Genomic DNA, 50880 nt, shown 5'->3' with positions numbered 1-50880 from the left:
TGTCCTTGAGCAATTGTTGCTGGGTGATGACCCGCCCCGGGTGCCGCGCCAGTTGCGCCAGGACGGCGTATTCCTTACGGGTCAGGGCCACTTCGGTGCCGTCCAACAGCACCCGTCGATAGGCCAGGTCCACCGTCAGCGGGCCGAACTTCAGCGCGGCCTCCTGTGGCTCGCCGGCCGGGGCCTGGCGCAACAAGGCGCGGATGCGGGCAAGGAATTCCTGGATGCCGAACGGCTTGGTCACGTAATCGTTGGCACCGTTGTCCAACGCCTCGACTTTCTGCGCTTCGCTGGCCCGCACCGAGAGCACGAGCACCGGCACCGTCGACCATTGGCGAAACTCGCGCAACACCTGTTGGCCGTCCATGTCCGGCAGGCCCAGGTCGAGCACCAGCAGATCGGGCTTGTTCAGCGCCGCTTGGGCCAGCCCTTCGGCGCCGGTGCCGGCTTCCAGCACCTTGTAGCCCTGGGAGCTCAAGCTGATGCGCAAGAATTTGCGGATCTGCGGTTCGTCATCGATGACCAAAAGGGTCGCGGTCTGGCTCATGGGGTTCGTTCGTTGCAATCCAGTGGAAAGGCACGCAAGTGACAAGAGAGTATCTCAGCCAGGCTCAAGCTTCATCGTCCATGCCCGGTTGCGCCTGCAACGGCAAGTGCAACGTGATGCAGGTGCCGCGTCCGTCAAGGCCATCGGCCACGCTGATTCGCCCGCCGTGGGCACCGACCATGCCCTGGCAGATCGCCAATCCCAACCCTGTGCCCTGCCCGCCCCGATCACCGCGCGCGGCGGTGTAGAACATATCGAAGATTTTCTCCCGCTCCTCTTCAGGAATCCCGGGGCCTTCATCGGCCACGGCAAAAAACACCTCATTGGCGGTCGCCCCGGCACACAGCAGCAGGCGTCCTTGGGCTGGCGAGAACCGCGCCGCGTTCTCCAGCACGTTCACCAGGGCCTGCTCGATCAACGCTGCATGCACATACAGCAAGGGCAATTCAGCGGGCACCTCGACCGTGAGCGCCAGGGGCGCCAACACCGCTCGCAGGCGATTCAGCGCACTGCCAACGATGTCGGCCGGCGCCACCCAGTCCCGCGCCAGTTTCAGGGCGCCGTGGCCCAGACGAGTCATGTCCAGCAAGTTCTGGATGTAGCGATCCAACCGCTCGGCTTCATCGCGGGTGCCTTCGAGCAGCTCGCGACGATCGGCCAGCGGGATCGCCTCCCCCAGCGCCAACAGGCTGTCGATGCTGCCGCGCATGGCGGTCAGCGGTGTGCGCAGATCGTGGGACACGGAAGCCAGCAAAGCGCTGCGCAGTTGCTCGGTTTCGCCATGCAGACGCGCCGCTTCCAGGTCCTGGGCCAGTTGCGCCCGAGCCAGCGCCTGGGCCAATGGCTGACTGAGGGCCGCCAGCAAACGGCGACGCTGACCACTCAGGGGTTGGCCTTCTTTCGGGCAGACGCCCAGCAAGGCCAGCGGCCCGCCTTCCGCCGACAACGGCCACCACCACCAACGCCCGGAGGGCAGTGTCCCGGTGCCGGCGCCGGCCGACTGATCGTGCTGCCAGGACCAGTCGGCCGCCGCGCGCTCGGCCTCGGTGAGGGTCAACGGCTCACCGCTTTCGACCTTCCAACCGCCCTGGCTGTCGCGGTCGAGCAGGCATAGCTGCAAGTCGTGCCAACCGTTGAGGTGCTGCGCGGCGGCGCTGATCACGGCCTGGCGGTCGGTGGCGGCAGTGAGTTTGCGGGACAGGTCCAGCAGCTCGCCGGTTTCCTGTTGGGTGTCGCGCAGGGCTTGCAACTGGCGGCGCTGGCGAGCGGCCAGGTTGCCGGTCAGGGCCGCCATGAGCAGGAAAAACACCAGCGTCAGCACGTCTTCTTCGCGCTGTATGGTCAGGGAAAAATTCGGCGGGATGAACAGGAAATCATAGGCCAGGAACGACAGCGCCGCACAGGCCAGCGCCGGGCCGAGGCTGCTGCGTACGGCCACCAGCAACACCGCCATCAGAAACACCAGGGAGATATTGGGCAACGCCAGCAATCCCGAGATTCCCCAGGCCAATGCGCTGGCCACCACGGTCGCCAGCAACGCCAGTACATAGTCGAACCTGGTCTGGACGGCGCCTGAGTGCACGCGGGCGGGACGCGGTTGCTCATCGCTGTCCAGCACGTTGATTTCCAGGCCCCGGGCACCGCGCAGCAGGCGCGAAGCGAGGCCGCCGCCAAACAGCCGTCGGCGCAGGCGCGGCCGGGACTGGCCCACCAGCACCAGCGTGGCGCGACGTTCGCTGGCGTGCTGGATCAGCGTCCTGGCCACTTCACCGGCCCGCAGCAGCACCACTTCGCCGCCGAGGCGTTCAGCCAGTTGCTGGGCATTCTGCAGGCGCTGGCGCGAGGCCTCGTCACGGGCGCTGCCGTTGTCCACGTGCACCAGGCTCCACGGCAGATGCCGACGCTGGGCGACGCGGCTGGCATGACGCACCAGGCGTTCAGCCTGCACATCACCGTCCACCCCCACCAGCAAGCGTCCGCGCACTGCCGGCGCGGCCTGGCCCAGTTGTCGATAGCCCAGGGCCAGGTCATTGTCGACCTGGGCGGCGGCGGTCTGCATCGCCAGCTCACGCAACGCGGTCAGGTTGGTCTGGGAGAAAAACGCATCGATCGCCGCCCGGGCCTGTTCCGGCACGTAGACCTTGCCATCGCGCAGACGCTCCAGCAGCTCACGGGGTGGCAGGTCGATCAGCAGCAGTTCATCGGCTTCCTGCAGGACCCAGTCCGGCAACGTCTCGCGCACCTGCACGCCGGTGATGCCGCGTACTTGGTCGTTGAGGCTTTCCAGATGCTGGACATTGACCGTGGTGTAGACGTCGATGCCCGCCGCGAGCAGTTCCTGAATGTCCTGCCAGCGCTTGGCATGGCGGCTGCCGGGGGCGTTGCTGTGGGCCAGTTCGTCCACCAGGACCAGGCGCGGCCGAGCGACGAGCAAGCCATCGAGATCCATTTCCTCGAGCATCACGCCACGATACTCCGAGCGCACCAACGGCTGCTGCGCCAGGCCGCCGAGCAGCGCTTCGGTTTCGGCACGACCGTGAGTTTCCACCACCCCGGCGATGACCGTCACGCCTTGGCGCAGTTGGGTGTGAGCCGCTTGCAGCATGGCGTAGGTCTTGCCGACACCGGGGGCCGCGCCCAGGAAGACCTTGAGCCGACCACGGCCGTTACGGGGCAGATTGGCTAACAGTGCGTCGGCGCGGCCGGAGTCGCTCATGGCGTGGAAATCTCTTTCAAATATTGATCAAACACCCTGTGGGAGCCGGACCTGTGGGAGCAAAGCATATGGGCACTGGACCTGTGGGAGCAAAGCTTGCTCGCGATCAAGACGACACAGTTCAACGGATGGACCGCGTTATCGTTCATCGCGAGCAAGCTTTGCTCCCACAGGCGCTACTCCCACAGGTTCTACAGTTTTTCCAGGGCCAGGTTCAGCGCCAGCACATTCACCACCGGTGGGCCCACCAGGGGTTGCTCGATGTTGTCGTCGAGCAATTGCTGCAAGGTCGAGGCCGGCAGGTTGCGCGCGGCGGCGACACGCGCCAGTTGATAGGCAATTGCCGCCGGAGGCAAGTGCGGATCCAGCCCGCTGCCGGAGGTGGTCAGCAATGCCAGCGGCACCGGCCCCTGACCCGGCACCTGAAGTTTGCGGGCGTCATCGATCACCCGTGTGGCCAGGGCCGGATTGCTCGGGGAGAAATTACTGGCGCCGCTGGCGACCGTGGCGAAGGCACCGGCCGATGGCCGTGGATGAAACCAGGCATCGCCGGTGAAGTCCTGGGCGATCAGCATTGAGCCACGGACCTTGCCGGCGGCATCGACGATCAGGCTGCCGTTGGCTTGGGCGGGAAAGGCGACTTGCGCCACGCCGGTGACCACCAGTGGGTAGGCGACACCGGTGATCAGGCTCATCAACAATAACAGGCTCAAGGCCGGGCGAATCAGAGTGGACATTTCAAAATCCTCGAATCAAAAAATTCATCGTGGCGAGGGAGCTTGCTCCCGCTGGGCTGCGAGGCAGACCCAAAACCAGCCCCAGCTGTGTGTCAGGCTGGTTGGAGTCAATTTCCTGGGGGTTGCTTCGCAACCCAGCGGGAGCAAGCTCCCTCGCCACAAAACCTCTCCTGGCACAAAAAATCTGTGCACCGAACATCAGGCTCAAACCAGGTGCAATGCCGTCAGCAACATATCGATCGCCTTGATCCCCACGAACGGCACCACGATCCCGCCCAGGCCATAGATCAACAGATTGCGCCGCAACAGCGCCGCCGCGCTTGCCGCTTGCACGCGCACGCCGCGCAGGGCCAGAGGGATGAGCACGACGATGATCAAGGCGTTGAAGACAATGGCCGACAAAATCGCGCTCTGCGGGCTGTTCAGGTGCATCACGTTCAGCACGCCGAGCTGTGGATAAATCGACGCGAACAGTGCCGGCAGGATGGCGAAATACTTGGCGATGTCGTTGGCGATGGAAAAGGTGGTCAGCGCCCCACGGGTCACCAACAGCTCCTTGCCGATCTGCACGACGTCCAGCAATTTGGTCGGGTCGCTGTCGAGGTCGACCATGTTGGCCGCTTCCCGCGCGGCCTGGGTGCCGTCGTTCATCGCCATGCCGACATCAGCCTGGGCCAGGGCCGGGGCGTCGTTCGCGCCGTCGCCGCACATGGCCACCAGCCGACCGTCATTTTGCTCGTGACGGATACGTGCCAGCTTTTTCTCCGGCGTGGCCTCCGCCAACACGTCGTCGACACCGGCCTCGGCGGCAATCGCGGCGGCAGTCAGCGGGTTGTCACCGGTGACCATCACCGTGCGAATCCCCAGCTTGCGCAGCTCGGCAAACCGCTCACGTATGCCGGGCTTGACCACGTCCTTGAGATGGATAGCGCCGAGCAGCTTGCCGTCCACGCACACCAGCAACGGCGTACCGCCGCTCTGGGCGATCTTGTCGACCTCCCGCGCCAGGGCCGACGGCAATTCATTGCGTGCAAGACCGATGAAATCCAGCAAGGAATCCACGGCACCCTTACGGTAGATGCGCCCCTGATAGTCGACCCCGGACAGACGGGTTTCGGCACTGAACGGCACGGCCGTCAGTGCGTCGACGCCCGGCTCGGGCTGTGGGTGCAAACCTCGCAGGTACTCGACGATGGACTTGCCCTCGGCCGTGTCGTCAGCCAACGAGGCGAACAGCGCGCCTTCGGCCAGTTCCTTGGCACTCACGCCGGGGGCGGCATAGACCGCGGTACAACGCCGATTGCCAAAGGTGATGGTGCCGGTCTTGTCCAGCATCAGCACATGCACGTCTCCCGCCGCCTCGACCGCACGGCCGGATTTGGCGATCACGTTCAGGCGCACCAACCGATCCATCCCGGCGATGCCGATGGCCGACAGCAGCCCGCCGATGGTGGTGGGAATCAAGGTGACCAGCAGCGCCACCAGAAACACCAGCGGCAGGCTGGCGTTGGCGAAATGGGCGAACGGTTGCAGCGTCACCACCACCAACAGGAAGATCAGCGTCAGACCGATCAGCAGGATATCCAGCGCCACCTCGTTCGGCGTTTTCTGGCGCTTGGCGCCTTCCACCAAAGCGATCATGCGGTCCAGGGTGGACTCGCCGGGATTGCTGGTGATGCGTATCAGCAGCCAGTCAGAGACCAGCCGCGTATTGCCGGTGACAGCCGAGCGATCGCCGCCGGACTCGCGGATGACCGGCGCCGATTCGCCAGTGATCGCCGCCTCGTTGACCGCGGCGATGCCGTCAATCACCTCACCGTCGCCGGGGATCATGTCGCCGGCCTCGACGCGCACCACATCGCCTTTGCGCAGACGAGTGGCGGGGACTGTTTCAAACCCGCTGGCAGTCTGGCGACGTGCATTGAGGCCTTCGCTGCCGGCCTTGAGGCTGTCGGCCCGGGCCTTGCCGCGCCCTTCGGCCAAGGCTTCGGCGAAGTTGGCGAACAGCACGGTGAACCACAGCCACAGTGCAATCTGCGCGGCGACGAACGTCGGCACCGTAGTGTCGGGAATGAAGCACAACACAGTGGTGAGGATCGCGGTCAGTTCCACCACCAGCATCACCGGGGCCCGGTGCAACTGGCGAGGATCGAGCTTGACGAAGGCTTGCACCAACGCTGGCCGCCAGAGGGCCGACAGGTGGGTCTTCGGTTGTTCCGGCGCCTTGGCGGCGACGGCTTTGCTCATCGGCATATTCATCATCAGGTCCTCAGAAGCCCATGCTCAGGTGTTCGGCAATCGGCCCCAGCGCCAGGGTCGGCAGGAAGGTCAAGCCGCCCACCAGCAGGATGGTCACGGTCAACAAGGTCACGAACAGCGGGCCGTGGGTGGGAAAGCTGTTCTGGCCAATCGGCGCGCTCTTCTTCAAGGCCAGGCTGCCAGCCAATGCCAGCACCGGCAGGATGTAGCCGAACCGGCCGATCAACATGCCCAGGCCCAGCATCAGGTTATGAAAGGGTGTATTGGCGCCGAACCCGCCGAATGCCGAACCGTTGTTCGCTCCCGCCGAGGTGTAGGCGTACAACAACTGGCTGAAACCGTGGGCACCCGGGTTGCTCACCGCTGCGGCAGGCCCGGGCAGGCTCGCGGCGACGGCACCCAGCACCAGCACGCTGACGGGCATCACCAGCAGGGTCGCCACCAACAGTTGCACCTCTCGGGCGCCCAGCTTCTTGCCCAGGTATTCCGGGGTGCGACCGATCATCAAGCCGGCCAGGAACACCGCGATCAACACGTTCAACAGCATCCCGTAGAGCCCGGCCCCGACGCCGCCGAAGATCACCTCGCCGACCATCATGTTCACCAGCGCCACCATGCCACTGAGCGGGTTGAGACTGTCATGCATGGCGTTGACCGAGCCGTTGGACGCTGCCGTGGTCGTCACCGACCACAGCACCGTGGCGGTGGTGCCGAAGCGCGTCTCCTTGCCTTCCAGCGGCGCGGTCTGTTCGACGGCAGGATTGTTCAGGGCCGGGTTGGGCTGGTATTCGGCCCACAGCGATGTCGCGCCACCGATCAGGAACAGCGCCAGCATGCAGGCAATGATCGCGCGGCTCTGACGCAGGTCCTTGACGTAATGACCGAAGGTGAACACCAGCGCGGCGGGAATCAGGATGATCGACGCGAGCTCAAACAGATTGCTCCAGGCCGTCGGGTTTTCGAACGGGTGGGCCGAGTTGACGCCGAAGAAACCGCCGCCGTTGGTACCCAATTGCTTGATCGCGATCTGGCTGGCGGCCGGCCCCAGCGGGATGACTTGGTCGGCGCCCTGCATCGTGACCCCGTGCACATAGTGCGCGAAGGTCTGCGGCACACCCTGCCAGACCAGGAACAACGCCAGCAGCAGGCACAGCGGCAACAGCCCGTAAAGGGTGGCGCGAGTCATGTCGACCCAGAAGTTACCCAGCGTCGTGGCGGACTTGCGCCCGACTCCGCGACACAGCGCCACCAGCACGGCCAGGCCGGTGGCGGCGCTGACGAAGTTCTGCACGGTCAGGCCGACCATCTGGCTCAGGTAGCTCAGGGACGCTTCGCCGCTGTAGGACTGCCAGTTGGTGTTGGTCATGAAACTCACGGCCGTGTTGAAGGCCTGGGTCCACTCCATGCCGGGCAGTTGCTCGGTATTGAGGGGCAGATGGCCCTGCAGCAGCAGAACCGCAAACAGCAACACAAAACCCGCCAGGTTGAACGCGAGCATGGCCAGGGTGTATTTCTGCCAGCTTTGCTCAGCCTTGGAATCGACACCGGCCAGGCGATAGCAACCGCGCTCCACCGGGCCGAGGATCGGGGAAAGCCAGGTGCGCTGGCCTTCCATCACCCGGTAGTAAAAACGCCCCAGAAACGGTGCCGGAATCAGCACCAGGGCGAAAAAGGCGAGGATCAGCCCGTAGTCATAACCGTGCATAGCCGCTCCTAGTTCCGATCGGCGCGCAACAGCGCAACCAGCAGATAGATGAACAGCGCCACTGCCAGCAGCAGCGACACCCCGTCCAGAACACTCATGGGATTTCTCCGTGATACGGCGTCGTGCCGTGTGTGGAGTGATTGTCGGCAGGGAGGCTGTAAAGGAACGAGATCGAGAGAGGGCATGGGGGATAAAGAAAGTGTAAAAAATGACGGGTTGGTTGGCTGGGCTGGCCCTATCGCGAGCACGCTCGCTCCCACATTTTGATCTGTTGTGAATACAGAATCTGTGTCCACCCTGTGGGAGCGAGCTTGCTCGCGATGAGGCCCGGACAGGCGCCGACGCTCCGAACTGGGGCACAAAACCAGGCCATCCGGTAGCGAACATCCCCGATACGACACGATTTCACCTATTACGACCGTTCCCGCCACACTGGCACGCCCACTGCACTGCCCCTCCCCAGCGCTTTTGCTATGGATCGAGGGGAGCCACCGATGAACACACAACTCAAACCCACCCTGGGCACCCTGCATTTATGGGGCATTGCCGTCGGCCTGGTGATTTCCGGCGAGTATTTCGGCTGGAGCTATGGCTGGGGCGTGGCCGGGACGCTGGGTTTCCTGGTGACGTCCTTCATGGTGGCGGCCATGTACACCTGCTTCATTTTCAGTTTCACCGAACTGACCACCGCCATCCCTCATGCCGGCGGGCCGTTTGCCTACAGCCGTCGCGCCTTCGGCGAGAAAGGCGGATTGATTGCAGGGCTGGCGACACTGATCGAATTCGTCTTCGCGCCGCCGGCCATTGCCCTGGCCATCGGCGCCTACCTGAACGTGCAGTTCCCGGCGCTGGACCCGAAACACGCCGCAGTCGGCGCCTATATCGTGTTCATGGGCCTGAACATCCTCGGGGTCAAATTGGCGGCGACATTCGAGCTGATTGTCTGCGTCCTGGCGGTGGCCGAACTGCTAGTGTTCATGGGCGTCGTGGCCCCGGCATTCAGTTTCAGCAGCTTTGCGCTGAACGGCTGGGCCGGTTCGGATGTGTTCGGCGCCCCAGCCATTGCCGGCATGTTCGCTGCGATCCCCTTCGCCATCTGGTTCTTCCTGGCCATCGAAGGCGCCGCCATGGCCGCCGAAGAAGCCAAGGACCCGAAACGCACGATTCCCAAGGCCTACATCAGCGGCATCCTGACCCTGGTGTTCCTGGCGATGGGTGTGATGTTCTTTGCCGGCGGCGTCGGCGATTGGCGCACCCTGTCGAACATCAACGATCCCCTGCCCCAAGCCATGAAAACCGTGGTCGGCGAAAGCTCCGGCTGGCTGCACATGCTGGTCTGGATCGGCCTGTTCGGCCTGGTGGCGAGTTTCCACGGGATCATCCTGGGCTACTCGCGACAGTTCTTCGCCCTGGCCCGCGCCGGCTACCTGCCCGCCTCCCTGGCCAAACTGTCACGTTTCCAGACCCCGCACCGGGCGATCATCGCCGGTGGACTGATCGGCATTGCCGCGATCTACAGCGACGGCCTGATCAACCTCGGCGGCATGACCCTGACAGCGGCGATGATCACCATGGCCGTGTTCGGCGCCATCGTCATGTACATCATGAGCATGCTCAGCCTGTTCAAATTGCGTAAAACCGAACCCAACCTGGAACGTACTTTCCGCGCACCGGGTTATCCGATCGTGCCGGGAATCGCCCTGGCGCTGGCGGTGGTGTGCCTGGTGGCGATGGCCTGGTTCAACGCACTGATCGGGCTGATCTTCCTCGGGTTCATGGCAGTGGGCTTCGTCTACTTCATCCTCACCGCACAATTGCGCGCAGACGCGCCCGCCGATGCGATGCTGACCGGGCTTTGAGGTGAAGCCAGCCGAACGGGCGTAGTATTGAACCACTGCGAACAACCTTCGCTCATAAGTGGTAGGGGCGATGGATCGACGAATGTTCGTCCGTCCATCGCGCCATCAAGGAGAGCCCTATGCCCTGGTATGCCTGGTTGATTCTGATTGTTGCAATCGGCTCGATCGTTGGTGGTCTGATGATGCTGCGCGACACCGCCAACAAGGTCGAACTGACGGATGAACAGCGCAAGCGTGTTGCCGAGCGCAATGCGGAAATGGATGCGAAAGAAGCCAAGGATCGTTAACCGCGACCTCACACACCGATCTCGTGGCGAGGGAGCTTGCTCCCGCTGGGGCGCGAAGCGGCCCTCAAAGCTACTGGCTCGGTGTGCCTGGCTGATTGAATCGTGACTGTTGGGGCTGCTGCGCAGCCCAGCGGGAGCAAGCTCCCTCGCCACACAAGCTCCGGGCCTTGCCGCGCCGATGGCACTACTTCTCCCAATCCGCCTTGGCGATGTGCAAGCCATGCATCCCTTTGTATGCCGCCCGCTCAGGCTGGCTCCAGCCTTCCAGCAATGAATCCTCCAACCGATAGATCTCCACACCCAGCGGACGACAGACGCTGAGAGGATCCTGTGCATCCGGCCCCCACATGGCCAGCGACAGGTCCCCCCCCGGGCAGGTGGACAAAGCACACAACAGATCGATCTCGGCAAAGAACTCCAGGTAATCACCCTTCTGCGCCGGACAGGCCTTCATGAAGTACATGTCGTCATGGTTAAGCCCCGTGCACTGGAAAATATTCAGTACATCGTGCACATCGAACTCCGTCAGGCCGTGGGGCAACACCGCACGGGTCAGGTTCGAATGGCAGTGATGATGGAAATCCTCCCCTGTCAGCATCCTGTTCACATACGGATCACAGCGCGTACCAAGCAGATCGTGCAGTCGTCCGCCATGCTCGTCGATGCCATAGCCTGCCAGGCTGTCATCGGTGATGGTCACCAAGGGTCGCAGGAATGGCAGGTTCGACCACAACCGATCATGGGTGCTGACGTGGGCGCCCTGGAGCTGGCGCGTGCGCGCCGCCCACAAGCGTTCCCGCGGATCGTTGGCGTTCCAGACGTTGAAGTCCCCCACCTGGGGCCCTACTGGCGTCGTGATGCGGAACACATGCCCGGCCGGTACGTGCCAGGCGCGACCGGTACGGATCGGCACCTCGAACTGTTCGATCAGGGTCCGCTTGTCCTGCTGCGCGCGAATTCGTTCGTAGAAAGGTTTATCCACCTGCAGGGCAGAACCTTTGCTGACCTGGTAGGCGGCTGGGTAGTCTTTGTACATGGCGCAGGTCCTTGATCATTGGTGATGGGTGGGAGCCAGCAACTGCAAAAGCAGTTGCTCGGAATCGTCGAGGTAAAGACCCATGGCTTCGTGAGCCGCAAGCTTGTCGCCTTCGGCCAGCGAATCATGGATGTACCGGTCACGAGCCAACCACGGAGCCTGGAAACACGCCTCATCGGGCGCGGAGCTGAACACCAGGCGCAGTTGTGCAACCACATTAGTGAAAAACTCATCGAGCAACGGACTGCGCATCAAGCCGACGATGTGCTGATGAAAGGCCAGGCCATGGGTGCCGACCGAACGCCAGTCCTCACGCTCCCGAGCCAAGTCCGCCGCCTCAAGGGCTTCAAGCATCCGGTCGGATTGATACTCACGCAATGGTTGGCTGCCCAAGATGGCTTGGAGCTCCAAGGTGCGACGGACCCTGAACAGATCTCGCACATCATCGACACCTAACCTGCGAACCATCACCCCTTTGTTGCGTACGTAACGGGTCAACCCATCCTGACCCAGGCGGTGTAACGCTTCGCGGATGGTGTTGCGCGAGGCGTTGTAGGCTGAAACCAGGTTGTTCTCTATCAGGGCCATACCTGGCAACAAGCGGCCGCTGATGATGTCGGCGCGCAGTTCCAGGGTGATTTGGTCGGCTAAGGAAAGTCCGTTGGTCACGCTCAGGCCTCATGATTGTTCAACAATCTACTGGCTGTAAGTAATCACGTTCTGTGCCAAGTGATCTTGCGCGGTAATTTCGATTTGGGCTCCGGAAATCACTCAAGAATAGGCTTTCATCCTTCAGAACAAAAAGAGACCAGTCATTCGACTGGCCTCTTGTCATGCCTCAGTTCACTTCCAGCTTGTCGCGATTCTTGTCCAGGATCGCCTTGCCAATCCCCTTGACTTCCAACAACTCCTCTACCGACGAGAAGGCTCCATTACCCTCACGATATGCAACAATTGCCTTGGCCTTGGCCTCGCCTATTCCCAATAATTCGCGTTGCAACGTAGCGGCATCCGCCCCATTGAGATCCACCTTGGCGCTTTGCGGCTTCGCCGTCATTTCCGTCGCAGGCGACGCAGCCGTGGTCTGTGGCTTGACCGCCGGCGCAGCGATGGTGGCTATAGAGGCGCTGGTCAGAAGGGCAAAAATCAAAGAGTAGAAATAGCCTGTACGCATAAATGACGCTCCATGACATCGTTAAGAGAGAAGCAGCTTTTCCGAAGCTGCCCCTCAAACTTAGGCCATGAAGATAGCTTGTCAAAAATCAGAATGTTACAGAAAGCGTAAGAAAGAGCGCGAATCCATCGAGGTGAAGTCGTGGTCGGCGGCATCCTTATGACCCTGAATATCGGGCTAAAAACTGGAAGCCCCAGGGAAGCGGCCTTGGCGGTTGCACGCACCGTGACCATACGGCAAACTTGCCGCGCTTTTAATTTTGGGGAAAGTGATGAGTTTAAAGATAAAGGGACTTGACGGTCTGCGGGGCATTTCGGTGCTACTTGTTATTATGTCCCACGCGGTCATCTAGCCTGTCATAGGGGTCACGAACCCTGCCTTCCTGTCAGTTTTGAGTCCTCATGTAGGTGTCAGCACCTTCTTTGTTCTATCTGGCTTCCTGATAACCTTTTTGCTCATTAAAGAGAAAGAGACTACTGGAAGAGTCGACATCTTTTCCTTTATAAAACGACGTGCCCTACGTATATTCCCACTCTATTATCTGGCTATTTTCTTCCTGATAATCATGGATGTAACGGGAAAAGCCGGAATAACCAATTGCATTTATCCCTATGCATTGACATACACCATAAACTTCGCCCCCAAGGCGTGCGCGTTTTCTGCAATGTCACACTTCTGGTCTCTGTCCGTTGAAGAACATTTTTATTTGTTCTGGCCAATAGTTTTTGCTTTTGGCAAACGAACCGCGATCACGACGATTTCGCTGCTGGTCCTCGGCTGCCTTTGTTTCGGAACCAGTCTTTATGAACCTACAACGCTCTATTATTTGAGCCGGTGGACTTTTCCGGCAATGTTGCCGATTTTAGTCGGCTGCCTGGTTGCCTTTGTTTGCAAGATTGAAAAGGTCAAGAGCATCTTCACAAATACGGCCACATCGGGAATATTACTCATCTCGATTTTGGCTGGACTCACTGCACCGGCCTTCATAAAAACGGAAGCTGCCTGGCTTGTCTCGGTAGGCGCCTTAGTTTTATATATCTATCACAATCAGGACTCTCTGCTGGTCAAGTTACTTGAGCTCAAACCTTTAGCAGCCGTTGGAGTCATCAGCTACGGTCTGTATGTATGGCAAGGCATTTTTACAGGTAACGGCCCTTATCGAACAGAACATGTTTTTCCGCCCAGCGTGGACATCGGCTTATGGCTAACTTTTGTAGTCGCCCCATTAAGTTACATATTCTTTGAAAAACCGCTATTGAAGCTAAAGAAAAAATATTCCTGGCAAGAGAAAAAGTCAAAGGACGATGAAGCTTTCAGTCCGGAGAAATTAACTGTCGCGAGAAATCTGGATTAACAATTAGCTTAAGATGCCTAGGGCCTGATCTCAGGCCCTAGGCATACGCACTTCGTCAAGGCTCAAGCCGACGTTGTTGATAGATCCAGTCGACAATCTCCCCGTCAGGGGCGTATCCACTGACCGTGTCCCGCAGCAACTGACGGACTCTCGAGTAGTCATCATGCTCGATGGCGGCCAGCAACTCAGCCAACCTCGCCTTAAGCACATCCCATGGCAGATGATCTTCGTTGGCGCTCATGATCATCGGATGGGAGGTTGCGACAACGTTGTCGCCGATCAGCAACTCCTCGTAGAGCTTCTCGCCAGGACGCAACCCTGTGAACTCGATTGAAATATCGCCTTGAGGGTTTTTCTCCGAACGCACACTCAAGCCGGATAAGTGAATCATTTTTTCCGCCAGCTCGACAATCTTCACCGGCTCGCCCATATCCAGCACAAACACATCCCCACCCAGCCCCATAGAGCCCGCTTGAATGACCAGTTGAGCGGCCTCGGGGATCGTCATGAAATAACGTGTGATCTTCGGATGGGTAACGGTTAATGGTCCACCTGATTTGATCTGTTTATGAAACAGTGGAATAACCGAACCGGATGACCCCAGTACATTACCGAAACGGACCATCGTAAAACGGGTTTTGTTGACGCGTGATACGTTGGCGTTGTCGCCAAACAGCACGGGCGCCAATTCACGGCTAAGGGCTTGCAAGGTCAGTTCGGCAAGGCGCTTGGTACTGCCCATCACATTCGTTGGACGTACGGCCTTATCCGTCGAAATCAATACAAAATTCGATACACCTGCCTGAAGTGCGGCTTGCGCAGTATTCAGCGTGCCGATCACATTGTTCAAAACGCCTTCGGCAATATTATGCTCCACCATCGGCACATGTTTATAAGCCGCTGCGTGATAGACCGTATCGACATTCCATGTCTTCATCACGTCCAGCAACTTGTCCTGATCCCGCACCGATCCGAGGATAGGTAATAATCGAACCGACAGTGACTCACGAGCAATTCGAGGCTCCAGTTCGGACAAAATGCTATAGAGATTGAATTCGCTATGTTCGAATAACAGCAGCGTGGTCGGCTTGAGAGCAAGGATTTGCCGACAAAGTTCGGAGCCGATCGAACCACCCGCCCCTGTCACTAAAACCGACTGTCCCGCGACGCAATGCTCAAGCAAATCAGCCTGGGCAGGTACCGGATCACGCCCGAGGAGATCCGCGATATCGACTTCCTGGATGTCGTCGACTTTGACTCGGCCGCTGGCCAGGTCCATGAAGCCGGGGACGCTACGCACATGCAGCGGAAAACCTTCAAGCAGCGTCAATATCTCTCGCCGGCGACCTCGCGAGGAGGACGGAACAGCAAGCAAAATCTCCTGCGCGCCGGTGGCATCAATCATTTTTTGAATGTGTTTAGGTTGATAGACCTGCAACCCTGCAATGACTCTATCGGCGATGCTACTGTCATCGTCGATGAACGCGACCGGCCGCATCACTCGCCCCATGCGCAATGCAGCAACGAGTTGGTTACCGGCGGCCCCAGCACCATAAATAGCGACCTTGGGCAGGCCATCGTCACGACTGGTAAACGGCACATGCTGGGCTGCGGTAAACCAATCCCCGAGAAAATACTGCCGCATCACCAGACGCAGCCCGCCAATCATGATCAGGCTCAACCACCAGTAGTTAAAAATGATAGAGCGTGGCACTACGGTCTTATGATTGCTGTACCAATACACCACAAGAGCCAGCAGCAAGGCCGAAAGGCTGACAGCCTTGCAAATGGTAATCAGCGCATCGTTGCCGAAATAACGCATGACGGCGCGATACATGCCAAAACGGATGAAAATAGGGATGGCAATCAGTGGCGCGGAGGCAAAAAGCCAAAGATGCGTTTCGATCGGACTGGCCAAAGCCTCGACCCCCAGCCGCACGACGAACGCCAGCCATAAGGCGACCCAGACCAGAACGACATCAGTGGCCACCTGGATAGCTCGCTTGTGGCGTCTCGGCAGCCCCAGCAGGACGGTTCTCAATTTGTCCATAAACCCTTCACGCACCTCGGCCAGCTCCTAAATCCAATCCATTTTCGATACACGCAGTTACATCTTCGTCCGTTGGACAATCGATAAACGAAAAACGCGAACCCTACAGCGAAATCAGGCTTTCTCAAGCTCACCGGCGTGAAACCTGACCGCCAGCACGAGCAGTGGCACGTAAGCCAATATTAAAGCCAATGCTCCATCCATGTTCCACAACACGACACAAGCTGCCAAAGGCAGCAGCCAGAACAGATTGATTGCTGTCACCACCAACGTAACCGGCAGGTGACGGCCATAATGACGGGAAGCGAATTGATAGGCATGACTGCGATGAGCCTCGTAGACCTTATCTCCACGTAGCAGGCGCCGTAACAATGTAAGGGTTGCATCGACAATAAAGACCCCCAGCAAAATCAGCCAGACCCACAGCAGCTTAGGTGAACTCCAAGCCGCCTGCAGCGACAGCACCCCCAGGATAATGCCAAGAAATCCACTACCCGCATCGCCCATGAAGATACGGGCGGGAGGAAAATTCCAATACAAGAACCCCGCTACAGCCATCGCTAGTACCAGCGGAGCCAAGATCAGGTTTTCAAAACCTCCCAACCAATAGAGCAGGCAGGCTCCAAGACAAGCACAAATAGCCTCGACGCTGGCGATTCCGTCGATCCCGTCCATGAAGTTATAAAGATTAAGCATCCAAACCAGATAAATCGCCGCGAGCACATGCCCTAGCCAGCCCAAATCCAATACGAAACCAAACAGCTCCAATGCAGGCAAGCCACCCAGCCAAAAAAGCGCCCAGATTGCACCGAGGAAATGTCCCAGCAATCTCCAGCGTGCCGCGATGTGACCATGGTCGTCGAGAAAGCCCAAAAGCGCTATACCTGATCCCGCCCCCAACAAGGCCCAGGTGAATGTCCAACTAAGCCCCCCAAGAAAAGCCAGGATCGGCAACACCGATAGAAATCCTAATACGATCGCCACCCCACCACCGCGAGGGGTTGGAACCGAATGAGAACTTCGTGCGTTCGGAACATCCATCAGGCTTCGCGCCAAAGCGTAACGTCGCAAGCCACCGGTTAAGACCAACGAAACAAAAAACACTACAAACACTACAAAAAAAATTGCCATGAATTCAAACTCGACCTTTTTTTGATGAAAGGGTCATATAATCCGCGCCGGCCTTGGATAACGCTTCAGTTGTTCCAAGCGGCGGGGTCCAGCCAAGCAGCTGATGCGCCTTGCCGGAATCGATAACCAAAGAACCAAACAATTGGGAAAACATATTCTCTCGCCCTAATAGCTTCGCCGCCACACGGATGACTCCAACGGGTACATAAATCAAGCGAGGTTTACGCCCCATACCATTGGCAATGGTACGCACAATATCTACAGTAGAGACATCCGTTCCATCGGAAATCAAAAATAGCTCCCCAGCCGCAGCAGGATGCTTAATACAATGCACGATAAAGTCAATAAGATTATCCAGCGCTATCATGCTACGTTGATTATTGGCTGCCAAGAAGGGAAGTGGCATACCGAGTCGAACAATCTTTAGCAAGCGGTGAAAGTTCCCAGGAGCACTCCCGCCATAGACCAAGGGTGGGCGGATAATAACCAGCTCCATGGAGGAATCTTTGACCAGCGCTTTTAACGCCTCTTCAGCTTCAAATTTTGAAAGCGCATACGGCGTACTTGGGTTATTGCCACTCAACTCTGAAACCTTTGAATTCTTTGTCTCAGTGGCGCTGACACCAATTGAACTGATAAAAACAAACCTCTTGACCCCCCCACGCATTGCCTCTTCGGCTAAGCGAAGAGTCGCGTTTACATTCGCACGCCTGAACGCCGAAAGAGGATCCTCTTCCTTGTCATTCAGAATATGTGCCCTTCCCGCAAGATGTACGATTGTCTCGACACCAAGACATACCCCGTCCAAAGGGTCGTTTTCAAGATCCAGGCAAACATAGTCAAAATCTTGTGACGGAGTCATGGAGCTACGACCTATGCCCTTTACGGCGTAGCCTCGCGCCTTCAGAACCTTACAAAGTAAACTACCTATATAACCTGACGCCCCGGTAACCAACTGCATGCGATGCACCTTAATCAATTTTCCAGAATCCGCCGAGCCAGAGACGTATACTCAAAATTAGCCTCAAGGAAAAGGCGACCTTTCGCGCCCATCTCACGCAAAACAGTCCCATCAAGTAACAACATTTCCTGGAACGTATGTGCAAGCTGCTCAGGTTGACCCGGAACCACGGACATGCCGCAACCAGCCTCTTTTATTGGATCATTAAAGGCATTATAAGAAGCAATGACAGGGATCCCGGCAGCCATGTAATCATATAACTTGTTTAAACTCACACCGAATCTGTAAATAGGCAGGTCATGCATAACAAAAAACCCGACATCGACAACACGAAGAGCTTGCTGGATCTCTGCTTTATCAACCTGCGGGTAAAAAAGAACAAAGTCGTAACCGAGTTTACGACAGCGAGCATTAAGCTCAGCACTTTGTTCCCCCTTGCCAACGATGATAAATTTTACTGACACGCCCTCTGGAATCTCAAAAAAATGCAACGCATCCAAAAACAGGTGCATCGCATTGGGTTCCCCCAAGGCGCCGGCGTAAAAAAACAAAAAATCGCCTTGCGATTTAAATCCCATCAGGTCATCCAATAAACTAGCCCCCTGAGACTCAACGCTTGCATTTATATCATTAAGCGAAAAACCATTAGGAACGTATCTGAATTTCCCCGGTTTCATTCCCCGTGACACCATGTGCTGTTTGGCACCCGGCAAAAGGGAAATCACAGCATCCGCTGAATAATATGCGAACCTCTCAATAAGCGACAAAACCAAAACGACGGGATGGAATTTATTGAATCCAGCAATTTCCACCAAACTCAAAGGCCAGATATCCCTAACCTCAAATAGAATCTTCGATCTGAATAATTTTGCACATAGATAGGCAGCAGGGTACCCAAAGGGATGGGCAGAAGAATACAAAACCAGATCCGGCCTTTTCTTCAACCCCAAGCGCAGAAGAAAAAAGAAGAGAAAAAAGCCGAAACACAACATGGACAAAAATCGCCCCAGGCCATTCCCTTTATATTTAGGAGCTGGAACAAAATTATATGAAACGCCTTCCAGGACCTGTCCCCCGGCTTTCCCTGAGTCGTCGTCCATCAAATGGTGATAACCAGGCGTGATTATCTCCACATCATGTCCCTGAGCCTGCCATGCGTTCGCCAGATAAAAGGAGCGCCAATAGCGCCCGACTCCAGGGCCGCCGGCATAAGGGTTGATATACCAAATATTCATTGTGCTTCCCAACACGACCATAAGCGCTTATCTAACTCATGACAGCTCATGAGCGAGAAAGACAATCAGCTATGAATGACGCCGCCTGCCCACCACCGTATAAGTTCTCGTTGTCATGCACGGTGCGATTGATACCATCACGTACTGCAGTAGTAATTAAACCAGAGTCCGCCCCGCATAACACATTCGCCCCAGACTCAACGAGCTCTACCCATTCGGTTTGGTCGCGCATGGTTACGCAAGGTTTTGAAAAGAAAAAAGCCTCCTTCTGGACACCACCGCTATCAGTTAATACCAAACCACAGCGTTGAAGGAGCCAGATCATTTCCAGGTACCCGACTGGGTCAATCAGATTGACTTCCAATGCGAGGCCTGTTTTTTCGATCATGTTCCGGGTACGAGGATGCAAAGGTAATACAACCGGCGCCACTGTATTATGAATAGTGTTCAGCGCATCAACGATAGACTTCAACCTAACAGGGTCATCGGTGTTTTCCGCTCTATGCAGTGTTGCCAGGACAAAACCGTCGGAAAGATTGAAACCCTCCGGCTTAGATGCACGACGAGCAAAGAACATGGCGCTGTCCTGCATGACATCGCCCGAATTCCATATTTTTACAGGCTTGTCCGAAAAACCTTCCTTAGCCAGATTATTAATCGCGGTTTGCGTAGGGCAAAAGAGAAGATCACTCATCTGATCAGTCAAAATACGATTGATCTCCTCGGGCATGCGCATATTAAAGCTCCGCAGGCCGGCTTCAATATGGGCCACCGGAATATGAAGCTTGGCCGCTGCCAAAGCACCCGCCAGGGTTGAGTTCGTATCACCGTAAACCAGTACCCGGTCCGGCTTCTCCTGAATCATGACCCGCTCAATTTCCATCAGCATTCGGCCAGTCATTTCACCATGCGAACCGCCATGGATATCTAATTGAAAATCCGGCCTAGGAATACCCAGCTGGTCAAAAAAAATCTCCGACATATTGGCATCAAAATGCTGCCCGGTATGGATGATTTTTTCGGATAATCCGGCCTGCTCAATAATCGCCTTGGATACAACGCTGGCCTTGATAAACTGAGGTCGAGCACCAATAATCGTGAGTAATTTCATAATATTATTATCCCTTGGCCAAGCCGGCGTAGAATTTCAGTAATCGACGCCCTTCAACGTCCCAGTTATAGCGCTCAGTGACGGCCTTCTGACCGTTACGCCCCATCTGCTCGGCACGTTCGGGGTTCTCTATTATAAAATCGATCGCGTCGGCAATAGACTGTGGACTCAGCGGGTCTACACAAACCCCACAGTCATTGCCTTCAATAATTTCACGCCACAGGGGAAAATTAGAAGCAATAACTGGGATTCCCGAAGACATATACTCGAACATCTTGTTGGGCTGGGCATCGACATGATTGGGCAGCGGATAAAAAGTTACCAAACCTGCAGCCGACCGTCCCAAAATATCACGCACCTCGGAACGACCCAACTGGCCACATTGATTAACGGAAGACCATCCATTCTTTTTCTTAACATCAACCTCAACACCGGGCTCAGAAAAATTACCCACCAGATTCAGCCGCGAACCCGTATGAACAAGCCCCATCGCCTCAACAACTTCGCGAATACCTCGGATCGAGGTGATCCCGCCCACATAGCAAACTTCCTGTTTTTTTTCGCCCCATGCGACATCAGCAGCAAGTTCACCCACCAAGGGAAAGTTATTAATATCTACAACATTCGCATTGATAGACAAAAACTTATCTCGTATATATGGCGTCGCGGTCAAAATGCCATCCATCTTACGACAGGCGAAACGTTCATAAACGGAAAACAGGAAAGAAATAACTCTGCGCGAAGCCGGGCGCAAATAGGGCTTACTCAATATTTGCTTAGGAACATCCTCATGGGAGTCAAAAATTACAATTTTTCCAAGCTTCTTTAATTTAAGCCCGACTGGAATCAATTCAGGATCGTGCAAATGATAAATATCAGCCTGAAGAGAGGCCGCTTTTTTGTAAACCATCTTGGTAGTTTTGAACATTCGATTCAAGCGTCCACGCAAGAATCCCACATCCACAATATTGACTCCATCAGCCTTTTCGTCGCCCTTACCATCAGCGACTACTAACGAAACGTCATAACCATGCGCAGCCAATGTCTTGCATTCTTTCTGAAAAATGCGAATATCGAAACGAGTATGAGCTGAAGTTACATGTGCCACTTTCAAAAAGGCGTCTCCATTATTATATCTTTAAGAATAAACACTGAGACGCCGCCCCAGAAGCTTCTGCAGGAAGACTTGAGACTTTTTGGCAAACGCCTGCAACTTATCCCAACTCTTAAAATCAGAGTAATCATGGATTGGGGCTTGCATTAACTCATCGAACTGTTGCCGGTTGACTCGCATTTTTTTACAGAAATAATCAATATCATTCTCTAGTTCATCTGCGGCATATAAAGGCTCCGCAAGCTTAACAATCGCCTCCTCACGCGACATCTGCCCAGAAAGAATCATGCTGGAATAGTGCAGCTTACGCTTGTCATAGCCAAACTTGGTAGGGAGATAGTAATTCTGAAACAGCTTGGTGAAGATGGACTCACCATGCTTGCGAGCATATGACCTATATCCCACTGTTTCCTGAAGGTACTTTTCCGCTTCGCGCTTATCATATTCCATAAAGTTCAGCGGCCTTACAGTTCGCATTCCTTTAGCAAAAGGATACCAAAAATAATACTCAAAAAAGCTAATAGTCTTATAATCACGCAAGGGTTTGGAACCGTACGTTCTATGAATGTCTTTTAGGTTAATAGCATCCATCGCACTTCCGTGCCAAGAATCTGGAAATACTGCCTCGGTTGCAAGATTCCCACCGCTCAGAATGTATTTAATATCATTCTTCACCGCAAAGTGATACATGCTCGAAAAAAACGCATGATCTTGAGGAACATCTTGATTGGCTACTGCAGCCTTCATATAAGAAAGCTGCAAGTCACGCATCTCCTCCCAGTTCATGACGTGGGTATGAAGATCGTATCCGCAATGTTTGATAATTTTCTCAATGTTACTAACCGCAAGCTCGCTGTTCCAACCTGCATCGACGTGCACGACTAATGGACGCAGTCCGAAATCCTTGATCTTTACAGCCAAATAAGAGCTGTCAACCCCACCACTCAAACCGATAATGCAATCGTATTCTTTACCAGCCCCTTCCTTCTTTATCTTGTCCACAATGTTTTGCAGCCGGGTCTTTCCGTCAACCCCGCTAAACAATTGAAGAGACTGTACCTCATCAAATCTATGACAATGATTGCAAACGCCATGCTCGTCAAACTTGATATTCGCGTCAGTCTCATCCATCACACAGCGTGAACATACTTTATACACAGTCTTCCCTCTCGAATTCATTACAACTACTTTTCGCTTTCAAATCAATAATGACGGTACGAGCAGGCTCTAGGTACTCATCAATATTCAAGAAAAGCAATTTATTTACTTCCGGACATGGACTGATTAAGGTCCGGATAACTTATCAAAACCGCTTTATGCTTTCCGTGAAAAACAAAAAAACTTCCCGCTGCGACCGCCGACACGCCCGCCTTTTCAAAGGGTTCGTTAAGATCAGCTATTGAACCCGCCCCACCACATGCGACGACAGGTATATGAACCCCAGCAACAACCGACTTGATGAGCGGTATGTCAAACCCTTGCATCGTTCCATCGCGATCTATGGAGTTCAGGAATATTTCTCCGGCTCCGGCATCCTCGACTCTCTTTGCCCACTCGACTGGTGAAACTTTTGTATCTTTCGTACCTGATTGAGAATAGACCGAATAGCGGCCTAGTAAACTTTTCTTACAATCGATAGAACAGACGACGCTTTGAGAACCGAATTGATCAGCTATTTTTCGAAGAAGCTCGACATCTGCCAAAGCTGCGGTATTCAGGGCTATTTTTTCAACGCCCAAAGCAAAAACACGTTGTGCGTGTTCCAGCGTACGAATACCACCACCATAACAAATAGGCATGAAACATTCGCCGGCCACTTCCGCTAACAGCTCATAGTCAGGTTCACGACCTAATATAGACGCTTCTATATCCAGTAGAACCAGCTCATCAACTTCTTTTTCATTGAAAATACGAATGGCATTAACAGGGTCGCCCACATATTTCGGAGACTTAAACTTCACCGTTTTAACCAGTCCCCTGTCCTTTAACAGCAAACATGGAATTACGCGTTTTCTCTGCATCAGATTAACTCGACGAAATTCTTGAAAAGCTGCATGCCGAAGCGATGACTCTTTTCAGGATGGAACTGAAAACCGAAAATATTATCTTTGGCGACCGCAGCCGTAAATTTCTGCCCATAATCAGCCGTCAGAAGCGTGTCGCGCTCATTGTCAGGGCACATGTAATAGCCATGCACAAAATAATAGCGACTTTCCTCTGTCAGACCTCGAACCAATGGATGCTCATAATTACAGGAAACGTGGCTCCACCCCATGTGAGGCACTTTTCGTTCTGGGCGCTTCTCAAAACGCTTGATATCCATATCAATCCAGCCTAACCCTGGTTCGACACCCTCCTCAGAACGACGCCCCAGCATCTGCGACCCCAAGCATACTCCCATCACAGGTTTACGAGCGACAAGCACCTGTTGATTAAGTACATCTATGAGACCGCTCTCACGCAGGGTTTTCATTCCGGCATCAAACGCACCAACACCGGGCAAAATCAGCTTTTCTGCGTTTACAATATCGTCGACTAGGTTGGAGGACTTGGCCTTCGCCCCAACTCGCTTCAACATATTCAGCACCGAGGCTATATTCCCCACGCCATAATCGACCACTACAATCATGAGGAAACTCCCTTAGCACAACGATATGACATCGCAAAATAAATAACATACATTATGGCATAGCTTGCCGAGTACCACCACAGGGCCTCCGTCACCTCCCCCGCGAGCAGAAAGCATGCCGCCGTGATGACCAGTAACCCCAGTTGCCAAATCAGGTCCAATCCTTGTCGTTGGGCAATATAGATAGTGTAACTAAGAGGGCTCACGACAAAACGCATATAAAACATGGGGATAAGTAAAATTGCATACTTCCCTGACTCAATCCATTCTGTACCAAATACAAACATGAACGCCCACTCACCCAACCACCAAAATAAAAGAAATGGCGGAAAGGCTAATAGGGAGAGGACAATGAAAGTACGCAAGAAAACGGAACGGCAAGAGCCCGTCACCCTGTAATCCCGAGCGGCTTGCTCTTTGAACACATCCAGGACTGAAGTAGCAAGCAGGGTAATGGGTGCCCCCATCATTTTTATTGTTAGTGCGAACCAGCCTGCAGCCTCCGCGCCAAATCGGGAGGCTATCAAAATGACAGGTAATTGGCTGGCGATAGTGTTGATCAGATCAGCGGGCAGCGAGAACTTTGGAAAGTCCCTGTATCTGTACGCGACGCTTTTAACTGAACCAATACTTTCACTCCAGCATGCTTTTAGCCAAGAGCGATCAAACCAAAAAAATACCAACAGCGTAGCCAATAGCACACCAACCGCTTGGCCGTAGATCAGGCCGCTGACTCCTAACGCGAAATAACCAGCCACCACCTGAGCCACCGCGACAGCGCCCGCCAGAGCAATTCTGGCAACGCCAAGTTTGTTAAAGGCTTGTTGAAAAGCCAATAATGAAAGGAGTGCTTTATTAGCCCCCATCCCAAAGACAACAAAAGCCAGGACAAGGGAGTAACTTTTGACTATCGGCGGAATTTCCTCAACAAACGAACTCACAACTGCGATTAAAAACGTAGCTAAAATCGACAGTGCAACGGTTATCAGCAAGACCAGTTTAATGATCGATTTTGAGTCATCCTTCGTATCACCGCTGAACAACGCCAACTCATAACGCCCCGTGACCAAAACAGCCATTATCGTAGCGAATGAAAGCCAAACGTTAAATGATCCCAATTCTTCTGGAGAGTACAGCCTTACCAGAAGCAGCATCACACCCAACGATATCAACTGGGCCCCTAGAGTCCCGACGAGCACACTTCTTACTCGAGAAAAGAATTGACTCTTCAAGCTATACTCCTAGTCCTGCTCTTGGACTCCCTAGAGAAAGCCATCAACATTAGAAGCAACAGCATGAAGAAAATACCAGAACCTAACAAAACCGTTGGCAACGATTGCTCAACAATTTTAGTTACGAAGAGCAATGCAACGGGCATCGCAATGAACATGGAGCGCTTCATGTAAAGAAGATTCAACAACATAACAATCACAGCAACAATAAAAGCCTCGATTATTACTGCCGTGTACCCAAGCCTCAGATAGGCCACCGCAAAAAAATTCACGTTGGCATTAGTTTCCGAATTATTATAAATATACTCACCAATTCGAAACGTGATCGATTCACTTTTGCTAAAGCCGGACAAAAGACCTATTGCTGTATCGCTATAATTATTAATCCCGTACGAGTCGTAAAACAGCTCCGCAGCCCCCAACATTGTGGCGGGTACGGTATAGGCTCGCCTAATCAGATAGTCATTCAGGTAAGAATACCCCATAAGCTCGAACTCAAGAAAACCTGCAAGCAACAAGCCTATTGCACCAAACAGCAACCAAGAGACATTGACCTTTCCATAATATCTAAAATAGGTCATCAGAACATAAACCAAAAATAAAACAACAAAGGGATATTTCTGCCCAAAGGCTCCCCACAGGATCAAAACGTTAACAACCCCAAGCCAAAAGAAGAAATTGGATTTTTTATAGACTCCCCAAGCAAATAAAACAGGAAAAAATGCCTGCGTCCCTATCGACGCAATATATCCATCTATAGATCCTGCTGAAAAAACGTCGCGTGCGATAGCACGTCGAAGGTATTGACCAGAAAAGTCGAGAGAAAAAAACGACATACTTTTGAGCAGAATAAACACCAAAACCAATATATTAACTACTGAAACAATAAACAGATATCTTTCACCACTACTGGATTGACCGCTGTCACGACGAAATTTAATCTTATTAATAAGTGAGACAAGAACAACACCCATCAGCACTGACAAACACAGCCCAGAAAATGGGCTGGCCTCTGGGTAAAATGCGTTCGCCCCGTTCAAAACAAGCGCATGAGGCACGATAACCAAAAACAGCAAGGCTACGACGATATCCCCAGGCTTACTTATACTTGAACCGCATAAAAGAGAACTGCCCACAGCTAAAAGCAACAAGTAAACGATCTGGAGGCCATCCAAGCTTTTCTGGGAGGCCCCCATATAGTCATACAGCAAGTACAGATAATTATTATTCATCCACAACAACAGGACAAAATAGACAAAAAAGGACAAGGCATTCAAAAAAGTTGCTTTATCAACTTTTAAAGAAATGTACATAGCTTAACCAGCCACCGCAGCACAAATAATTGCGACAGCCTCGTCATCCAGATACGGATGCATTGGCAAACTCATGACCTGTTCTGCGACGCGGTCTCCCGTAGGTAAATGGGCGTTTGCATCGGCTACAGCGGGCTGCTTGTTCAACGGGATGGGATAATGAACTGCCGTCGGAATGCCCTGCTTCTTTAACTTATCTTGTAACTGGTCACGCTCGTCAACAAGAATTGTATATTGAGCATAGGCACTGGTGTTCCATTCTTCCACATAAGGGATTGTCTTTACCCCCAAGGCCTCGAGTGACTCACCGTACAACCTTGCAACACGCTGACGTTGCTCAAGCTCCTTTTCAAAAATTTCAAGTTTTGGCAAGAGAATTGCCGCTTGAAGCGTATCCAGGCGACTATTAACTCCCACGCGCACATGGTGATAGCGGCGGTCCTGTCCGTGCCTGGCGATTTGACGCAGTACTTTGGCCAATTCGTCATCATTGGTAAAAATCGCGCCACCATCCCCATAGCATCCCAGCGGTTTGCTTGGAAAGAAGCTAGTACACGCTATTGTGGTGAGGTTGCAGGAGCGTTTCCCTTTGTAGGTAGCGCCAAAGCTTTGTGCTGCGTCTTCGATTACTGGGATTGAGTATTTAACGGCAATCGCATTAATCGCATCGTAGTCTGCACATTGCCCGTATAGAGAAACCGGAATGATAGCTTTCGTACGCGGGGTAATTGCTGCTTCCAGCTTTTGCGGGTCAAGATTATATGTGCGTGGATCAATATCCACATACACCGGTTTTGCGCCGAGCAAGGCAACTGTCTCGGCGGTCGCAATATAGGTGAAACCAGGTGTTATAACTTCGTCACCCGGGCCAATTCCCAGCGCCATTTGAGCGATTTGCAAGGCGTCTGTGCCATTGGCGCAAGTTATGCAGTGTTTAGCGCCAACAAACTGAGCGAGTTTTTCCTCGAGCTCCGCTACCTCTGGGCCGAGAATGTACTGGCCGTGGCTCAAGACGCGCTGGATGCCGGCATCGATCTTGTCCTTGATACGTGCTTGCTGGGTTTTCAGGTCAATGAATTCAATCATGCTCAGGCATCCGTCTTGTTCAAAAGTTTTCCGTTCAGCACGTAGCGCGCTCCCGTATGCGAGCAGAAGGCCTCACCCTGCTCGTTCAACTGCAATTGCTCGCCAAATTCGCTCATCCAGCCAATCTGCCGTGCGGGCACACCCACCATCAATGCATAGGCCGGTACATCCTTGTTGATGACCGCGCCGGCACCGACGAAGGCATATTCACCAATGGTAACGCCGCAGACGATGGTGCAATTGGCGCCAAGCGTCGCGCCCTTTTTTACCAGCGTATCGAGGTACTGGTCCTTGCGCTCGATCAGCGAACGCGGATTATAGACATTGGTGAAGACCATGCTGGGGCCACAGAATACGCCCTCTTCCAGCGTGACATTGTCGTAGACCGAAACATTGTTCTGGATCTTACAGCGGTCGCCGATCACGACTTTGTTGCCCACGAACACATTCTGACCGAGCGAAACGCCGACACCGATGCGGGCGCCCGCGCAAACATGGACAAAGTGCCAGACACGGGAGTTTTCACCGATCTGCGCGCCCTCATCGACGATCGCGCTGGGGTGCTGATAGTAACTCATGGCTTCAGACTCACATTAGACTGAGGTTGATCGAAAGCACGCTGCAGTGGCTCGGCAGCATAGTGCCCATAACGACGTGCACCTACCTCGTTGAGGTGGTGGCTGTCGCGGTAGATGAGCAAACCTTGCTGGTAAGGCGCAGCGGCAAAGAAGCTGCTATTGGAAAGGTCCAGGAAACGCACGCCCGGCGTGCGGTCGACAATGGCCTGCACTTGCTGGTTGGCAACCTGCCACTCACGATTGAATGTCAATGGCGCCGGCAGGCCAAGCTCGGTAAAGCGCCTTACCCGCTGCACGTCTGTTTCAAACATTGGTACCTGAGCAAGCACCACGATATGTTTATGGGCTCCTGCAGTATCGACGAGAAATTCAGCAAGCGCCTTGGCGAATGCTTGGCTCTGCATCTGGTACTGCCACATGCCTGCGACAATCACCCGCTCCACCTTCGGCAACTCACGAGCCACGGCCTCGATCTGCGCGCGGCAAGGTTTTTGCGCCCAGGCTGGCAGGCGTTCAATGTCAAAGCCGGGGATAGGCACGCAACTGCTGGCAGTGAGCACGCGGTAAGCAACGCCCTGCTCTTCGCCCACCTGGTCGAAGAAGTAGTTCAATTGGGCAGCATGGCTATCGCCAATTACCAGAACGGACACTTCGGCATCCGCCTTGCCTCGCTTGCACGCGCCCACTTGGGTGCCATGGCAGATAAGCTCTGGAGCAGCATAACGGGTGAGTTCCACAGACAACGGAGCGACCAGCGAGGCGTTGACACGTTGTCCACCCCACGCCACCAGCGCGACCACAGCACCGGTTACAGCCCACTTGGGTAGCTGGCGCATCATGCCGGAAGCGTTTCTGGCGGGTGTTTCGACCAAGCGATAGGAAAGCCATGCCAGCAGTACAGAGCTGGCCACGAAAATCGGCAACCATGCAGCCGTCAGCTCGTACTGCCCCGTGTAATAGCGAATGAACGCCAGCACCGGCCAATGCCACAGGTACAACGAATAGGAAATACCACCGATCCAGACCATCGGCCGAGTGGCTAGCAACGCGCTGACCGGACCACGCCGGGCAACGATGAGCAGCCCTGCCGCGACACAAGGCAGGATAGACCAGAAGCCTGGGAAGTGTTGCTTATCGATAGCCAGCACCGCCCAAGCCAGCAGGATTGCGCCCAGCCCACCGAATACGCTTGCAAGTAACATGGGCAGCTCGCGCTGGCGCATCAGCAAGGCAACGATGGCACCGACCATGAATTCGGGAATCCGTGCCGACAGGGCAAAGTACATCCCTTCTTGCGATTCGCCCAGTCCACGGTAGCCGCTCCAGGCAAACAGACTGGCGGCTAGCAAGGCAAACGTTATGAGACGCCATTGCTTTGGCAAGCAAATGACCAACACCGGGAAGAACAGATAGAACTGCATCTCGATGGCCAATGACCAGGTATGCAGAAGCGGCAATTCATCGGCCCGCGGCGCGAAATAACTGCCGAAGCCAGAGAAGTACTGGTTGCTGGTAAACAACGCCGAGGACTTCAGGCTGTCGAGGAAAAATGCGAAGTCATCAGGCAGAAACAGGAGCGCGGACAGCGCGGACACCACCACCAGCATGACGAAATACGCCGGCAGAATGCGCTTGATGCGGCTGGCATAGAATGAAACGAGATCGACCTTGTCGCTTCGCTCGGTCAACAATGCCGTTATGATGAAGCCAGAGATGACAAAAAAGATGTCGACGCCGACATAGCCGGCTTTCAGCCAGCCACTATTGGCGTGATAAAGCATGACCGCCAGCACCGCGATTGCACGCAAGCCCTGAATATCGAGACGAATGCTGCGCATGCGGCGCATCGCACCCGCTTCGTTTGGCTTGTTGAAATTATCGTTCGACACGCTGGCTTGCGATCCTGCTTGGGAAACTTGAAACGGGTGGCGCAAGGCCACCCGTGTTGTCTCGCCGATCAGCGAGAAAGGGCTTGGACGAACGGATGCGCTTCGTTGTCCGCTGCAACGACGATGGCCGCACTGCGAATGGTGTTGACCGTCTCCACGCAGTGGCGAGCATCCTCGATGCCATAACCACGCCCAGCCAGGATTTCCTCGTAGCTGGTGGTGTGCAGGTCAGTGAAGCCTTCGGAGAACTCCATTTCCTCACCGTTGACGGTAATCGAACGGTAAGTTGGCTTCTTGCCCTTTACCGACTCCGGCAGGTCGTTGGCGTCGACCGACAGGAACCAGCGTACACGTGCTTTCTCGTACTCCAGGTAACCGGCCGCCTTGTGTTCGGAAGTGAAGTGCACAACGTTGCGCTGCAACTTGCCGAAGATGAAGTGCAGCATGTCGTAGAAGTGCACGCCAATGTTGGTGGCTACGCCGAAGGACTTGCGTGGGTCACCTTTCCAGCTTTGCAGGTACCACTTGCCACGGGAAGTAATGTAGGTCAGGTCGACTTCGTACTTGTGCGGGTTGTTCTCGCGGGCAACTTTGTCCTTCAAGGCAATGATTGCCTGGTGATGGCGCAGTTGCAGGATGTTGAACAGGCGCTTGCCGGTTTCCTGCTCGATCAGGGCCAACTGGTCCAACTGCTGCGGGGTCGGCACCAGCGGTTTTTCGCAGATCACGTCACAGCCCAGGCGCAGACCAGCGGCAATGTGCGGTTGGTGCAGGTAGTTGGGCGAGCAGATCGACACGTAATCCAAGGCGTTCGCTGGGTCGCGCTTGAGGCTGTGAGCGTGATCAAGGAAGAACTCGAACTCGGTAAAGAATTCGCTTTGCGGTGAAATGCTGTCGATGATGCCTACCGAGTCATTGATGTCATAAGCGGACACCAATGTATTGCCGGTATCCTTAATGGCGCGCATATGGCGGGGGGCGATATAACCGGCAGCACCAATTAGAGCAAAACGTTTCATCCAGAACTCTCCTGTCATCAAGCTTTGATAATGTTCGATTGAGGGGCGCGATATTTACCACGACTATCGATGATCAGTTGAGCATGTTGGCTGATAAGCTCATAGTCGAACTTATCGTGGTCGGTGGCCAGGATGACAGCATCATAAGCTTTTAGAACTTCAGCCGTCAGAGGCTCACTGGAAAGGTCAAAGTGGTGCTCGCGCATCTTCGGAAACTTCAAGACGTGCGGATCGGAGTACCCTACGACGCCACCTTTGGCCTCGATCAGTTCCATGATTTCAACCGAAGGCGACTCACGCATATCATCTACGTTCTTCTTGTAGGCGATACCAAGCACTAGAATCTTGCTGCCTTTCAAAGGTTTACCGCGCTCATTCAAGCCGTCCATCAACTTGCTCAGGACGTACTCCGGCATGGCCTGGTTGACCTCTCCCGAAAGCTCGATAAACCGTGTATGCAAACCATACTCACGGGCTTTCCAAGTCAGGTAGAACGGGTCGATTGGAATGCAGTGACCACCGAGACCAGGGCCAGGGTAGTAGGCAGTAAAACCGAAGGGCTTGGTTGCAGCGGCGTCGACCACTTCGAAAATATCGATGCCCATGCGGTCAGCGACCACTTTCATCTCATTCACCAAACCGATATTGACCGCACGATGGATATTTTCCAGTAGCTTGGTCATTTCAGCTGCTTTGGTAGAGCTGACCTGCACAACCTGGTCAATCGCGTGCTCATAGAGAGCGACACCGACCTCGAGGCACTCAGGCGTATGACCACCGATTACCTTTGGAATGGTACGGGTTTCAAAGTTGGGATTGCCCGGATCTTCGCGCTCCGGAGAATAAACCAGGAAGATATCCTCACCAACACGCAGTCCTTTCTCTTGGACACGTGGTAGCAGCTCTTCTTCTGTCGTGCCCGGATAGGTTGTACTTTCAAGAGAAACGACTTGGCCCGCCCTTAAATAGGGTTTTATCGCATCAGTCGTATTTATCACAAAACTCATATCGGGTTCGCGATATTTATTTAATGGTGTCGGTACGCAGAGAATCAGCGCATCACATTCAGGCACACGAGTAAAATCGGTAGTGGCTTCAAATCCGTTTTGGCAAGCGGCTTCGATTTTTTCGCCAGGAATGTGCTCGATGTAGCTTTTACCTGAATTCAGAAGTTCAACTTTTGAACTATCGATATCAAGCCCAATGACTTTAAACCCGATCGCATTATAACGCAGCATCAAAGGCAGGCCGACGTATCCAAGACCGACGATACCGATGACGGCCTCTTTTGCTTTAAATTTGGCGACGCTCGCCTGCTTTATGCTCGACATCCAACTCTCCATTTAACTTGTCAAAACCATCTAATTCATCAGAGCTATGAATCAAGCCTGAATCCGCCTGACCCCTACCATTGCACAACTGGCAAACCTCCGCCTCAGCCCGCCGAACGGATGCTGGACGCTTTCACTTCAGTTCTTGCCAAAACTCATTATGGAGCAGCATCTCCGGCGCCTACCGCCGACTCTCCAGATGTCCCCACCATGCACAAATTTCGATACGCCACAGGCCTGTTGCTACCGACCTCCGAACGAGACGGCCATCCCGTCCCTCACAAACCGCCATTATGCCTGTTATGTAGCAAAATGGCTTTCCTGGATTGTACTTTACTGAGTTCTGACTAGTTTTTGCAGGGCTTGCTTCAGTTGAACGGCTCGCTTTTGCCATCATTATGACATCTAACCACTGAGACCCGCCCCGTCGGAGCACCTCGTGACTACAACCGATGGAGCCTCGGCACACATTAAAACCATGAACACTTAGAGTTATTCGCCACACCAATAAAAAACCCGCCTTACGAAGATAATCCTCATAAAGACGGGCTCAAACAAGCATTCGGAATTCTCTCTAAAGAGTTACGAAAATACTTTAGGATCGAAAAATTGACCATCTCAACCCTGCACTTGCTGTTCCTTACTCCGAATAACCGCAAATCGAATTAACGCAATGAAACTACCCAGCATCCCGCCAGCAATAATGCCCAGCAGCAAAATCAAAGCCTTTCTTGGTTTAATCGGGCTTTGCGGCACTTCAACGCTGCCATCTTGCCGATAAACCGAAATACTGTCTGGATCAATATTCAACTTACGATAAAAACTGTATCGCATTTGGAGCGAACGCAAATCCGATATGAAGGCGTCGTCAGAAGCCCTCGACTCCAGCGCTTTCACTTCCGCAGCCAAGGCTTTGCTGCCTCGCTGGTAATCCATTTTATTGCCAGTTTCTACCGTTATATCAACAGCCGCCGTAGAGTTTATACTCGGGCTGGTGAGACCAATCGCTTCTGCAATCTTCAACGCTTCGCGCAACTGCTGAATCCGATCCTCACGTATTCGCTGCGCAGTCTCGCGCAAACCGACAATACGCTGCTCCAGATTACGCGCTCTTACCGCAGCCTCAGCCGTAACGTTCTTGATCAACTCTGACTCAGCCGCTTCACTGGCGCGTGCCACATAAGCCTTCGCCCACTCCGTAGCTCGAACGGGATCTCCGCCCTGGACCGTTACCGAATAGCGATCCGGCGTATCCTTACCAGGCCCCTTGATTATTAACTCTCGAGAGAAACGTTCGTACAATCGGTCGAGCGCGCCCGTTCGCTGGGATTCATCAAGTGAAGGAAGATAAACTTCATTGAAGAATGTCTGACGAAGAGATTCACCCTGTAAGTTTCGGGCAAATACGTCATAGACATGCTTGATGGAATAAGGATCCAGCTCAGTGCTTTTCCCTCGACCATAGTTCAACTCAGCAATACCATTCTGAGTAGGAGGCATGATAAAAAGTTGAGCTTGGTAGACCGGTTTGCTGAGGTACGCATAAGCAGCTGCCCCCACGGTAACCAACAAGGTGACCGCAAGGATCAACCACTTTTGCCCCCAGAGCCCGCGCGCAAGTGCGATCAGATCGATTTCATTGGTGCCCTGGGTTTCAATACGATTATTTGGCATGGGTGATTCCGCCTCCCTTTTTTGGCATTGCGTCGACAGACACATCGAACTCACTAAAAGGCAAGACAGGCACAGCGATAGACTGGATCAAGTTAAATTTGAACAAAACGCACCCAAAGTCAGAAAAAATTGTTGGCCGTGATCCTTACACCAAGACTACTGGGCTCACATATCCATTATTTCGGCCGTCTACGCATTCCCAGGAACCACGCAAGCGACGGCCCGACTATCATACCAGCGAGAAGCGCCAGGATCACGAAAACCGAAACGGGAAGCTGCGGAGCTGACCAGCCCAGAAACAGGAGTGCGACCGGCTGGTTGTTTTCAAGTACGAACAGGACAATAGCCGAGGCCACAAGTAGCGCCAGTACGACAAGGGCCAAACGCTTAAAGTTCCGCATGAAGACTCCTCTGTTTAGGTGCTGCGTCAGAGCTCATCCCCCTCCTCCTCATTAACACGATCCCTAAGCTCTTTGCCCGGCTTGAAATGAGGGACAAACTTTCCATCGAGGCTGACAGATTGACCGGTCTTTGGATTTCGGCCTACACGCGGAGCGCGGTAATGCAGGGAAAAGCTGCCAAAACCACGGATTTCAATACGATCCCCCGTTGCCAGGCACTGGGACATTTGTTCAAGCATGGTCTTGATGGCCAGCTCCACATCCTTGGATGAGAGTAGCCCTTGATGGGTGACAATTCGTTCGATCAACTCCGACTTCGTCATATTTTTCCCTTCTTTTTCAAGCAGCTAGGAAAATCGCTTGAAAAGGTTTTAGCATGACCGGAGGGATTTGAACAGCCCAAGTATTGACATTCTTCACCAGTCCCTTGTTGCTTCTTTCCATGCAGACAGGAAGTTTTCCTCAAGCTATCGACAGATGACCAGCATCGTACGAGTCAAATAGCCAGCCGGATTAAAACCAAAAGGGTACTGATCGTCATCCTTCGCGTCGTCGGACCGGGTAATGACCTTGTAGCCAGCCCCCTTGCACTCCCTGGCAGCCCTCTTATGGCACTTCTCCCAGCCAGAGCCCAGCCCCGAACAGTCGACCTCGATACCACTGACTCCACGCACTGCATGGGTCTTGGCGCTCGTAGAGCAACCCGCCACCACCAGGACACTCAACACCAGAAAGAGCCTATTCATTCAATTCCTTTAGACAAAGACCCAGATCGATCACTTATACAAGCCGGAGCCTTGCCCTGAATAGACGAGGATCGGCTTCATAAAAGAGACATCTTGGTCGCAGGATTGGTTTCGCAATATCCCAAATGAACACCATCATCGACAACGGCTTGCAGGAAGCAAAGGGCTATGAAATATCGCACCCACAAAAAAGGGCGACCGAAGTCGCCCTTTTTCATGGTCTGACAGAACTCAGTTCTGTTTTTCCATTTGTGCACGCAACAGGTCGCCCAGAGTGGTAGGACCAGCAGCAATGTCAGAGGTAGCTGGCTTGTCGCGCAGGCTCTGGATTGCTTCTTTCTCTTCAGCATCGTCTTTCGACTTGATGGAGAGCTGGATTACGCGGCTCTTGCGGTCAACGCTGATGATCTTGGCTTCTACTTCTTCGCCTTCTTTCAGAACGTTGCGCGCGTCTTCAACGCGGTCACGGCTGATTTCGGAGGCTTTCAGAGTCGCTTCGATATCGTCGGCCAGGGTGATGATGGCGCCTTTGGCGTCAACTTCTTTCACGATGCCCTTAACGATTGCGCCTTTGTCGTTCTCTTGAACGTACTCGGAGAACGGATCGCTTTCCAGTTGCTTGATGCCCAGGGAGATACGCTCGCGCTCTGGGTCAACCGACAGGATAACGGTGTCCAGCTCGTCGCCCTTCTTGAAACGGCGTACGGCTTCTTCGCCCACTTCGTTCCAGGAGATGTCGGACAGGTGAACCAGGCCGTCGATGCCGCCGTCCAGACCAATGAAGATACCGAAATCGGTGATCGACTTGATGGTGCCGGAGATTTTATCGCCCTTGTTGAACTGGCCAGAGAAGTCTTCCCATGGGTTGGACTTGCACTGCTTGATGCCGAGGGAGATACGACGACGCTCTTCGTCGATGTCCAGAACCATGACTTCCACTTCGTCGCCGACTTGTACGACTTTCGAAGGGTGGATGTTCTTGTTGGTCCAGTCCATTTCGGAAACGTGTACCAGACCTTCAACGCCTTCTTCCAGCTCAGCGAAGCAGCCGTAGTCGGTGAGGTTGGTAACACGAGCGGTGACGCGGGTGCCTTCTGGGTAACGGGCTTTGATAGCAACCCATGGATCTTCACCCAGCTGCTTGAGGCCCAGGGAAACACGATTGCGCTCGCGATCGTACTTCAGAACCTTGACATCGATCTCGTCGCCAACGTTGACGATTTCCGAAGGATGCTTGATACGCTTCCAGGCCATGTCGGTGATGTGCAGCAGACCATCGACACCACCCAGATCGACGAATGCGCCGTAATCGGTGAGGTTCTTGACGATACCCTTGACCTGTTGGCCTTCCTGCAGCGATTCCAGCAGAGCTTCACGCTCGGCGGAGTTCTCGGCTTCCAGGACACTGCGACGGGAAACGACAACGTTGTTGCGCTTCTGGTCCAGCTTGATGACCTTGAATTCCAGCTCTTTGCCTTCCAGGTGCGTGGTGTCGCGCACTGGACGGACGTCAACCAGGGAACCTGGCAGGAACGCACGGATGCCGTTAACGTCGACAGTGAAGCCGCCTTTAACCTTACCGTTGATAACGCCCTTGACCACTTCCTCAGCTGCGAAAGCCGCTTCCAGAACGATCCAGCATTCAGCGCGCTTGGCTTTTTCACGGGACAGCTTGGTTTCACCAAAGCCATCTTCAACCGAGTCCAGCGCAACGTGAACTTCGTCACCGACGTTGATGTTCAGTTCGCCAGCGTCGTTGTAGAACTGCTCAAGCGGGATGAGTGCTTCAGACTTCAGACCAGCGTGAACGGTTACCCAGCGAGCTTGGTAATCGATATCAACGATAACACCGGTGATGATGGAGCCTGCCTGAAGGTTCAGGGTTTTCAGGCTTTCTTCAAAGAGTTCCGCAAAGCTTTCGCTCATTTTAATTCCTGTTGATTAGGGCGAAGAATACGCCCGCCTCCACACCCCAGACGGTGTGGGTTAGTTTCATATAAAAGAAGCATCGCAGGACTATGACTGGTCCCCTGCGAAGCTTCCTGGTCACCCGGCGATATCGCGAATGGCGATCTCGCTCATGATGCGTTGCAGCACCTGATCGATGGACAACTCCGTTGAATCCAGCTGTATCGCGTCGGCCGCCGGCTTGAGCGGGGCTACTGCGCGCTGGGTGTCACGCTCATCGCGTGCACGGATCTCATCTAGCAGACTCGACAGACTAACATCCTCGCCCTTGCCCTTCAACTGCAAATATCGGCGGCGCGCCCTCTCCTCGGCGCTGGCGGTGAGGAAAATCTTCAAAGGCGCGTCAGGAAAGACCACCGTGCCCATGTCGCGACCATCAGCCACTAGCCCCGGCGGCTCCTGAAAGGCGCGCTGACGTTGCAGCAACGCTTCGCGCACCGCTGGCAGCGCGGCGACCTGGGAGGCCCCGGCGCCCACGTTTTCGGTACGGATGACATCACTGACTTCGTCGCCTTCCAGGATAATGCGCTGGAGCTGGCCGTCAGTCGCCGCAATGAATTGCACGTCCAGGTGAGCCGCCAGCGCCTTGAGCAATTCTTCATTGGTCAGGTCGACGCCATGGTTGGCGGCAGCGAATGCCAGCAGCCGGTACAAGGCACCCGAATCGAGCAGGTTCCAGCCCAACTGCCTGGCCAGGATCCCGGCGACGGTGCCCTTGCCCGAACCGCTTGGGCCATCGATGGTGATGACCGGTGCCTTGATGTTCACGACTGCGCCTCTTGTGCTACTCGAATACCGACCTGTGCGCACAGCGCCAGGAAGTTCGGGAACGACGTGGCGACGTTGGCGCAATCATGGATGCGAATCGGCGCGTTGGCGCGCAGAGACGCAACACTGAAGGCCATGGCGATGCGGTGATCACCGTGACCATGGACTTCGCCGCCGCCGATCTGGCCGCCGTCGATGATGATGCCGTCCGGCGTCGGCTGGCACTTGACGCCCAGGGCGAGCAAGCCGTCAGCCATCACCTGGATGCGGTCCGACTCCTTGACCCGCAGCTCTTCGGCACCAGTCAGCACGGTACGCCCTTCTGCACAGGCGGCCGCCACGAACAGCACCGGGAACTCGTCGATGGCCAGCGGAACCAGCGCCTCCGGAATCTCGATACCCTTGAGCTTAGCTGCTCGTACGTGCAGGTCCGCTACGGGTTCGCCGCCGACTTCACGCTGGTTTTCCAGAGTAATGTCAGCGCCCATCAGGCGCAGGATGTCGATCACGCCGGTACGGGTCGGGTTGATGCCGACGTGTTCGAGCACCAGGTCGGAGCCTTCGGCGATCGAGGCGGCCACCAGGAAGAATGCCGAGGACGAGATATCGCCCGGCACTTCGATGTGGGTCGCGGCCAGCTTATTACCAGATTCGACGGACGCCGTGGCGCCGTCCACCGTGACCGGGTAGCCGAAGCCGCGCAGCATGCGCTCGGTGTGGTCGCGGGTCGGGGCCGGTTCGGTGACGGTGGTCTTGCCTTCGGCGTAGAGACCGGCCAGCAGCAGGCAGGATTTCACCTGGGCGCTGGCCATCGGCATGGTGTAGGTCAGGCCCTTGAGCTTGTTGCCGCCACGAATGGTCATCGGCGGACGACCGTCGGCGGCAGTCTCGATGACCGCACCCATTTCCCGCAACGGATTGGCGACGCGGTTCATCGGGCGCTTGGACAGCGAGGCGTCGCCGGTCAGGGTGCTGTCGAAGTCCTGCGCGGCCAGCAGGCCGGACAACAGACGCATCGAAGTCCCGGAGTTACCCAGGTAGATCGGCCCTGGGGCAGGCTTGAGGCCGTGCAGGCCGACACCATGGATGGTCACGCGGCCGTGGTGCGGACCTTCGATGACCACCCCCATGTCGCGAAACGCTTGCAGCGTCGCCAGGGCGTCTTCGCCCTCGAGGAAGCCTTCCACCTCGGTCACGCCTTCGGCCAGGGAGCCGAGCATGATCGAACGGTGGGAAATCGATTTATCGCCCGGTACACGAATACGCCCACTCAGGGAGCCACCAGGTTGTGCCAGGAAAATCAGATCGTTGGAGTTCATAGCGTCCACATAGGCCCGACGGGCCAGGATTTTACTGAAATGCTCGCGGGCCACCCTGGCGCGCGTGAAAACGCCCAGCAATTGGTGCCCGTCCCCTGCATCGACCGCGTCGCGCAAGGCGTCGAGGTCGCTGCGAAATGTATCGAGTGTGCGCAAGACAGCTTCGCGGTTGGCGAGGAAGATGTCGTGCCACATGACCGGGTCGCTTCCGGCGATTCTCGTGAAATCGCGGAAACCGCCGGCAGCGTAACGGAAGATCTCAAGATTTTCATTGCGTTTGGCCAATGAATCCACCAGGCCGAACGCCAACAGGTGTGGCAAATGGCTGGTGGCGGCCAATACTTCATCGTGACGCTCGACCTGCATGTGCTCGACATCGGCGCCCAGTTCGCGCCACAAACGGTCCACCACCGCCAGCGCGGCTGGATCCGTCTGGTCCAGCGGCGTGAGGATCACTTTGTGACGACGAAACAGTTCGGCGTTGGAAGCTTCCACCCCGCTCTGCTCGGAACCGGCAATCGGATGACCGGGCACGAAGCGCGCCGGCATACCGCCGAAGGCCTCGGTGGCAGCACGCACGACGTTGCCCTTGGCGCTGCCGACATCGGTCAGGATCGCCTGCCCCAAATTCATGCTAGCCAAGCGTGCCAGCAGTTTTTCCATGGCCAGGATCGGCACGGCCAGCTGGATCACGTCCGCGCCCTGGCAAGCGATCGCCAGGTCATCCTCGCAGTGATCGACCACACCCAACTCCACGGCCAGCTTGCGCGACTGTGGATCCAGGTCGACACCGACCACCTCGCGGCACAGGCCGCTTTCACGCAAGCCCTTGGCGAACGAACCGCCGATCAACCCCAGGCCGACCACCACCAGGCGACCGATCATAGGGGCAGCAGGTTGCAGCGAAGTGACATCAACCACGAACCAGGACCTTGCTCAACGCCTCGAGGAAACGGCTGTTTTCCGTCGGCAGGCCAATGGTGATGCGCAGGTGGTTCGGCATGCCGTAATTGGCCACCGGACGCACGATCACACCTTCGCGCAACAGCCCCTGGTACACCGGGGCGGCGACACGCCCCAGGTCGACGCAGATGAAATTGCCTTTGGATGGAATCCAGCCCAGGCCCAGCTCACGCAGCCCCGCCTCCAACTGCTGCATGCCGGCCGCGTTGAGGCGACGGCTTTCAGCCAGGTAAGCGTCATCCTGCAAGGCCGCACAGGCGGCGGCCAGGGCGAAGCTGTTGACGTTGAACGGCTGACGCACGCGGTTCAGCACATCGGCCACCACGGCAGTGGACAGACCGTAGCCGACCCGCAGCGAGGCCAGGCCATAGGCTTTGGAGAAGGTGCGCGAAACCAGCAGGTTCGGGTAGGCCGCGAGGAAATCCAGGCCATCGGGCAAATCGCTGCCTTCGGCATACTCGATGTAAGCCTCGTCCAACACCACCAGCACATGCGCAGGCACATCCTGCAGGAAGTCATCCAGGGCCTGGGCATCGAACCAGGTGCCGGTCGGGTTGTTCGGGTTGGCAATGAAGACCACGCGGGTGTTGGCGTCGATGGCGGCCAGCATGGCGGGCAGGTCGTGCCCCCAGTCCTTGGCGGGAACCACATGGGCATCCGCGCCGACGGCCTGGGTCGCGATCGGGTAGACCGCAAACGCGTGCTCGCTGAACACCGCGTTGAGACCTGGCGCCAGGTACGCACGAGCCACCAGTTCAAGGATGTCGTTGGAACCATTGCCCAGCGTCACTTGGTTCAGCTCGACACCACAGCGCTCGGCCAGCAGGCTCTTGAGTGCGAAGCCATTGCCATCGGGGTAACGGGTCAGCTCGGCCAGTTCGTCGCGGATCGCCGCCAGTGCCTTGGGGCTCGCGCCCAACGGGTTTTCGTTGCTCGCCAACTTGACGATGCTGGCCGGATCCAGGTCCAGCTCACGGGCCAGTTCGTCCACGGGCTTGCCCGGAACGTAAGGCGAGAGTTGTTGCACGCCTGGCTGAGCCAGAGCGAGGAAGTTGCCACTCATTTGCTATCCGCCCTTAAAGAACTGCCTTGGGGTAGGAACCCAGCACCTTGAGTGCCACTGCTTCCTGACTGATTTTCTCCAGCACACCTTTTACCAGCGGATCGCGGTGGTGGCCGACGAAATCGATGAAGAACACGTAGGTCCATTTACCGCTGCGCGACGGACGGGTCTCGATCCGCGTCAGGTCGATACCGTTGTCATGGAACGGCACCAGCAGTTCATGGAGCGCGCCGGGCTTGTTGCTCATGGAAACGATGATCGAGGTCTTGTCGTCGCCGGTCGGCGGGACTTCCTGGCTGCCGATCATCAGGAATCGCGTGGAGTTGTCCGGGCGATCCTCGATTTTTTCCGCCAGGCGCGTCAGCCCATAGAGACCCGCCGCCATATCGCCAGCAATCGCCGCCGAGTTCCACTCGCCCTTGACCCGCTTGGCCGCCTCGGCGTTGCTCGATACCGCCACGCGCTCGACGTTCGGGTAATGGGCGTCCAGCCACTTGCGGCACTGGGCCAACGACTGGGCGTGGGAATAGATCCGGCTGATGCTGTCGGTCTTGGTGTTCTCGCCCACCAGCAGGTGGTGGTGGATGCGCAACTCGACTTCGCCGCAGATCACCATGTCGTGCTCGAGGAAGCTGTCCAGCGTGTGATTGACTGCGCCTTCGGTGGAGTTCTCCACCGGCACCACGCCAAAATTCACCGCGCCGGCGGCCACTTCACGGAACACTTCGTCAATGGCCGCCATCGGCTTGCTGATCACGGCGTGACCGAAGTGCTTCATGGCCGCCGCCTGGGTGAAGGTACCTTCCGGCCCCAGGTAGGCGACTTTCAGCGGCTGCTCGAGGGCCAGGCACGAAGACATGATTTCGCGGAACAGACGCGCCATCTCTTCGTTGCCCAGCGGCCCCTTGTTGCGCTCCATGACACGCTTGAGCACCTGCGCTTCACGCTCGGGACGATAGAACACCGGCACTTCGCCTTCGGCCAGGGAGGCCATCTTCACCCGGGCGACTTCCTGGGCGCAGCGCGCACGCTCGCTGATCAGCTCCAGGACTTTTTCATCCAGGGCATCGATACGCAGGCGCAGCGCCTTGAGTTCTTGCTCAGACATCAGCCATGTTCCTTCTCGAACTCTGCCATGTAGGCGATCAACGCATTGACGGCGTTGATGTCGACGGCGTTGTAGATGGAGGCGCGCATGCCACCGACCGAACGGTGGCCCTTGAGGTTCAGCAAACCACGCTCGTCGGCACCGGCCAGGAACGGCTTGTCGAGACGGTCGTCGGCCAGGCGGAACGGCACGTTCATCCAGGAACGATCGGTCTTGTTGATCGGGTTGCTGTAGAGGCCGCTGGCGTCGATGAAGTCATACAGCGTGCGCTGCTTCACTTCGTTGAGCTTGCCGATGGCTTCGACACCGCCCTGCTCCTTCAGCCATTCGAACACCAGGCCCGACAGGTACCAGGCCAGGGTCGGCGGGGTGTTGTACATCGAGCCGTTGTCGGCCGCGACCTTGTAGTTGAGCATGGTCGGGCACAGGGAGCGGGCACGCCCCAGCAGGTCTTCACGAATGATGCTGACCAGGATGCCGCTTGGACCGATGTTCTTCTGGGCACCCGCGTAGATCATGCCGAAACGGGAGATATCCACAGGGCGCGAGAGAATGTCCGAGGACATGTCGGCCACCAATGGCACGTCGCCCGTTTCCGGGATCCAGTTGAATTCCAGGCCACCGATGGTTTCGTTCGGTGCGTAATGAACGTAGGCCGCGTCCTTGGACAGGTTCCACTCGTTCTGGCCGGGAATCGCGAAATAGTCGTAGGGCTTGGCGGTGGCAGCCACGTTGACGTGACCGTAGCGCGAAGCTTCTTCGATGGCTTTCTGCGACCAGATGCCGGTGTCGATGTAGTCGGCCTTGCCGTTTTCCGGCAGCAGGTTCAACGGAATCTGGGCGAACTGCTGGCTCGCGCCGCCTTGCAGGAACAGCACCTTGTAGTTGGACGGGATGTTCAGCAGATCACGCAGATCCTGCTCGGCCTTGGTGGCAATGGACACGAACTCATCGCTGCGATGGCTCATTTCCATGACCGACAGGCCCTTGCCGTGCCAGTCGAGAAGTTCACCCTGGGCACGCTTCAGGACCGCTTCAGGAAGCGCCGCCGGGCCGGCACAGAAGTTATAGGCTCTCTTGCTCACATCCAATCTCGCTCTGATCTGGTGGTCACATAAATCTTGAGTCTGCACTGTGGGAGCGAGCTTGCTCGCGATAGCGATGTAACAGTCAACAGTGATGCTGAATGTCAGGCCGTCATCGCGAGCAAGCTCGCTCCCACAGAGGGTATCGTTCACTTCAGGTATGGATGAATCCGTGGCGAGGGAGCGTGCTTCCTCGCCACAGTGAATCAAACGAACCTTAAGTGAGCAGCATTACCCCCACAGGGGGGATGCGCAGTGTCGCAAATTTTCAAACGGAACAAACAACAAGGGGGCGAATCTTCATCCGCCCCCCTTGCGTGTCCGCTTAGTCCTGCGGTTCTTCTTCGTCTGCGGCAGCGTCGAGCGGTTGGTCGCCGACAGCGTCGTCGACATCGGCACCGAGAGCGCCATCGAACGCCACGCCGTCCTCGCCGTCCAACTCCTCGCCTTCAACCTCCGACGGTTCCTGGACCCGCTCAAGCCCGACCAGCGTTTCGTCGCTGGCCAGCTTGATCAGCGTCACACCCTGGGTGTTACGGCCCAGGCTCGACACTTCAGCGACCCGCGTGCGCACCAGGGTGCCCTGGTCGGAGATCAACATGATCTCCTCGCCATCGAGCACCTGGACAGCACCCACCAGACGACCGTTACGGTCGTTGCTGACCATGGCGATCACGCCCTGGCCACCACGCTTGTACTCAGGGAACTCGCTGATGGCCGTGCGCTTGCCATAACCACGGGCCGAAGCGGTGAGGATCTGGCTGCCTTCTTCGGGGATCAGCATGGAAATCAGCTTCTGGCCTTCCGGCAGGCGCATGCCGCGCACACCGCGAGCGGTACGGCCCATGGCGCGAACGTCGGACTCCTTGAAGCGAGTGACCTTGCCGCCGTCGGAGAACAGCATGACCTCACGCTCGCCGTCGGTGATGGCAGCGGAGATCAGCACGTCACCTTCGTCCAGCTCCAGGGCGATCAGACCGACGCTGCGCTGACGGCTGAAGGATTCCAGCGGGGTCTTCTTCACGGTTCCGTTGGCGGTGGCCATGAAGATGTAGTGACCCTCGGTGTACTCTTCCACCGGCAACATGGTGGTGATGTATTCACCATCGTCCAGCGGCAACAGGTTGACCAGCGGACGGCCACGAGCGGCACGGGACGCTTCCGGGATTTCGTAGGTCTTGAGCCAGTACACCTTGCCCTTGCTGGAGAACAGCAGCAGCGTTGTGTGGCTGTTGGCGACCAGCAGGTGAGCGATGTAGTCCTCGTCCTTGACGCCCGTCGCGGACTTGCCTTTGCCGCCGCGACGCTGGGCCTGGTAGGCGGCCAGCGGCTGGGTCTTGGCGTAGCCGCCGTGGGAAATGGTCACCACGCGCTCTTCTTCCGGGATCATGTCACCCAGGGTCAGGTCCAGGCGCGCATCGAGGATCTCGGTGCGGCGCACGTCGCCGTATTCGGCGCGGATCACTTCCAGTTCTTCGCGGATCACTTCCATCAGGCGCGTAGCGCTGTTGAGGATGCGGATCAGCTCGCCGATCTGGTTGAGGATTTCCTGGTACTCGGCCAGCAGCTTCTCGTGCTCGAGGCCGGTCAGGCGGTGCAGGCGCAGTTCCAGGATGGCTTGCGCCTGCTCCGGGGACAGGAAGTACTTGCCTTCGCGCAGGCCGTATTGCGGGTCGAGGTTCTCGGGGCGGCACGAATCGGCGCCAGCGCGCTCGACCATCGCCACCACCGCGGTGGACTCCCAAGGGGTGCTGATCAGCGCTTCCTTGGCTTCCGACGGGGTTGGCGAGGCCTTGATCAGGGCGATCACCGGGTCGATGTTCGACAGGGCAACGGCCTGGCCTTCGAGAATGTGACCACGCTCGCGAGCCTTGCGCAGTTCGAACACCGTGCGGCGGGTGACCACTTCGCGACGGTGGCGCACGAAGGCTTCCAGCAGGTCCTTGAGGTTCAGGATCCGCGGACGGCCGTCGATCAGCGCAACGATGTTGATGCCGAACACGCTTTGCAGTTGGGTCTGGGCGTAGAGGTTGTTGAGGATCACCTCAGGCACTTCGCCACGGCGCAGCTCGATCACGACACGCATGCCGTCCTTGTCGGACTCGTCACGCAGCTCGGTGATGCCTTCGAGCTTCTTCTCTTTCACCAGCTCGGCGATCTTCTCGATCAGGCGAGCCTTGTTCAGCTGGTACGGCAGTTCGGTGATGACGATCTGCTGGCGGCCGCCGACCTTGTCGATGTCTTCGACCGTCGAGCGGGCGCGCATGTAAATGCGGCCACGGCCGGTACGGTAGGCTTCGATGATGCCGGCGCGACCGTTGATGATCGCAGCGGTCGGGAAGTCCGGACCGGGGATGTATTGCATCAGCTCATCGACGGTCAGCTCGGGATTGTCGATGAGCGCCAGGCAACCGTCGATGACTTCACCGAGGTTGTGCGGCGGGATGTTGGTCGCCATGCCCACGGCGATACCGCTGGAGCCGTTGACGAGCAGGTTCGGGATACGGGTCGGCATGACCGCCGGGATCATTTCGGTGCCGTCGTAGTTCGGCACCCAGTCCACGGTTTCCTTGTGCAGGTCGGCCAGCAGCTCGTGGGCCAGCTTGGTCATGCGCACTTCGGTGTATCGCATGGCCGCGGCGTTGTCGCCGTCCACCGAACCGAAGTTGCCCTGGCCGTCTACCAGCAGGTAGCGCAAGGAGAAGGGTTGCGCCATACGAACGATGGTGTCGTACACGGCAGTATCGCCGTGGGGGTGATACTTACCGATCACATCGCCGACGACACGGGCGGATTTCTTGTACGGCTTGTTGAAGTCGTTGCCCAGCTCGCTCATCGCGAACAGCACGCGCCGGTGCACGGGCTTCAAGCCATCGCGCGCATCCGGCAGCGCCCGCCCGACGATTACGCTCATTGCGTAGTCGAGGTAGGACTGTTTCAGCTCGTCTTCGATATTGACCGGGAGGATTTCTTTGGCCAGTTCGCCCATGAGAAGCCTGATTCCTTTTTCTGGTGAAACCTCGTCACATCCAGATGGGACGAACGAAGCTCGCCGCTGCAGAACAAATGCCGTGCAGCGACTTACGACAAATCAACGAGTTATGCCATGGATCTGCGCAGTAAAGGCCACCTCGCGAGGCAGCCCTGGAAACCGCCGGATGTTATCACAAGAGCCGCCACGCACCTATCCCCCAGATGCGCATGGTGCGTAGTTAGTTGACCGGTGACAGGCTGATATGGGACCAGAGGGGCTTAGAAGCACTGCCGATAGAGATTCAGGGGCCAAATGCAAGGGATTTGTTGCCTTCAAGGGCCTCATCGCGAGCAAGCTCACTCCCACAGGGATCTGTGCATGCGCAAGATTTCGGCCACGACCCGATCCAATGTGGGAGCGAGCTTGCTCGCGATGGCGACAGGCCAGACAACACAAACCATCAGTGCAACCGCTTGCGGCACATCAACTGCGCCAGCTTCGCGGTGTCCGGGCGCTCGACGATGCCCTTTTCCGTGACGATGACATCGATCAGGTCCGCCGGGGTGATATCGAAGACCGGGTTGAAGGCACCCACCTGCGCGTCGAGCTCCCTGCCGCCGATTTCCAGCAGTTCGCGCCCGTCGCACTCCTCCGCCGGGATGTCCTCACCGCTGGCCAGGCTCATGTCGATGATCGAGCTCGGCGCCACCACCATGAAACGCACGCCATGGTGCATGGCACAGACCGCCAGCTGATAAGTGCCGATCTTGTTCGCCACGTCACCATTGGCGGCGATGCAATCGGCACCGACGATCACCCAGGTCACACCCTTGGTCTTCATGATATGGGCAGCGGCGGAATCGGCGTTGAGGGTCACCGGAATGCCTTCGCGGGCCAGTTCCCACGCCGTCAGGCGCGAGCCTTGCAACCACGGCCGGGTTTCGTCGGCATAGACGCGCTCCACCATGCCTTCGATATATGCACCCCGGATAACCCCCAAGGCCGTACCAAAACCGCCGGTGGCCAGGGCGCCGGTGTTGCAATGGGTGAGAATCGCCTGGGCATTGCCCTGGTGCTTGCGGATCAGGTCGACCCCCAACTGGGCCATGGTCAGGTTGGCTTCGCGATCGCTCACGTGGATCGCGATGGCTTCAGCCTCGAGCACCGCCAGCGGCTCGGCATGCTCTTTCAAGCGCCCCAGCCGGTCGCGCATTCGATCCAGCGCCCAGAACAGGTTCGCCGCCGTCGGCCGGGCCTCGGCCAGCAAGGCAAAATCGGCCTCCAGGGCCGCTTGCCAATCGCCGCCTTCGGCCATCCTGGCCCGCGCCGCCAGCACCACGCCATACGCCGCACTGATGCCGATGACCGGCGCGCCGCGCACGGCCATCGAGCCAATGGCCTCGGCCACATCGGCGACACGGGTGCAGGCGATCCAGCTTTCCTCGAACGGCAAGCTACGCTGGTCCAGCAGGTACAGGACGCCATCACGCCAATCGATGGCCTTCACCTTCTCCGCAGCCAATAGTCGATCGCGCATCCTTCACCCCGTACTCATGAACAAAAGCCGCCGATTATAGCGATCCCTCCGCGAAGACGCTCGGGTATACTTCGCCATCCTTTATACCCCATGGAACCGTTCCACGATGCCCAAGCCTGCCGTTGCGCTCGACTTATTATTGCTGCCGACCTGGTTGGTGCCTGTCGAACCCGCCGGTGTAGTGCTCAAGGACCATGGCCTGGGCATTCGCGACGGTTGCATCGTGTTCATCGGTCCACGGGCAGAAGCCCTGAAGTGTGACGCCACCGAGGTCCGCGAACTGCCCGGCATGCTGCTCAGCCCCGGCCTGATCAACGCCCACGGCCACGCGGCCATGACCCTTTTTCGCGGCCTGGCCGACGACCTGCCCTTGATGACCTGGCTGGAACAGCACATCTGGCCGGCTGAAGCCAAATGGGTCGATGAAGATTTCGTCCGGGATGGCACCGACCTGGCAATCGCCGAGCAGATCAAGGGTGGCATCACCTGCTTCTCCGACATGTATTTCTACCCCAAGATCGCCAGCGAGTGCGTCCACGACAGCGGTATTCGCGCGCAAATCGCCATTCCGATCCTCGACTTTCCGATCCCCGGTGCGGCCAGCGCCGACGACGCCATTCGTCAGGGCATCGAGTTGTTTGGCGACCTCAAGCACCATCCGCGGATCAAAGTCGCATTCGGCCCGCACGCGCCCTATACGGTAGGCGACGAGAACCTGGAGAAAATCCGCGTGATCGCCGAGGAACTGGACGCGGCCATTCATATGCATGTTCACGAAACCGCCTTCGAAGTGCAGCAGGCTGCGGATAACACCGCTGAGCGGCCAATGGCTCGCCTGGGACGCCTGGGCCTGCTGGGGCCACGCTTCCAGGCCGTGCACATGACTCAGATCAGCGACGAGGACCAGGCCCTGCTGGTAGAAAGCAATTGCAGCGTGATCCATTGCCCGGAATCGAACCTGAAGCTGGCCAGCGGTTTCTGCCCGGTGGAACGCCTGTGGCAAGCCGGCGTCAATGTCGCCCTCGGCACCGATGGTGCGGCGAGCAACAACGACCTGGACCTGCTCGGTGAAACCCGCACCGCCGCCCTGCTGGCCAAGGCCGTCGCCGGTTCGGCCACGGCCCTGGATGCCCATCGGGCGCTGCGCATGGCCACGCTCAACGGTGCCCGGGCGCTGGGCATCGAAGCGACCGTCGGCTCCCTGGAGGTCGGCAAGGCCGCCGACCTGGTGGCCTTCGACCTGTCAGGCCTGGCCCAGCAGCCGATCTACGACCCGGTGTCGCAACTGATTTATGCCACCGGCCGCGATTGCGTCAAACACTTGTGGGTAGGCGGCAAGCCGTTACTGGAGGATGGCCGGCTGACCCGCATGGACGAACCGACACTGATCGCCACGGCCCAGGCCTGGGGTCGGCGCATCAGCGGCCACAACGAATGACCACGCCCCTGGAGCCACGGCTCGGGGCATCTGATTTTTCAAGCTTTTCGAGGATCTGCACATGAGCAACGTCGACCACGCCGAAATCGCCAAGTTCGAAGCCCTGGCCCATCGCTGGTGGGACCGTGAAAGCGAATTCAAACCGCTGCACGACATCAACCCGCTGCGGGTCAACTGGATTGACGAACGGGTCAACCTGGCCGGCAAGAAGGTCCTCGACGTCGGTTGCGGTGGCGGCATCCTCAGTGAGGCCATGGCCCAGCGCGGGGCGACGGTGATGGGCATCGACATGGGCGAAGCGCCGCTGGCGGTGGCGCAACTGCATCAATTGGAGTCCGGCGTCAGCGTGGAATACCGGCAGATCACCGCCGAAGCCCTGGCCGAAGAAATGCCCGGCCAATTCGACGTGGTCACCTGCCTGGAAATGCTCGAACACGTGCCGGACCCGTCCTCGGTCATCCGCGCTTGCTTTAGCATGGTCAAGCCGGGCGGCCAGGTGTTCTTCTCCACCATCAACCGCAACCCGAAGGCGTACCTGTTCGCCATCATCGGCGCCGAATACATCATGAAGCTGCTGCCACGCGGCACCCACGACTTCAAGAAATTCATCCGCCCTTCCGAGCTGGGCGCCTGGAGCCGTGCGGCCGGGCTGACCGTCAAGGACATCATCGGCCTGACCTACAACCCATTGACCAAGCACTACAAGCTGGCCGCCGACGTTGACGTCAACTACATGATCCAGACCCTGCGCGAGGAGTAAGGCGATGCGTCTCAAAGCGGTTCTCTTCGACATGGACGGCACGCTGCTCGACACCGCGCCGGATTTCATCGCCATTTGCCAGGCCATGCGCGCCGACCGTGGCTTGCCACCGATGAACACCCAACATATTCGCGACGAGATTTCCGGCGGCGCCCGGGCGATGGTCGCGGTGACCTTCTCCATGGACCCGGAATCACCAGGGTTCGAGGAATTGCGCCAGGAGTTCCTCGACCGCTACCTCAAGGGTTGTGCGGTCCACAGCCACTTGTTCGACGGCATGGCCGAAGTGCTGGCCGATATCGAAGCGGCCAACCTGATCTGGGGCGTGGTCACCAACAAGCCCGTGCGTTTCGCCGAACCGATCATGCAGCAACTGGGCCTGGCCGAGCGTTCGAAAGTGCTGATCTGCCCTGACCACGTGAAAAACAGCAAGCCGGACCCGGAACCGCTGACCCTGGCCTGCAAGATGCTCGACCTGGACCCGGCCAGCGTGCTGTTCGTGGGCGATGACCTGCGGGACATCGAGTCCGGCCGCAGCGCCGGCACCAAGACCTGCGCGGTGACCTACGGCTACATCCACCCGGACGACAACCCCAGGCACTGGGGCGCGGATGTGGTGATCGACCACCCTTCGGCGCTACGTGAAGTGCTGGATAACGCGTTGTGCAGTTGCTGAACTGACGGAATCGATGCTACCGCCCTTGTGGCGAGGGAGCTTGCTCC

Annotated in this window: 43 protein-coding genes; 6 read left to right on the top strand and 37 right to left on the bottom strand. The window is 56.5% G+C overall.

The features are described from left to right. From J4E53_RS09810 to kdpF, 6 genes are all read right to left on the bottom strand, one after another. Positions 1–547 (bottom strand): response regulator transcription factor (locus J4E53_RS09810; protein ID WP_207268131.1); only part of this gene is annotated, 547 nt, incomplete at its 3' end. A 64-nt stretch (positions 548–611) separates the two neighbouring features. Beyond that, positions 612–3263, bottom strand: coding sequence for a sensor histidine kinase KdpD (locus J4E53_RS09805; protein WP_103308849.1), 2652 nt, complete (start codon positions 3261–3263; stop codon positions 612–614). Positions 3264–3454: 191 nt separating this feature from the next. Beyond that, positions 3455–4000 carry a potassium-transporting ATPase subunit KdpC gene (gene kdpC / locus J4E53_RS09800; protein WP_060738566.1) on the bottom strand — a complete coding sequence of 182 codons (546 nt, stop codon included), beginning with the start codon at positions 3998–4000 and terminating at the stop codon, positions 3455–3457. A gap of 204 nt (positions 4001–4204) precedes the next feature. Next, entirely contained in the window at positions 4205–6259 is a 2055-nt protein-coding gene (gene kdpB, locus J4E53_RS09795) for a potassium-transporting ATPase subunit KdpB (RefSeq protein WP_103308848.1), read from the bottom strand. Positions 6260–6269: 10 nt separating this feature from the next. Further along, on the bottom strand, positions 6270–7964 hold the full coding sequence (gene kdpA / locus J4E53_RS09790; protein ID WP_103308847.1) for a potassium-transporting ATPase subunit KdpA: 1695 nt from the start codon (positions 7962–7964) through the stop codon (positions 6270–6272). An 8-nt stretch (positions 7965–7972) separates the two neighbouring features. After that, a complete protein-coding gene (gene kdpF, locus J4E53_RS09785; protein WP_003218754.1) occupies positions 7973–8062 on the bottom strand; it encodes a K(+)-transporting ATPase subunit F in 90 nt (29 codons plus the stop codon). A 396-nt stretch (positions 8063–8458) separates the two neighbouring features. On the opposite strand from kdpF, the gene eat reads away from it, so the two are divergent. Together eat and J4E53_RS09775 are read left to right on the top strand one after the other, a co-directional pair. After that, positions 8459–9823 (top strand): ethanolamine permease, encoded by a 1365-nt coding sequence (gene eat / locus J4E53_RS09780; protein ID WP_014337249.1) that lies wholly within the window; start codon positions 8459–8461, stop codon positions 9821–9823. Between the two features lie 119 nt (positions 9824–9942). Beyond that, the gene (locus J4E53_RS09775) at positions 9943–10110 is read left to right on the top strand and encodes a DUF2897 family protein (protein ID WP_003183831.1); all 168 of its coding nucleotides are present in this window, start codon (positions 9943–9945) and stop codon (positions 10108–10110) included. 184 nt (positions 10111–10294) lie between these two features. Here the strand turns inward: J4E53_RS09775 and J4E53_RS09770 are convergent, their stop codons facing one another. From J4E53_RS09770 to J4E53_RS09760, 3 genes are all read right to left on the bottom strand, one after another. Continuing rightward, positions 10295–11146: a DUF1989 domain-containing protein gene (locus J4E53_RS09770; protein ID WP_103308846.1), complete on the bottom strand. Its 852-nt coding sequence runs from the start codon at positions 11144–11146 to the stop codon at positions 10295–10297. A 15-nt stretch (positions 11147–11161) separates the two neighbouring features. Then, complete coding sequence (locus J4E53_RS09765; protein WP_103308845.1) at positions 11162–11815, bottom strand: GntR family transcriptional regulator; 654 nt, start codon at positions 11813–11815, stop codon at positions 11162–11164. Positions 11816–11984: 169 nt separating this feature from the next. Beyond that, entirely contained in the window at positions 11985–12320 is a 336-nt protein-coding gene (locus J4E53_RS09760; RefSeq protein WP_060738571.1) for a ComEA family DNA-binding protein, read from the bottom strand. 391 nt (positions 12321–12711) lie between these two features. On the opposite strand from J4E53_RS09760, the gene J4E53_RS09755 reads away from it, so the two are divergent. Next, the gene (locus J4E53_RS09755; protein WP_158249655.1) at positions 12712–13674 is read left to right on the top strand and encodes an acyltransferase; all 963 of its coding nucleotides are present in this window, start codon (positions 12712–12714) and stop codon (positions 13672–13674) included. A 55-nt stretch (positions 13675–13729) separates the two neighbouring features. Here the strand turns inward: J4E53_RS09755 and J4E53_RS09750 are convergent, their stop codons facing one another. From J4E53_RS09750 to mtnA, 28 genes are all read right to left on the bottom strand, one after another. Next, complete coding sequence (locus J4E53_RS09750; protein ID WP_060738573.1) at positions 13730–15724, bottom strand: nucleoside-diphosphate sugar epimerase/dehydratase; 1995 nt, start codon at positions 15722–15724, stop codon at positions 13730–13732. Positions 15725–15838: 114 nt separating this feature from the next. Next, positions 15839–16855 (bottom strand): glycosyltransferase family 4 protein, encoded by a 1017-nt coding sequence (locus J4E53_RS09745; protein WP_060738574.1) that lies wholly within the window; start codon positions 16853–16855, stop codon positions 15839–15841. Between the two features lie 4 nt (positions 16856–16859). Further along, the gene (locus tag J4E53_RS09740; RefSeq protein WP_060738575.1) at positions 16860–17816 is read right to left on the bottom strand and encodes an NAD-dependent epimerase/dehydratase family protein; all 957 of its coding nucleotides are present in this window, start codon (positions 17814–17816) and stop codon (positions 16860–16862) included. Between the two features lie 14 nt (positions 17817–17830). Next, positions 17831–19051, bottom strand: a complete 1221-nt coding sequence (locus J4E53_RS09735) for a glycosyltransferase family 4 protein (RefSeq protein WP_158249654.1) — start codon at positions 19049–19051, stop codon at positions 17831–17833. Positions 19052–19097: 46 nt separating this feature from the next. Next, the gene (gene wecB / locus J4E53_RS09730; RefSeq protein ID WP_103308842.1) at positions 19098–20162 is read right to left on the bottom strand and encodes a non-hydrolyzing UDP-N-acetylglucosamine 2-epimerase; all 1065 of its coding nucleotides are present in this window, start codon (positions 20160–20162) and stop codon (positions 19098–19100) included. Between the two features lie 7 nt (positions 20163–20169). Then, positions 20170–21270, bottom strand: coding sequence for a glycosyltransferase family 4 protein (locus J4E53_RS09725; protein ID WP_310650536.1), 1101 nt, complete (start codon positions 21268–21270; stop codon positions 20170–20172). Positions 21271–21300: 30 nt separating this feature from the next. Beyond that, positions 21301–22434, bottom strand: a complete 1134-nt coding sequence (locus J4E53_RS09720) for an N-acetyl sugar amidotransferase (protein ID WP_103308852.1) — start codon at positions 22432–22434, stop codon at positions 21301–21303. Between the two features lie 101 nt (positions 22435–22535). After that, a complete protein-coding gene (locus tag J4E53_RS09715) occupies positions 22536–23297 on the bottom strand; it encodes an AglZ/HisF2 family acetamidino modification protein (protein WP_060738580.1) in 762 nt (253 codons plus the stop codon). Continuing rightward, complete coding sequence (gene hisH, locus J4E53_RS09710; RefSeq protein WP_060738581.1) at positions 23297–23905, bottom strand: imidazole glycerol phosphate synthase subunit HisH; 609 nt, start codon at positions 23903–23905, stop codon at positions 23297–23299. The genes J4E53_RS09715 and hisH overlap by 1 nt, the downstream gene beginning before the upstream one ends. Beyond that, a complete protein-coding gene (locus J4E53_RS09705; RefSeq protein ID WP_060738582.1) occupies positions 23902–25137 on the bottom strand; it encodes an oligosaccharide flippase family protein in 1236 nt (411 codons plus the stop codon). The genes hisH and J4E53_RS09705 overlap by 4 nt, the downstream gene beginning before the upstream one ends. Beyond that, positions 25134–26450: a hypothetical protein gene (locus tag J4E53_RS09700; protein ID WP_177431709.1), complete on the bottom strand. Its 1317-nt coding sequence runs from the start codon at positions 26448–26450 to the stop codon at positions 25134–25136. Before J4E53_RS09700 ends, J4E53_RS09705 begins: the two co-directional genes overlap by 4 nt. 3 nt (positions 26451–26453) lie before the next feature. Further along, on the bottom strand, positions 26454–27536 hold the full coding sequence (locus tag J4E53_RS09695) for a DegT/DnrJ/EryC1/StrS aminotransferase family protein (protein ID WP_103308840.1): 1083 nt from the start codon (positions 27534–27536) through the stop codon (positions 26454–26456). 2 nt (positions 27537–27538) lie between these two features. After that, complete coding sequence (gene wbpD / locus J4E53_RS09690) at positions 27539–28114, bottom strand: UDP-2-acetamido-3-amino-2,3-dideoxy-D-glucuronate N-acetyltransferase (protein ID WP_060738584.1); 576 nt, start codon at positions 28112–28114, stop codon at positions 27539–27541. Beyond that, the gene (locus tag J4E53_RS09685; protein WP_103308851.1) at positions 28111–29961 is read right to left on the bottom strand and encodes an acyltransferase family protein; all 1851 of its coding nucleotides are present in this window, start codon (positions 29959–29961) and stop codon (positions 28111–28113) included. The genes wbpD and J4E53_RS09685 overlap by 4 nt, the downstream gene beginning before the upstream one ends. A 110-nt stretch (positions 29962–30071) precedes the next feature. Beyond that, on the bottom strand, positions 30072–31022 hold the full coding sequence (gene wbpB, locus J4E53_RS09680) for a UDP-N-acetyl-2-amino-2-deoxy-D-glucuronate oxidase (protein ID WP_060738585.1): 951 nt from the start codon (positions 31020–31022) through the stop codon (positions 30072–30074). A 17-nt stretch (positions 31023–31039) separates the two neighbouring features. After that, the gene (gene wbpA / locus J4E53_RS09675; RefSeq protein ID WP_060738586.1) at positions 31040–32353 is read right to left on the bottom strand and encodes a UDP-N-acetyl-D-glucosamine 6-dehydrogenase; all 1314 of its coding nucleotides are present in this window, start codon (positions 32351–32353) and stop codon (positions 31040–31042) included. A 618-nt stretch (positions 32354–32971) separates the two neighbouring features. Beyond that, a complete protein-coding gene (locus tag J4E53_RS09670; RefSeq protein WP_060738587.1) occupies positions 32972–34027 on the bottom strand; it encodes an LPS O-antigen chain length determinant protein WzzB in 1056 nt (351 codons plus the stop codon). Between the two features lie 176 nt (positions 34028–34203). Next, positions 34204–34428: a lipopolysaccharide assembly protein LapA domain-containing protein gene (locus tag J4E53_RS09665; RefSeq protein ID WP_041475801.1), complete on the bottom strand. Its 225-nt coding sequence runs from the start codon at positions 34426–34428 to the stop codon at positions 34204–34206. Positions 34429–34454: 26 nt separating this feature from the next. Continuing rightward, the gene (gene ihfB / locus J4E53_RS09660; protein ID WP_003199243.1) at positions 34455–34751 is read right to left on the bottom strand and encodes an integration host factor subunit beta; all 297 of its coding nucleotides are present in this window, start codon (positions 34749–34751) and stop codon (positions 34455–34457) included. 144 nt (positions 34752–34895) lie between these two features. Beyond that, positions 34896–35174, bottom strand: coding sequence for a hypothetical protein (locus J4E53_RS30760; RefSeq protein ID WP_092167526.1), 279 nt, complete (start codon positions 35172–35174; stop codon positions 34896–34898). Between the two features lie 231 nt (positions 35175–35405). Then, the gene (rpsA, locus tag J4E53_RS09655; protein WP_060738589.1) at positions 35406–37100 is read right to left on the bottom strand and encodes a 30S ribosomal protein S1; all 1695 of its coding nucleotides are present in this window, start codon (positions 37098–37100) and stop codon (positions 35406–35408) included. 120 nt (positions 37101–37220) lie between these two features. After that, complete coding sequence (gene cmk / locus J4E53_RS09650; RefSeq protein WP_103308839.1) at positions 37221–37910, bottom strand: (d)CMP kinase; 690 nt, start codon at positions 37908–37910, stop codon at positions 37221–37223. After that, a complete protein-coding gene (locus tag J4E53_RS09645) occupies positions 37907–40114 on the bottom strand; it encodes a bifunctional prephenate dehydrogenase/3-phosphoshikimate 1-carboxyvinyltransferase (RefSeq protein ID WP_256587173.1) in 2208 nt (735 codons plus the stop codon). Before J4E53_RS09645 ends, cmk begins: the two co-directional genes overlap by 4 nt. 28 nt (positions 40115–40142) lie before the next feature. Next, positions 40143–41255, bottom strand: coding sequence for a histidinol-phosphate transaminase (gene hisC, locus J4E53_RS09640; RefSeq protein WP_103308837.1), 1113 nt, complete (start codon positions 41253–41255; stop codon positions 40143–40145). Between the two features lie 13 nt (positions 41256–41268). After that, positions 41269–42363: a prephenate dehydratase gene (gene pheA, locus J4E53_RS09635; RefSeq protein ID WP_003199233.1), complete on the bottom strand. Its 1095-nt coding sequence runs from the start codon at positions 42361–42363 to the stop codon at positions 41269–41271. Then, complete coding sequence (serC, locus tag J4E53_RS09630) at positions 42363–43448, bottom strand: 3-phosphoserine/phosphohydroxythreonine transaminase (RefSeq protein ID WP_041024563.1); 1086 nt, start codon at positions 43446–43448, stop codon at positions 42363–42365. The genes pheA and serC overlap by 1 nt, the downstream gene beginning before the upstream one ends. A 325-nt stretch (positions 43449–43773) precedes the next feature. Next, complete coding sequence (gene gyrA, locus J4E53_RS09625) at positions 43774–46437, bottom strand: DNA gyrase subunit A (protein ID WP_103311143.1); 2664 nt, start codon at positions 46435–46437, stop codon at positions 43774–43776. Positions 46438–46882: 445 nt separating this feature from the next. Beyond that, positions 46883–47959 carry an S-methyl-5-thioribose-1-phosphate isomerase gene (mtnA, locus tag J4E53_RS09620; RefSeq protein WP_103311141.1) on the bottom strand — a complete coding sequence of 359 codons (1077 nt, stop codon included), beginning with the start codon at positions 47957–47959 and terminating at the stop codon, positions 46883–46885. A 106-nt stretch (positions 47960–48065) separates the two neighbouring features. Between mtnA and J4E53_RS09615 the strand changes: the two genes are divergently transcribed. The 3 genes from J4E53_RS09615 (at position 48066) to mupP (ending at position 50833) form a co-directional block, all read left to right on the top strand. Continuing rightward, complete coding sequence (locus J4E53_RS09615) at positions 48066–49397, top strand: TRZ/ATZ family hydrolase (protein WP_103311139.1); 1332 nt, start codon at positions 48066–48068, stop codon at positions 49395–49397. Between the two features lie 61 nt (positions 49398–49458). Beyond that, positions 49459–50157, top strand: coding sequence for a bifunctional 2-polyprenyl-6-hydroxyphenol methylase/3-demethylubiquinol 3-O-methyltransferase UbiG (gene ubiG, locus J4E53_RS09610; protein WP_060738595.1), 699 nt, complete (start codon positions 49459–49461; stop codon positions 50155–50157). A 4-nt stretch (positions 50158–50161) separates the two neighbouring features. After that, positions 50162–50833, top strand: coding sequence for an N-acetylmuramic acid 6-phosphate phosphatase MupP (gene mupP, locus J4E53_RS09605; RefSeq protein ID WP_060738596.1), 672 nt, complete (start codon positions 50162–50164; stop codon positions 50831–50833). Positions 50834–50880: the final 47 nt, after the last annotated feature.

The organism is Pseudomonas sp. FW305-28 (assembly GCF_017351395.1).
GTDB lineage: Bacteria > Pseudomonadota > Gammaproteobacteria > Pseudomonadales > Pseudomonadaceae > Aquipseudomonas > Aquipseudomonas fluorescens_AA.
The sequence above is the reverse complement of the archived record's forward strand: the minus strand, read 5'-3'. Positions and strand labels throughout refer to the sequence as shown.

Excerpts from the sequence above, each read along its gene's own strand:
- J4E53_RS09805 (WP_103308849.1), bottom strand. The coding sequence starts at position 3,263 with ATGAGCGACTCCGGCCGCGCCGACGCACTGTTAGCCAATCTGCCCCGT.
- kdpC (WP_060738566.1), bottom strand. The coding sequence starts at position 4,000 with ATGTCCACTCTGATTCGCCCGGCCTTGAGCCTGTTATTGTTGATGAGC.
- kdpB (WP_103308848.1), bottom strand. The coding sequence starts at position 6,259 with ATGAATATGCCGATGAGCAAAGCCGTCGCCGCCAAGGCGCCGGAACAA.
- kdpA (WP_103308847.1), bottom strand. The coding sequence starts at position 7,964 with ATGCACGGTTATGACTACGGGCTGATCCTCGCCTTTTTCGCCCTGGTG.
- kdpF (WP_003218754.1), bottom strand. The coding sequence starts at position 8,062 with ATGAGTGTTCTGGACGGGGTGTCGCTGCTGCTGGCAGTGGCGCTGTTC.
- eat (WP_014337249.1), top strand. The coding sequence starts at position 8,459 with ATGAACACACAACTCAAACCCACCCTGGGCACCCTGCATTTATGGGGC.
- J4E53_RS09775 (WP_003183831.1), top strand. The coding sequence starts at position 9,943 with ATGCCCTGGTATGCCTGGTTGATTCTGATTGTTGCAATCGGCTCGATC.
- J4E53_RS09770 (WP_103308846.1), bottom strand. The coding sequence starts at position 11,146 with ATGTACAAAGACTACCCAGCCGCCTACCAGGTCAGCAAAGGTTCTGCC.
- J4E53_RS09760 (WP_060738571.1), bottom strand. The coding sequence starts at position 12,320 with ATGCGTACAGGCTATTTCTACTCTTTGATTTTTGCCCTTCTGACCAGC.
- J4E53_RS09750 (WP_060738573.1), bottom strand. The coding sequence starts at position 15,724 with ATGGACAAATTGAGAACCGTCCTGCTGGGGCTGCCGAGACGCCACAAG.
- J4E53_RS09745 (WP_060738574.1), bottom strand. The coding sequence starts at position 16,855 with ATGGCAATTTTTTTTGTAGTGTTTGTAGTGTTTTTTGTTTCGTTGGTC.
- J4E53_RS09740 (WP_060738575.1), bottom strand. The coding sequence starts at position 17,816 with ATGCAGTTGGTTACCGGGGCGTCAGGTTATATAGGTAGTTTACTTTGT.
- J4E53_RS09735 (WP_158249654.1), bottom strand. The coding sequence starts at position 19,051 with ATGAATATTTGGTATATCAACCCTTATGCCGGCGGCCCTGGAGTCGGG.
- wecB (WP_103308842.1), bottom strand. The coding sequence starts at position 20,162 with ATGAAATTACTCACGATTATTGGTGCTCGACCTCAGTTTATCAAGGCC.
- J4E53_RS09715 (WP_060738580.1), bottom strand. The coding sequence starts at position 23,297 with ATGCAGAGAAAACGCGTAATTCCATGTTTGCTGTTAAAGGACAGGGGA.
- hisH (WP_060738581.1), bottom strand. The coding sequence starts at position 23,905 with ATGATTGTAGTGGTCGATTATGGCGTGGGGAATATAGCCTCGGTGCTG.
- J4E53_RS09700 (WP_177431709.1), bottom strand. The coding sequence starts at position 26,450 with ATGTACATTTCTTTAAAAGTTGATAAAGCAACTTTTTTGAATGCCTTG.
- J4E53_RS09695 (WP_103308840.1), bottom strand. The coding sequence starts at position 27,536 with ATGATTGAATTCATTGACCTGAAAACCCAGCAAGCACGTATCAAGGAC.
- wbpD (WP_060738584.1), bottom strand. The coding sequence starts at position 28,114 with ATGAGTTACTATCAGCACCCCAGCGCGATCGTCGATGAGGGCGCGCAG.
- J4E53_RS09685 (WP_103308851.1), bottom strand. The coding sequence starts at position 29,961 with ATGCGCCGCATGCGCAGCATTCGTCTCGATATTCAGGGCTTGCGTGCA.
- wbpB (WP_060738585.1), bottom strand. The coding sequence starts at position 31,022 with ATGAAACGTTTTGCTCTAATTGGTGCTGCCGGTTATATCGCCCCCCGC.
- wbpA (WP_060738586.1), bottom strand. The coding sequence starts at position 32,353 with ATGTCGAGCATAAAGCAGGCGAGCGTCGCCAAATTTAAAGCAAAAGAG.
- J4E53_RS09670 (WP_060738587.1), bottom strand. The coding sequence starts at position 34,027 with ATGCCAAATAATCGTATTGAAACCCAGGGCACCAATGAAATCGATCTG.
- J4E53_RS09665 (WP_041475801.1), bottom strand. The coding sequence starts at position 34,428 with ATGCGGAACTTTAAGCGTTTGGCCCTTGTCGTACTGGCGCTACTTGTG.
- ihfB (WP_003199243.1), bottom strand. The coding sequence starts at position 34,751 with ATGACGAAGTCGGAGTTGATCGAACGAATTGTCACCCATCAAGGGCTA.
- J4E53_RS30760 (WP_092167526.1), bottom strand. The coding sequence starts at position 35,174 with ATGAATAGGCTCTTTCTGGTGTTGAGTGTCCTGGTGGTGGCGGGTTGC.
- rpsA (WP_060738589.1), bottom strand. The coding sequence starts at position 37,100 with ATGAGCGAAAGCTTTGCGGAACTCTTTGAAGAAAGCCTGAAAACCCTG.
- J4E53_RS09645 (WP_256587173.1), bottom strand. The coding sequence starts at position 40,114 with ATGATCGGTCGCCTGGTGGTGGTCGGCCTGGGGTTGATCGGCGGTTCG.
- hisC (WP_103308837.1), bottom strand. The coding sequence starts at position 41,255 with ATGAGTGGCAACTTCCTCGCTCTGGCTCAGCCAGGCGTGCAACAACTC.
- pheA (WP_003199233.1), bottom strand. The coding sequence starts at position 42,363 with ATGTCTGAGCAAGAACTCAAGGCGCTGCGCCTGCGTATCGATGCCCTG.
- gyrA (WP_103311143.1), bottom strand. The coding sequence starts at position 46,437 with ATGGGCGAACTGGCCAAAGAAATCCTCCCGGTCAATATCGAAGACGAG.
- mtnA (WP_103311141.1), bottom strand. The coding sequence starts at position 47,959 with ATGCGCGATCGACTATTGGCTGCGGAGAAGGTGAAGGCCATCGATTGG.
- J4E53_RS09615 (WP_103311139.1), top strand. The coding sequence starts at position 48,066 with ATGCCCAAGCCTGCCGTTGCGCTCGACTTATTATTGCTGCCGACCTGG.
- ubiG (WP_060738595.1), top strand. The coding sequence starts at position 49,459 with ATGAGCAACGTCGACCACGCCGAAATCGCCAAGTTCGAAGCCCTGGCC.
- mupP (WP_060738596.1), top strand. The coding sequence starts at position 50,162 with ATGCGTCTCAAAGCGGTTCTCTTCGACATGGACGGCACGCTGCTCGAC.